The organism is Amycolatopsis sp. NPDC049868, assembly GCF_044461365.1.
Classification (GTDB): Bacteria; Actinomycetota; Actinomycetes; order Mycobacteriales; family Pseudonocardiaceae; genus Amycolatopsis.
Window position 1 is genome coordinate 1 of the sequence record NZ_JBITKV010000019.1, and the last position, 57,671, is coordinate 57,671.

Here is a 57,671-nt window from a genome sequence, read left to right on the forward strand (position 1 = left end):
AATTTAATGCTCTCAAAGGAACCTCAAACGAGGTTCAAATACATAAGCTCTACTGGCTTAGTTCACTAGCACACTGTTGAGTTCTCAAGCAACACGCTTTGTTTCAAAGCGATATTCACAAGCTTTTGGTCGAGCATGCCGAATCCTACGGTCTTAGTCGTAGGGGGTCGGCGGCCGCTCGTGGGCCGACGCTGAACGTTACCTGGTCCGGTTCGCGGTGTCAACCCGCTCGGCCCTGGTTCCTGACCTCGGGGCTTTCGGCCCCGGCGGCCCGGTGTTCCTGGCGACGAAGAGAAGATTACATGCCCCGGAACCCCCCGAAAACAGGGGGGTCACTTAACGACATCGCCGCAGGTCAGCCGGTACAAACCCCCGTCATCCGACGGTTGTCAGGTAGCGAGGCGGTTTGCGGACGGGGACGACGCGTTCGAAGTCGGCCGCGTAGGCGAGCACTCGGGCGTCCGTCCACTGCCCCGCCATGAACGAAACCCCGACCGGGAGCTCGCCGACGAAACCGGCGGGCACGGTCACCGCGGGGTAGCCCGAGACCGCGGCCGGCGTCGACGACGGGATCACGTCGTTGTCGCCGGTCTTGCAGTCGGTCTTCCAGGCGGGCGGGTTCGTGGGAGCGGCGATGGCGTCGAGGCGGTACTTCGCGAGGGTCTCGTCGATCGAGCGTTTCGCCAGGTCGGTGAGCTCACGGCGGTTGGCCTGGTAGCCGGGGTCGGACGGGCCGGGCGCGGCGAGTGCCTGTTCGAAGAGTTCCTGTCCGGCGAAGCAGGTCTGCTCCAGCGGGTCGGACCGGTTGTAGGCGATCAGCGCGGCGAGGTCGCGCGGGCCTTCGGGGCGCGTGGCCAGGTAGCGATCGATGTCCCGGTGGAACTCGGTGAGCAGGGCCGGGAACTCCAGCTCGCCTAGCCTCGCCTGGTACGGCGGCGTCACCTCGACGACCTCGGCTCCTGCTTTGACCAGCGAGTTCCTGGTCTTCGTCATCACGGCGTCGACGTCCGGGCCGAGGACCGGCAGGCGCCAGAGCCCGATCCGGGAGCCCTTCAGCACGCCGGGCCGGAGGTGCGCGGCGTAGTCGGTCGGCTGATTCGGCGGGTAAGTACCGGTGGCGGGGTCGCTCGGGTCGCGGCCTTGGAGCGCGGAAAGGGTCAGCGCGACGTCGACGACGTGCCTGGCCATCGGGCCGGCGGTGTCCTGTTCGGCCGAAATCGGCACCACGCCGGTGCGACTGACCAGGCCGAGGCTCGGTTTGTGGCCCACCGTCGCGGTCATCCCGGCGGGGCAGACGATCGAGCCGTCGGTCTCACTGCCGATCGCCACCTGGGCGAGTGACGCCGCGACCCCCGCGGCGGATCCGGCGGACGACCCACACGGGTTGCGGTCGAGCACGTACGGGTTGTTCGTCTGCCCACCGACGCCCGACCACCCGGAAGTGGGTTTGGCGGCGCGGAAGTTCGCCCATTCGGACAGGTTCGCCTTGCCGAGGACGACCGCGCCCGCGTCGCGCAGGCGGCGGACCAGAGTCGCGTCTTTCGCGGGCTTGCTGCGCAGGGCGCGTGACCCCGCCGTCGTCTGCTGGGAGCGGGTGTCGACGTTGTCCTTCACCAGGACCGGGATGCCGTCCAACGGTCCGCGCGTCTTGCCGGCGCGGCGCCGGACGTCGCTCTCCGCGGCTTGCGCGATCGCGGCCGGATTGACCGCGATGACCGCGTTCACCTTCCGGTCGACCTTGTGGATGCGGTCGAGATAGGCCGAGGTCAGACCTACCGCGGTCAGCCGTCCGGAGGACATCCGGGCCTGGAGCGCGGGGATGTCGGCGGCGTCGAGATCGAGTGGTTTTCCCGCGGCGGAGGCCGCTGGTGCGGCACCCGCCACGATGGTCGCGGCGACCAACGCCGTCAGAACTCCGAGCACCGGCCGCCGCACCATCAGGTCTCCTTCGTCTAGAGAACCGGAAGCAGGGTCCGCAGCTCGTACGGGGTCACCGCGCTGCGGTAGTTATCCCATTCAACACGTTTGTTACGAAGGAAGAAGTCGTAAACGTGCTCTCCGAGCGCTTCGGGCAGAAGTTCCGATTTTTCCATCTCCGCCAGCGCCTCCCCGAGGTTCTGCGGGAGCTGGGCATATCCGGCCGCGCGGCGCTCGGCGTCCGAGAGCTGCCAGATGTTGTCCTCGGCGGGCGGCGGGAGCTCGTAGCCCTTCTCGATGCCCTTGAGACCGGCGGCCAGGATGACCGAGTAAGCCAGATAAGGGTTGCACGCGGAGTCGAGCGTTCGGATCTCCACGCGGCGTGACGACGCCTTGCCCGGCGAGTACATCGGCACCCTGACCAGCGCGGAGCGGTTGGCGCGACCCCACGAAACGGTCGTCGGGGCCTCGCTGCCGCTGATCAGCCGCTTGTAGGAGTTCACCCACTGATTGGTGACCGCCGAGATCTCCTTCGCGTGGTGCAGCAGCCCCGCCACGAACGCCTTGCCCGTCGCGGACAACTCGTACGGGTCTTCCGCGTCGTAGAACGCGTTGCGATCGCCCTCGAACAGGCTCACGTGGGTGTGCATCCCGGAACCCGGCTGGTTCGTGAACGGCTTCGGCATGAAGGTGGCGCGGACGCCCTGGGTGAGCGCGACCTCCTTGACGACGTAGCGGAAGGTCATCACGTTGTCGGCCATGGTCAGCGCGTCGGCGTACCGGAGGTCGATCTCCTGCTGGCCAGGCGCGCCTTCGTGGTGGCTGAACTCGACCGAGATCCCCATCGCCTCGAGCGTCTCGATGGCGTGGCGGCGGAAGTGGGTCGCCGTCGCGTGGCTGGCCTGGTCGAAGTAGCCGCCGTTGTCCGCGGGCTCGGGCTCGCTGCCGTCGTCCGGCAGGCTGGCGAGCAGGAAGAACTCGATCTCAGGGTGGACGTAGCAGGTGAACCCCGCTTCGCCCGCCTTCGAGAGCTGCCTGCGCAGGACGTGCCGGGGATCCGCCCAGGACGGGGAGCCGTCCGGCATCGCGATGTCGCAGAACATGCGCGCCGAGTACGGGCCGCCGTCCGGGGTCTCCCAGGGGAGGACCTGGAACGTGGCCGGGTCGGGCTTCGCGACCATGTCCGACTCGTAGACGCGCGCGAATCCTTCGATGGCCGATCCGTCGAAGCCGATCCCTTCGCTGAAGGCGCCCTCGAGCTCGGCGGGCGCCACCGCGACGGACTTGAGAAACCCCAGCACATCCGTGAACCAGAGCCTGACGAAACGGATGTCGCGCTCTTCCAAGGTACGGAGCACGAACTCCTGCTGGCGATCCATGGCCGCACCCTAACGAGAACGTGTTAACGACATGTTTCGCGACGCGCCGATCAACCGCAAGTAGTGGATCACCCCACGAGAACCGGCTCGGGCTTGGCCGCCTTGGTGATCGCCAGCGAAGCGACCGAAGCGATCACGGCGAGGCTCGCGGCGATGTACCAAGCGAGCGCGTAACTGCCCGACGCGTCGCGGATCGCGCCGGCGCCGAAGGCCGCGAGACCGGCTCCGAGCTGGTGGCTGGCGAAGACCCAGCCGAAGACGATCGGCCCGGCGGCGCCGAATTGCCGGACGCAGAGCGCGACGGTGGGCGGAACAGTCGCCACCCAGTCGAGGCCGTAGAAGATGATGAACGCCCACATGCTCGGTTCCACCGTTCCGCTCAGCAGTTGCGGGAGCAGAGCGAGCGAAACGCCACGAAGCGCGTAGTAGACGCCGAGCAGGATTCGCGGATCGACGCGGTCGGTGAGCCAGCCCGAGGCGATCGTGCCGGCGACGTCGAAGATGCCGACGAGGGCGAGCAGGCCGGCGGCGGTCGTCTGCGGCATGCCGTGGTCGTGCGCCGCGGGCACGAAGTGGGTGCTGACCAGGCCGTTCGTCGTCGCGCCGCAGATCGCGAAGCCGACGGCGAGCAGCCAGAACGTCCTCGTGCGCGCCGCCGAGCCGAGGACCGAAAGCGCGCGGCGGGCTGAACCACCCGTGCGGGCGACGGGAGCGACTTCGCCCGGCTCCGCGCCGTAAGCGGTCGTTCCGACGTCGGACGGGTGATCGCGGACCACCAGGAGAACGACGGGGACGACGGCCAGCGCGGCGATGGCGATGACGAGCGACGCCGTCCGCCAGCCCTCGTCGACGGCGAGGTTCGCCACGATCGGCAGGAAGATCAGCTGGCCGGTGGCGCCCGCCGCGGTGAGGACGCCGGTGACGACGCCGCGGCTGCGGACGAACCAGCGGGCGGCGACGGTCGCGGCGAAGCTCATCGCCATCGAGCCGGTGCCGACGCCGACCAGGACTCCCCAGCAGAGGATGAGCTGCCAGCTCGCGTTCATGAACACCGTGCCGCCCGCGCCGATCGCGACGACGAACAACGCCGTCGAGGCGACGCGTCGCATGCCGAAGCGCTCCATGAGAGCTGCCGCGAAGGGCGAGAAGAGTCCGTACAGGACGAGGTTCACGGAGACGGCCGACGCGATCGTCGCGCGCGACCAGCCGAACTCGTTGTGAAGCGGGTCGATGAGCACGCCTGGGGCCGCGCGGAAACCGGCGGCGGCGAGCAGGGCGATGAACGCGGCGGCGGCGACGAACCACGCGCGGTGGAGACGGGTCTCGGTTTGCACGGATACAGCCTCATCGGCGCCGGCCCCCGGCGAAAGCGGCCGGAAGGACACTGTGCGCAAGATTCGGGCCATGGCCATAGGCTCTGGCCATGCGCTGTCGTCACCTCGTGCCGGCGCTGCTGCTCACGCTCGGGCTCATCGGCGGCTGCGCGGGGTCTCCCCCGCTACCACCTGCCCGGGAATACGTGAGCGCGGCGGCCGACTCCCTCGTCTCTTTGCGCAGCGTGCGGTTCACGCTCGGGGTGAACGGGGTCGTCACCGGGTTGCCGGTGCGCGGGCTCGACGGCGAGGTCAGCCTCGAGGGTGGCGCGGTCGGTAAGGCCGACCTGCAGGACGACTTCGAACGGGTGAAGGTCGACTACCGGCTGTCCGGCTCGGAGATCACCCTCAGTGGGCCTGGTGGGGAGCGGGTGATTCCGGCTTCCGCGGCCTACACGCCGCAGGCGATGCTCGGGGCCGACGGCGGCCTGCGGCGGCTGCTGACCGGGGCGACCGAGTTGCGTGGCGAGCGGTGGGAGCGGGTGCAGGACACCGAATCGTTCCGGATCGCCGCGAAGGTGCCGGCCGCGGTGATCGGCGGGATCGTGCCGGAGATCAAGTCGGACGTGTTCGTGAAGCTGTGGATTTCGCGGGACGAGCCGCGGCGGCTGGTGCGGGTGTGGTTGCAGGTGCCGCCGACGAAGCCGGAGGAGTTCGCGGTGATGCTGGAACTGGCGTTGACCCGGCATAACGCGGTGGTCGTCGGGGCCGGGCGGTAGCAAAGGTCCCTTGCTCCCCCGCTAGGAGCAGCGGGGATCGGAGGCGGGCAGTTCGCCATCGATCAGGTAGGCGAGGCCTGCACTGTCGACACACTCGTTGCCGTCGAGGAAGACGGTGTGCTGTGCGCCCTCGAACGTGAGCAAAGCTCCCTTGAGGTCCCGCGCCAGGTTCACGCCGGACGCATACGGGGTCGCCGGGTCGTCCGTGGTCGAGATGATCAGAGGCCGCGGCAAGCCGTCGACGTCCGGTTTGTGCACCTCCGACGTGGCGGGCACCGGCCACACCGAGCAGATGTCGAGTTCACTCATGTCCGGGGTGCCGCCGGTCAGGAACGGCGCGCCCTGGAGCATCCGCTGGTGGGCGTCGTCGATGACGCGCCTGTCGGCGATCCGCGTGCTGTCGACGCAACGAACGGCGAAGTACACGTCGAGGATGCCGGTGTACCGGCCATCCGATTCGCGGCCGTAGTAGTTGTCGGCGAGCGCGACCAGTGTCTTGCCAGTTCCCCGCTTGAGCTCGGCGAACCCGTCGTTGAGGAACTTCCACGCGTCCTGCGAGTACAGCGCGGCACTGGTCCCGGTGATGGCGTCCTCGAACGAGAGCTCACGGTTCCCCGCGCGCACCGGTGCGTTGATCAGCGGTTGGACCAGGTCTTGGAACGCCTTCGTCACCGCGCCCGCGTCCCGGCCGAGCGCGCAATCCGGGCGAGCGACGCACCACTTGCCGAATTCGGCGAACGTGTTCTGGAAGCCCGCCATCTGAGTGACCAGCGATTCGGCGGTGTCGAGTTCGGGATCGACCGCGCCGTCGAGGAGCAGCGCCCGCACCTTGTCCGGGTAGGCCTCGGCATAGGCGGTCCCGATCTGCGTACCGTACGAAAAGCCCAGGTAGGTGAGTTTCTCGTCGCCGAGAGCCGAGCGCAGGACGTCGAGATCGCGGACGACGTCCCTGGTCCCGATGTTGGCGAGCAGCTCTTTGCCGTGCTTTGTGCGCTCGGCGCACTTCGCGGCGTACGCCCTGGCGTCGGCGAGCTGCTTCGCGATCCCGGCGGGTGTCGAGTCGCTTTCCGAATCTTCCGCGCGGTCCGCGTCGCGTTCGGCATCGGTGAGGCAGACGAGCTTCGGCTCGCTGGTCCCGACCCCACGCGGATCGAATCCGACGATGTCGAAGCGCTCGGCCAGCGCCGCGGCGGGCCGGGATTTCGCGATCCGCGCCGCGGCCGAGACACCCGAACCCCCGGGGCCACCCGGATTGAGCACGAGGGAGCCGATCCGCCTGCCGGAGCTCTTCGTCTTGTGCCGGAGGACCCCGATCGAGATCGTCTCGCCGTCCGGCTTCAGGTAGTCGAGCGGCACGACGAGCTTCGCGCAGTCGAACGCCTTGTCCGTGAAGGACGCGCACGCGCCCCACGTCAGCTCCTGCTCAGCGAACTTCTCAAGCGCCTTCGGGTCCGGAGTGGGTGACGCCGTGGTGGTCGGCGACACCGACGGCGCGGGCTGCAGCTGCTGCGTCGTGCAGGAAGCGACCAGGACGGCGACGACGAGCACGGCCGGGACGCGGCGAAGGCTCATCTCGCGATCTTCGCAGCGTCCCGGCCGCTCATGGCCCTTCGCGCCGAACTCGTTACTTGGCCGCGCAGCGGGTGCCGTCGTCCGGCAGAGCGCCGTTCACCAGGTAGTCGATGCCGATCTTGTCGACGCACGAGACGCCCTGGAGGAACACCGTGTGCTGGTTGCCCTCGAACGTGAGCAAAGCTCCCTTGATCGCTTTCGCGAGGTTGACGCCCGCCTGGTACGGGGTCGCCGGGTCGTTCGTCGTCGAGATGACCAGCGTCTTCGGCAGGCCCTCGACGTTCGGCTGGTGCGGTTCCGAGGTGTTCGGCACCGGCCAGAAGGCACAGGAGTCGCGCGCGGCTCCGTCCGGCTTGCCGTCGTCGAGGAACGGCGCCGCCCCCGCGTATCGCTTCTGCGCGTCGAGGATCTTCGCCGGATCGGTGACGCGAGGGTCGTCGACGCAGCGGATCGCGACGAAGGCGTCCTGCGTCGTTCCGTAGCGTCCGTCGGCGCCGCGCTCGTTGTAGAGGTCGGCCAGTTTTTCCAGGCCGTCGCCGCGCTGGCGCTTCAGGTCGTTGAGCGCGCTGTTCAGCGGTTCCCAGAGATCTTCCTGGTAGAGGGCCTGTATCACGCCCGTCGTCGCGTCCTCGTACGACAGTTTCCGGCCGTCGCTGACCGGCACCGGGAAGTCGATCAGGGGCCTCACCAGGTCTTGGAACGCCTTCGTCACGCCGGCGGCGTCGCGCCCCAAGGCGCAATCCTCACGCGCGGCGCACCAGTTCGAGAACTCCCCGAACGCCTTGCCGAAACCCTGCCCCTGCGCGACCAGCGACTCCACCGCGTCCTGCTCCGGGTCGACGGCCCCGTCGAGCACCAGCGCGCGGACGTTCGCCGGGAACGCCTCGGCGTAGGCGGATCCGATCCGCGTCCCGTAGGAGTAGCCGAGGTAGTTCAGCTTCGGTTCGCCGAGGACCGAACGCAGGATGTCCATGTCCTTGACGACGTCACGCGTACCCAGGTTCGCGAGCATCGCGGCGCCGTGTTCGGTCCGTTCGGCACACTTCGCCGCGAAATCCCGGGACTCGGCCTCCTGCTTTTTCACTCCCTCGGGTGAGCCGTCGGTCTCGCTGTCGTCCGCGCGGTCCGCGTCGCGTTCGGCATCGGTCAGGCAGCGGACCTGCGGCTGGCTCGCGCCGATACCGCGCGGGTCGAAACCGACCATGTCGAAGCGTTTGCCCAGCTCGTTCGTCGCCGTCCGGGAGGCGAGACCGGCCGCGGCCTGCATCCCGGAGGCGCCGGGCCCGCCGGGGTTGACCACGAGCGCCCCAATCCTTTCGTCGGTATCCAGCGCCTTCCGGCGCAGCAGGCCGAGCGTGATCGAGTCGCCTTCGGGCTTCGCGTAGTCGAGCGGGACGGTGAGCCGGGCGCACTGTGCGTCCTTCACTCGAAACGCCGCTTTCGCGTCATCGGATGTCGCGTAGGGTGCACAATCGGCCCAGGTCAGGCTCTGTCCGTAGAACTTCTCGAGTCCGGCGGGCACCGGTCCGGTCGGAGCGTGCGATTCGGTGGCCGGAGGCGGCGGCTGGGTTCTACCCTCTCCCGACGAGCACGCGGCGACGGTGACCGCGAGCAGGCCGGACAGCGTGATCGCGGCGAATCGACGGGCACGGGACCTGGCGCTGACATGAGTGGACACGGTTGGATCGTGCCATCGGCCGTGGAACTCGGCCGCACCACCACTGCGTTGGTGATACGGGTGCGGACGGCAGAAGAACAGACGGGAGCACAGGGGTGGCAGCACTGATCAGCCGGGTGAGCAAGAAGCTGCGCCGGATCATCCAGCGGCCGGGCAGCGTCGAGCTGACCCGCTACGAAGCGCTGCTACCGGCCATCGAGAAGCTCGAGCCCGAGTTGGAGAAGCTCTCCGACGAGGAGCTGACAGAGCGGGCCGGCAAGCTTCGGGACGCCGCTTCCTTCGGCAACGACCAGCTGATCGAGGTCTGCGCGCTCGGTCGCGAGGCCGCGCGGCGGGCGCTCGGCGAGCGTGCCTTCGATGTCCAGTTGCTGGGCACGATGGGCCTGCTCAGCGGGCATATCGTGCAGATGGAGACCGGTGAGGGCAAGACGCTGGCGGGCGCGCTGGCCGGCGCCGGGTACGCCCTGCGCGGGAAGCACGTCCACGTCGTCACGGTGAACGACTACCTCGCCCGTCGTGACGCGGAGTGGATGGGCCCGATCTATGCCCTGCTCGGGGTCTCCGTCGGCTGGGTCGAGCCCGCGCACTCCCGCGACGAGCGCCGCGAGGCGTACGCGAAGGAGGTCACGTACGGCGCCGTCAGCGAGATCGGCTTCGACGTGCTGCGCGACCGCCTGGTGACCCGTGAAGAGGACCTCGTCCAGCGCGAGCCCGAGGTGGCGATCGTCGACGAGGCGGACTCCGTGCTGGTCGACGAGGCCCGCGTACCGCTGGTGATGGCCGGATCGATCGACCACACCGACGCCGACGAAGAGGTCGCGAACATCGTCCGACGGCTGCGGCTCGGGCTGCACTACGAGACCGACGCCGACGGCCGCAACGCCTGGCTGACCAAGGCCGGTGCTTCGGTGGTCGAGAAGGCCCTCGGCGACGACATCAACCTCTACGACGAAACGGGCTCGGACAGGCTGCCCGCGGTGAACGTGGCGCTGCACGCGCACGCCCTGCTCACCCGCGACGTCGACTACCTCGTGCGCGACGGCAAGGTGCAGCTGATCAACGCCGCACGCGGCCGCGTCGCCGAACTGCAGCGCTGGCCGGACGGCCTCCAGGCCGCCGTCGAAGCGAAGGAGCAGGTCAAGGCGACCGACCGGGGCGAGATCCTCGACTCGATCACCGTGCAGGCGCTGCTCGCGCGGTACCCCGAGGTCGCCGGCATGACCGGTACCGCGGTCGCGGTCGCCGAGCAGCTGCGCGAGTTCTACAAGCTCGAGGTCGCGGTCATCCCGCCGAACACGCCGAACATCCGTGAAGACCAGGAGGACCGGATCTTCGGGTCGCCGTCGCAGAAGCTGCGCGCGATCGAGGAGGAGATCCGGAGGGTGCACGAGAGCGGGCGGCCGATCCTCGTCGGCACCCAGGACGTCGCCGAGTCCGAAGAGCTGGCCGAGAAGCTGGCGAAGGTCGACCTCGAATGCGTCGTGCTCAACGCGCGCAACGACGCCGAGGAAGCCGCGATCATCGCCGACGCCGGCAAGAAGGGCGCGGTCACCGTCTCGACCCAGATGGCGGGCCGAGGCACCGACATCCGGCTGGGTGGCAAGGACGGCGACGGCCGCGACGAGGTCGTCGAGCTGGGCGGCCTGCACGTGATCGGCACCGCCCGTTACCCGTCGAGCAGGCTGGACGGCCAGCTGCGCGGCCGGTCCGGGCGACAGGGTGACCCGGGCAGCGCGGTGTTCTTCGCCAGCCTGAACGACGAACTCGTGCTGTCGAACGCGCCGGACATCCCCGAGGGCATCAGCTCGGACGTGGGCAGCGGCGAGATCGTCGACCCGGCGGCGTTGCGGCAGATCAACCACGCGCAGCGCGTCGCCGAGGGTGTCGACCTGGAGATCCACCGGAACACCTGGCGCTACACGCGGCTGATCGAACGGCAGCGCGGCGAGCTGCTCGCGCACCGGGACAAGGTGCTGCGGACGGCGCACGCGGCGGAGGTGCTGGAGAAGGCGCACCCGGAGAAGTTCAAGGAGCTTTCGGAGAAGGTCGACGACGAGGCCCGTGTCGAACAGCTGAGCCGCGAGGTGCTGCTGTTCCACATCGACCAGCTGTGGTCCGACCACCTGGCGTTCCTGACCGACGTGCGGGAGAGCATCCACCTGCGGGCGCTGGCGCGGGAGACGCCGATCGACGAGTTCCACCGCGCGGCGATCCCCGAGTTCCACAAGATCATCCCGGAGGCGGCCGAACGGGCGGCGAAGACGCTCGAGGAGGCCGAGATCACCGACAACGGGATCGACCTCGGTGACGCGGGGGTGCGGCGGGCGAACACGACGTGGACCTACCTGGTGCACGACAACCCGTTCGACTCCGACTTCGAGCAGACCATCAAGAAGGTGCGGAGCATGATCAAGCGCAAGTAGCGCGCGGGTCCTGAGCGGGGAGCGGGGGACCTTTGCTGTCACTCTCTTTTGGAGAGCGGTAGCAAAGGTCCCCCGCTCTCTTTTCGCGACGGCCGCACCCGGGTGGGCGATTCGGCACATCCGGTCGTCCGCGCGGACACCGGTGGGTGAGAATGTCGGCATGCCGCAACTGCGCATCGCACTGGCCCAGGTCAACACCACCGTCGGGGATCTCGAAGGCAACGCCGAGCTCACCGTCGAGTGGACTCGCAAGGCCGCCGAAGCAGGCGCCCACATCGTCGTCTTCCCGGAGATGTCCCTCACCGGCTACCCCGTCGAGGACCTCTCCCTCCGCCCGACCTTCGCCTCCGCCTCGAAGCAGATGGTCGAAGCACTCGCCCGGCGGCTCGAAGAAGCAGGCTGTGGCGAGGTGCTCACCTACATCGGGTACCTCGACCTGGACGAGACCGGCCCGCGCGACGCGGCGGCCGCGCTGTACCGCGGTGAAGTGGTCGCCCGCCAGTTCAAGCACCACCTGCCCAACTACGGCGTCTTCGACGAGCACCGCTGGTTCAAGCCGGGCCACGACCTCGAGGTCGTCCGCTTCCACGGCGTCGACGTCGGCATGGTGATCTGCGAGGACGTCTGGCAGGACGGCGGTCCGATCTCCGCGCTGGGCAAGGCCGGGGTGGACCTCGTGGTCGCGCCCAACGCTTCGCCCTACGAGCGTGCGAAGGACGACATCCGCCTGCCGCTCATCGCCCGCCGCGCGGCCGAGGCCGGGGCACCGCTGGTGTACACGAACCAGATCGGCGGTCAGGACGACCTGGTCTTCGACGGCGACTCGATCGTGGTCGGCGCGGACGGCCGGTTGCTGGCGCGCGCACCGCAGTTCGTCGAGCACCTGCTCGTCGTCGACACTGACCTCGTCGCCGGCGGACACACCGCCGAAGGCGAGTTCGAAGGCCTGCGGGTCAAGCGCCGTGTACTCAGCGAAGACGCGGTCCCGGCGTACAGCCCGAGCACCGAGTCCGCGATCAGCGAGCCGCTGTCGGACGAAGCCGAGGTGTGGCACGCGCTCGTCATCGGTCTGCGCGACTACGTGCACAAGAACGGCTTCTCGTCGGTGACGTTCGGGTTCTCGGGCGGCATCGACTCGGCGGTCGTGGCGGCGCTGGCCGCCGACGCGCTGGGCGGTGACAACGTCTACGGCGTTTCGATGCCTTCGGAGTACTCCTCGGAGCACTCGAAGGGCGACGCCGAAGACCTCGCCCGCCGGATCGGCGCGCACTATCGCGTCGAACCGATCGCGGACATGGTCAAGGTCTACGTCGAGCAGCTTCAGCTGACAGGCCTCGCCGAGGAGAACATCCAGGCGCGTGTCCGCGGCATGCTGCTGATGGCACTGTCCAATCAAGAGGGTCACCTGGTGCTGGCCACCGGCAACAAGACCGAACTCGCCGTCGGCTATTCGACGATCTACGGCGACGCCGTCGGGGCCTTCGCGCCGATCAAGGACCTGTTCAAGACGCACGTCTGGCACCTGGCCAAATGGCGCAACGCCGAAGCCGAGAAGAACGGCGAAACCCCGCCGATCCCGGAGAACTCGATCACCAAACCGCCGTCCGCCGAGCTGCGGCCGGGTCAGCTGGACAGCGACTCGCTGCCCGATTACCTGATGCTCGACGACATCCTCGACGACTACATCGAGGGCGACCGCGGCTACGTCGACCTGGTCGACGCCGGCTTCGAGCCGGAGACCATCGACCGGGTGGTGCGGATGGTCGACAAGGCCGAATACAAGCGCCGCCAGTACCCGCCGGGCACCAAGATCACCTTCAAGGCGTTCGGGCGGGACCGGCGGCTGCCGATGACCAACGGCTGGCGGGAAGGCACCGTCGTGACCCGCTCAGCTCAGCGCGACCTGCTTCCCGGCTGAGTTCGTCAGCACGGCCACCAGTCCGGGCTTCGTGTCACGCCGGACGAGCATGTCCATCCCGAGCGCACGGACCGCGGCTTCGACCGCGGCCGGCTCGGGGTGGACACCAGTGACCATGAGCAACGGGATCGACGGAAGCCCCCGCGTCGTCGGATGCGGGGTGCTCCCCCAGTCGATGAGGAAAGGCGCGAGCCCGTCGAGTCCGCCCGCACCGGTGAGGCGCCAGGTCAGCAGTTCCCCGTCGTCGGTGGTCCGTGACATCTCGGACGCTTCACCCGGGTCGTAACCGCGTTGGCGTGCGTCCGCGATCGCCTCGTCGATACCGTCCACACGCGCTGCCCAGGTGATCAGGGCGGGAGCGGTCAGCTCGTCGATGCCGAACGGACGCGGCCCGATGTGCTCGGGCTGATCCGGATCGGGGCCGACCACCTCGAGATAGGCACCGGCGCCCAGATCGGCCAGATAGTTGGCCGTACCGAAACCGACATGCCTTCCGCCGCGTACCGGTGTGACGCCGGTCAGCTCGGCGACGCGCTCGACGGCCTCTTCGAGGTCCGGCCCGGCGTAGACGAGGTGATCAAGCACGAGGTCGCTCATGTCCATACTCCTACCGCAGCGACGGCTCCGGCGGCACCGCGGCCTGGCGATGGATCCGAAACTGTCGGACCGCTCTCGTACCCTGGGCACATGACGGCACCGGGCTACTCCGTGTTCGGCACCGCGATCGGCGACTGCGGCATCGCGTGGAGCGAACGCGGGGTCATCGCGGTCCAGCTCCCCGAGGGCAGTGAAGAGAAGACGAGGGCGCGACTGACCGCGCGCCTTCCCCAGGCGACCGAATCCGCACCGCCGGACGAGATCCAGCGCGCGATCGACGGGATCGTCTCGTTGATGGACGGCAAGCGCCCGGACCTCACCGGCATCGAGCTCGATTACGAAGGAGTACCGGACTTCCACCACCGCGTATACGAATTCATCCGCACTATCCCCGCGGGCAAGACGCTGACCTACGGCGACATAGCGAACATCCTCGGCATGCCCGGCGGCGCGCAGGCCGTGGGGCAGGCGATGGGCCGGAACCCGGTCCCGATCATCGTGCCGTGCCATCGCGTCCTCGCCGCCGGCGGCAAGGACGGCGGCTTCTCCGCGCGCGGAGGGGTCGCCACCAAGCGCCGGATGCTGGTCATCGAAGGCGCTTTGGCGGACGAACCGACCTTGTTCTAGTCGTTTGGGGTTCTAGTCGCTTTGGGCAGGCGACCAGGGCTTGAGCCAAGGCGTCTCCGGCCAGCCTTCCGCGGCGGCCATCAGCGGGATCGCCGTCGCGCCGTCGATGTGCTCGCGGATGATGTCGGCGTGCCCGGCGTGCCGCGCGGTCTCCTCGATGAGGTGGAGCAGCACCCAGCGGACAGACCACGCGTCGACGTCCTTCGGGTACCAGGGCACGCCCTGCGGCACCGGGACCGGCTGGCCGAGGTCGGCGATGCCCGCGATGACGTCCGAGGTACGGCGCGCGACTTCGTCGTAACGCGCGAAGACGTCTTCGAGCGTCTCGCCGTCGGCCATCACGTAGCCGGCTTCGTACTCCTTCATCGCCTCGTCCATCGGCTTCGAGGGCTTCTGAAGAAGGATGTCGATCCAGCCGTCTTCCGTGAGCGCGGTGTGTTTGATCAGGCCGCCGACGCTCAATGAGCTTCTGGTCGGGACGGCTCTGGCCTGTTCTTCGGTGAGGCCGTGCGCGGCGATGCGCAGGACATGACGCTGCTGCTCGAGGTAGGCGAGGAGTCCCTCGCGCTCGTCGGCGACCGGGGGAACGTTTCCAGCCATGGTGGCTCCTTCCGTTGGAAGGCGATCATGGCATCCGGTACCGGCTTGCTGGGGCGATTCGGCCGGGAAGGGAGCAAGGGACCTTTGCTACCACTAGCCCTGCGGACGCACGAACGGGAACAGCACCGTCTGCCGGATCGACGCCCCCGTCAGCATCATCAGCAGCCGGTCGACACCGATGCCGAGCCCGCCGGTCGGCGGCATGCCGTGTTCGAGCGCGAGCAGGAAGTCCTCGTCCAGCTCCATCGCCTCGACATCCCCGCTCGCCGCGCGCAGCGACTGGGCCTCCAGCCGCCGTCGCTGCTCGAGCGGATCGGTCAGCTCCGTGTAGGCCGTGCCGACCTCGGACCCGAACGCGATCAGGTCCCAGCGCTCGGCCAGCCGCGGGTCCACGCGATGTTGCCGGGTCAGCGGCGAAACGTCGGTCGGGTAGTCGGTGTAGAACGTCGGCAGCACGGTCGCTCCCTCGACCAGGTGCTCGTGCGCCTTCAGCACGAGATCACCGTGCCCGGCATCCTCGTTCACCGGCACCCCGGCCGCACGGCACAGCCGTTGGAGTTCGGCGACGGAGGTACTCGCGTCGATCTTCTCCCCGAGCGCCGCCGAGACGGCTTCGTGGACCGGGATCACCGGCCAGTCACCGGAGATGTCGTACTCGACGACCTTCCCGTCCGGCCCCGGACGGCGAACCACCTGCGCGCCGTACGCGGCCTCCGCGGCGCACTGCACGAGTTCGCGCGTCAAAGTCCGCATCGTGTTGTAGTCGGCATACGCCTGGTACGCCTCCAGCATGGTGAATTCGGGGTTGTGCGTCGCGTCGACACCTTCGTTGCGGAAGTTCCGGTTCAGTTCGAAAACGCGCTCGACGCCCGCCACGCAAAGCCGCTTCAGGTAGAGCTCGGGCGCGATCCGCAGATACATCCGCATGTCGTAGGCGTTGATGTGCGTGATGAACGGGCGCGCGTTGGCGCCGCCGTGCACGGTCTGCAGCATCGGTGTCTCGACTTCGAGGTAGTCGCCCTGGTGCAGCCGCTCCCGGACCGCGCGAACGACGGTCGAGCGCATCCGCAGCATCGCCGTCGAGTCCGGGTTCACCGCGAGGTCCAGGTACCGCTGCCGCACCCGCGTCTCCGGGTCGGTGAGGCCCTTTCGCTTGTCCGGCAACGGATGCAGGCTCTTCGCCGTGACGGTCCATTCGTCGACGAGCACGGAGAGCTCACCGCGCCGCGACGTCACGACCTGCCCGCTCACGCCGACATGGTCACCGAGGTCGATGCCTCGCCGCCAGCCGCCGAGGTCCAGCACGGAGGCGTCGAGCATCAACTGGATCTCGCCGCTGAAATCCTTGACCCGCGCGAAACAGAGCCCGCCGAGGTTGCGCATCGCGAGCACCCGGCCCGCGACGCGGACCCGATGACCGGTGTGGGTGTCCGGGTTCAGGTCGCCGAACTTCGAGACGACGTCGCCGAGCAGGTCCTCCCGGGCGAAACCGACCGGGTACGGGTCGATCCCGGCTTCCCGCAAGCGGTCCAGCTTCGCCATCCGCACACGGACCTGGTCTGGGCGTCGCACCTGTTTCGGCGCGGGCATGGCGGCGTTCGCTTCGATGCGGTGGACCTCGGCGACGAAATCCTCGGTGACCGTCTCCAGTTTCAGCGCCCGTGCCGATCGTCCTGTCGGGACGAATCCCTCGAGCGCGCCGGCGACGATGCCGACCCGCGGCAGCCGTCGAGCCGAGGAATAGCACAGGAAACGCGGCTCCCAGTCGGGCCCGTACTTGGCGTTGGACCGGTAGAGCGATTCCAGCTGGAAGAACCGTGACGCCATGCTGAGCACGCCGCGCCAGGCGCGCAGCACCGGGCCCGCGCCGATCCGCTCCCCCTCGGAGAACACCGCGCGGAACATCGCGAAGTTGAGCGAGATCCGTTGTGCGCCAAGGTGCGAACTCGCCGCGACGACCTCGGCGACCATGTACTCGTTGAGCCCGTTCTCGGCGTCGCGGTCGCGCCGCATCAGATCGAGCGACAGGCCGCGACGGCCCCATGGCACGAACGACAGCATGCCGCGAAGCTCGCCCTTGGCGTCGTACGCCTCCACCATCACGCTGCGGCCGTCGCTCGGATCACCGAGCCTGCCGAGCGCCATCGAGAACCCGCGCTCGGTCTCCGCGCCGCGCCACTGCTGTGCGTGCAGCAACAGTCCGGCCATTTCGTCGGCCGGGATTTCGCTGTGCCGCCGGACTTTCGTGCTGTATCCGGCCCGCTCGATCCGTTTGACCGCTTGCCGGACCGAGCGACGTTCCGGCCCGGCGAGGCTGAAGTCGCGGACGTCGAGGACTGCTTCGTCGCCGATTTCCAGCGCGCGCAGACCCGCGTCGGCGTAGACCTTCGCGCCACGTTCGCTCGCGCCGAGCACGCCGGGCGTCCAGCCGTAGGTGCGTGCCTCGTCCAGCCAGGCGCGGACCGCGTCCGGCCAGGCGTCGGGATCGCCGATGGGGTCCGCGCTCGCGACGCTGGTACCCGCGAGCACGCGGTAGGCCACGGCGGCGCGGCCGTTCGGCGAGAAGACGACGCTCTTCTCGCGCCTGGTGGCGAAATAGCCTAGAGAGTCGTCTTCGCCGTGTTCGGCCAGAAGGCGGCGTACGCGCAGTTCTTCCTCGTCTGTCCTCAAGCGACGACTGCGCACCCCACGGAAAAGCGTGTACAACGCGGCCGTCGCGACGGCCGTCGCGCTGAGGTCGAGCACGAGGTCGAGCCAGGCGGGTCCTTCGCCGATACCGACTCGGCGCAGCTGGATGTTCTCCCCGGTCGTGTGGTTGACGACCCAGGCGAACCGGGCCCAGGTGTCGGCGAGACGCCCGGGAAAGGCTTCGCTCAAGCCCCAGCCGACGAGGATGACCGCGGCCAGACCGCCGAACAGCACCGTGAGGCCATCACGCCAGGCGCCGGGCGCGAGCCGGGCGGGGAACGCGGGACGCAGGATCCAGAGGAACGCGAGCATCCCGATCGAGATCAGGTCGGCGATGGCCAGCACCCACACCTGGTGCGGAATATGCCGGACCTGCCACGGGCCCAGTTTCAGCAGCTCGGGCCACCACAGCAGAGCGGCTTGGAAGGCCAGCGTCACCGCCAGGCCACCGACCTGAAACAGCAGAAGTGTGTAGAGGGCCGCGCGTTTGCGGCGGCGGAGCGCGGCGCCGAGGACGACGAGCAGCAGGACGATCACGAGGCTCGCGTTCGTCGGGATGCTCAAGGCCGAGAAGACGACGTCACCCGTCCTGAGCACCGGCCCCTTCACGCCGCCGGCGAGCAGGAGGATCACCGAGAACACGGCCGCGAGCTGCACGAGAGTGGCGACGATCCCGCCTGCCCTCGCCTTCCACGGCGCGACTCGGCTCACTGGGTTTGCCATTCTGGTCCTTCGCGGTACACACAGGAGATCGACAGCTGTACTTACTTGACGTCACACAACCCTGTGTGGTTGTCAACGATCATCATCCTCTGGTCTGAATTTCCTCATCCGCGGGCGTGACGCCGCGGTGTGAAGCTGGTCGCACGGCCTTGGGAGGGCCATATCCGCATGTCACGCTTTGTCTGTTCAGCTCCACGACCCGGGGACCTCTTCGAGGCCTCGAGGGAAGGACGGTCGACAAGGATGTCTGCCACCGAAAAGGATTCCGGCGAGCTCACCGCTCCGTACGGGACCGGCGCGGCGCCCCAGGCCACATCTGGGAAGAAGGTCCGCGTACATCACCTTCGCGACATGAAAGAGCGCGGCGAAACCTGGCCGATGCTCACCGCCTACGACATGTACACCGCCGCACTGTTCGACGAAGTGGGCATTCCCGTGCTGCTCGTCGGGGATTCCGCGGCGAACAACGTCTTCGGCTACGACACTTCGCTTCCCGTGACCGTGGACGAGCTGCTTCCGTTGGTCCGGGCGGTCACCCGATCGGTGAAGCGGGCGCTGGTCGTGGCCGATCTGCCGTTCGGCTCGTATCAGCTCTCACCGCAGCAGGCGCTCGAAACGTCGGTGCGGTTCATGAAGGAAGGCCGCGCGCACGCGGTGAAACTCGAAGGCGGGCGGAAATTCGCTCCGCACGTCGAGGCGCTGACGTCGGCCGGTGTCCCCGTGATGGGACATATCGGATTCACTCCGCAGAGTGAACACAATCTGGGCGGCTACCGCGTCCAGGGACGCGGCGAAGCGGCCGAAGCGCTGCTCGCCGACGCGCTCGCCCTGGAGGAGGCAGGAGCCTTCGCGGTCGTCATGGAGATGGTGCCCGCCGAAGCCGCGAAGCGGATCACGCACGAACTGAAGATCCCGACCGTCGGTATCGGCGCCGGACCGGACTGCGACGCTCAGGTGCTCGTCTGGCAGGACATGGCCGGGCTTCGGCGCGGCAAGACCCCTCGCTTTGTGAAGAAGTACGCCGATCTCGCCGGTGTGCTGGCCGGGGCCGCGTCCGCGTTCGCCGAGGACGTCAGGCGGGGCGAGTTCCCGGCGCCGGAGCACTCGTTCCACGACTGACCCTCCTCTGACCTGCGGAAAGAGAGCAAGGGACCTTTGCTACCACCCCCGGCGAGGAGCGCGGTAGCAAAGGTCCCTTGCTCTCCTCGCGGCTGACCGTGTGGATTTCTGGTCATCTAACGTCCCAAAATCCACACAGTCAGTCAGCATCGCTACACGGAGTAAGCGGTGCGTGGAAATAGGGACACTCAACGTCCCTATTTCCACACACCCCCCGCCCGCCAGGGAGCGCGGTAGCAAAGGTCCCTTGCTCTCTTTTCAGGTGGGCCACGCAGGGCGACCATCCTTTAGTCGTTCACGTATATGAACTTCAATCATGTCCTTGACTCTCATTCGTAAAGAGGCTTAACGTCTAGCCCGTCGCCGCCACGACCGAGTTTCGATCCCTCGACGAGGAGGACCACGGATGCGTGTTCGTGAGCGGGTTCTGGCCGTTGCGGCCGGTATGGCCCTGCTGTCGACGCTGGCGGCGTACCCGGCACAGGCCGCGACGGTCCGCGTAGGGACTTCGGAGCAGCTCACGGCGGCGCTCGCTTCGGTCACTCCGGGCACCGTCATCGAACTCGCGGCCGACACGACTTTCACGGGCAACTTCAAGGCGGCCAAGAGCGGCACGTCCAGCAGCCGCATCACACTGAAGGGTCCGCGAAGCGCGGTCATCAAGGCCTCGGCCGGGCGCACGCTCGAACTGACCGGCAGCTGCTGGAACCTGACCGGCTTCACCCTCACCGGTGGCCAGAAGGGCCTGATGGCGACCGGCGTCAAGAACACCGTCGTCGACGGCATCAAGGTCACCGGGGTCGGCCACGAGGGCATCCACTTCCAGTACACGAGCACCGACAACGTCGTGAAGAACTCAGAGGTGACCGACACCGGCCGCGAGTACGCGGGCTACGGCGAAGGCATCTACTTCGGTTCCGCGAAGGGCAACTGGCCCGGTGGCACACCCGACCGGAGCGACCGCAACAAGGCACTGAACAACAAGATCGGCCCGAACGTACGAGCCGAGTCGATCGACATCAAGGAAGGCACCACCGGCGGCGAGCTGCGCGGAAACGTCTTCGACGGGACCGGGCAGAGCGGCGAGCACTTCGCCGACAGCTGGGTGGACATGAAGGGCAACAACTACGTGGTCGCGGACAACCGGGGCAGCAAGGTCTTCGTGCACGACGCGACCTACGGCGGCTTCGAGGTCCATGTCCAGCTTGACGGCTGGGGCCGCGGCAACACCTTCTCCGGCAACACCGCGGACGTGCAGTCCAGCTACGCGTACGGCTTCTATCTCGTGAAGGCCGCGACGGGCAACAAGGTCTGCGCGAGCAACAAGGTGACCGGTGCCGGGAAGGGATTCGCGAACGTGGCCGCCACGGCGGGCTGCTGACGCGACCGAAGACCGGGGGCCCGCTCAGCCCGGCGGCGGGGGCGGGCCCCCACCCTTCGAACACTCGCCGATTCGGGCAGAGTGTCCTTATGGATGACCTGTACCCGCCGATCCAGGTGCGCGCCGAGGGCATGCTCGACGTCGGCGACGGGCACCGGATCTACTGCCAAGAGGCCGGGAACCCGGACGGCAAACCCGTGGTCGTCCTGCATGGAGGCCCTGGTAGCGGCATCTCGTCCATGGCCCGGCGGCATTTCGACCCCGAGGCCTACCGGATCATCCTGTTCGACCAGCGCGGCGCCGGCCGCAGCACTCCGCATATCGGCACGCCGGACGTCGACCTGTCGGCCAACACCCTCTGGCACCTCGTCGCGGACATGGAAAAGCTACGCGAACGGCTGAATCTCGAACAGTGGCAGCTCTTCGGCGGCTCGTGGGGCGCGACCCTCGCCCTCGCCTACGCCGAAACCCACCCGAGCCGCGTCAGCGAGATCATCCTGCGCGGCGTCTTCACCGTCCGCCGCGGCGAACTCGACTGGATCTACAACGGCGGCGCCGCGAACCTCTTCCCCCGCGAGTGGGAAGCCTTCCTCGCGCCGATCCCGGAAGACCGCCGCGACGACCCGCTGTCGGCCTACCGCGAACTCGTCTATCACCCCGATCAGGCGATCCGGGAGCGTGCCGCCATCGCGTGGAGCGCTTGGGAGGGCGCGATCGTCTGCCTGCGCCCGGACCCGGCCTTCCGTAACCAGTACGCGTCGCCTGAGTTCGCAGTCACGTTCGCACGGCTCGCGCTGCACTACTTCTGCCATGGGGCGTGGCTGGAGGAAGGGCAGTTGATCCGGGAGGCCGGGAAGCTTGCCGGGATCCCTGGCGTGATCGTGCAGGGGCGGTACGACGCGGTGTGCCCGCCGGCGACCGCTTACGAGCTGCACCGGGCTTGGCCGGACTCGAAGCTGGAACTGGTGGAAGCGGCGGGGCATGCGGTGACGGATCCGGGGATGCTGGCGGCGCTTCGGGACGCGACGGATTCCTTCCGGCGGAGCTGACTTCGGCCTGCGAATGGCCGATGACAAAGTGGATCCGGGCCAATAGCGTTCCCCTTGATCATCGTCCTTGGGGGGATCCGGGTGTTTTGATCGTCGCGTCGAGTCATGTCATGGCCGCGGCACATCTTCGCCCTGGCACGCGCGCGATCCGAAGCCTTCTGGAGCTCTCTTCCTCCGAAGAAAGCAGGTCCGATGCGCTCTCGAAGATCCATCGCCGCCGCGACGGCGGTCTTGACCGCTCTCGGCGTCACGATCGTCACAGCACCTGTCGCCGTAGCGGCGCCGGTACTGCCCGCCGGGTTCGTCCTGACCGACACGCCGACCGGGCAGCCGTCCGGTGAGCTCACCGACGTGGCCTATCTACCTGACGGCAGCGTCCTCACGACCGGCAGGCAGGGCTCCGTACGCTGGACGCCGAAGGGCGGACAGCCGAGTGAAATCGCGTCGATCCCGGTCTACACTGGGGGTTCACTCGGCTTGACGAGTATCGCGGTGGCCCCGGATTACGCCACCAGCCGAACGATCTACACCGCACGAGCACTGTCGAACGGCGGCGACCGGGCTTTCCGCGTCAGCCGATGGCAAGTACAGGGAACGGACGCGCCGACCGGGCTCACCGACGAAAGACTGGTGCTTCAGCTCCCCGCGAACTCCGACAGCCGGGGAATCCAGGATCTCGCCATCGATCCATCGGGCGGAGTGCTCTGGATCGCGGTCGGCGACAACGCCGCCGACCAAGCACCCGGGACCGCCACCAAGGACACCGTGGACAAGTTCGCGCTGCGCGCGCTGGACCCGGGTCAGCCGACCGGGAAGATCTTGCGGGTCACCCCCAATGGCGTCGGTGTCGGGAGCAATCCCTTCTACGACATGGCCGCGCCGGATTCGTGGCGCAGCCGCAACTATCTCAGCGGACTCCGGGATCCGCGGATCACGCTCGACCAGCGAGGCGGAATCGTCGTCACGGACAACGGATGGGCGGGCCGGGACGAGGTGAACATCGCCCTGCCGGGCCAGAACATGAAGTGGCCGTGCTGGGAAGGAACCGGCAAGACACCCGGTTACCGCGACCTGGCCGAGTGCGGCAACGTGCTGAACACCGCGCCGCTGACCGAAACGGCACGCCAGGCGAACGGCGGCATTCTCGGTGGGGTCTTCTACGCCGGTACGTCGTACCCGGAGCCCTACCGCGCCCGCCATTTCGTGGCGGACAAGGGCGCGGGCACTCTGTCGACGCTGAGGTTCGACAGCGCCGGCAAGGTGGTCGATCAGCCCGCGGTGCTCGCATCCGGGATCGGCAATCCCGCCGCCCTCGCGACCGCGCCCAACGGGGACATCGTGGTGGCGGACGCGAGCACCTCGACCCTGCGCCGGTTGAGCTACCTTCCGGCCAACAAAGCTCCTGTCGCATCCTTTGACGCCGCCTACTCCCCCGGTGGCCGCACGGTTTGGTTCGACGCGAGCACCTCGATGGATCCGGATTTCGACGGCATCGCCTACGAATGGGACTTCGGCGACGGTAGTACCGGGACCGGACGCACAGTGCCCCACGTCTACGCCCCCGCGGCCGAGAAGGTGACCGTCACCCTGACCACGAGGGACATCCACGGGACGGCGACGACCACTACCCAGTCCGTCACCCCCAACACCTACGGCCCGACGGTCACGATGTCTTCACCGGGATTGGACGCGCGCTTCCAGGCGAGGGAACCGATCACGTTGACGGCGGAGGCGACCGATCCTGTCGAAGGACCACTGACCGTGAACTGGACCGCGGAAAGGGTGGTCTGCCCGAATCAGGACAGCTGCACGACCAGCGTGATGCGCACCGGTTCGGGGTCGAGCTTCTGGTCGTATTACCCGGACGACAACGATGGCAAGGTCGTCTTCACCGCCTCCGTGTCCAACAGCCGCGGTGTCGTGAACAGGGCGCGGTACGTCGCCCTGCCGCGACAGGCCAGGGTCTCGATCAGCGCGACGAATGAAGCCCGGCTCGACGTGGGCAGAGGGCAGGGCCAAGCCCTCGACAGGCTGGTGACCGTCGGTTCCCTGGTCTCGATCACCGCACCGTCCGAGGCGTTCGACGGAGCGCGGTTCACGGAATGGGGGGACAACCATGATCTCTCGCCGCAGCGGCAGTTCTTGGTGCCGATGGGCGGGATGCAGGTACGAGCCGACTACCAGTCGCCCATCCAGAAGCGCTACGCCGAAGACGCCGGCCTGCGGGCGAAGCTGGGTGCCGCAACGGGGATCGAGGTCATCGAAGCCGATCTTCATTGGCGGCCTTACGCCAATGGTCGTCTCTACTGGACGCCGAGAACCGGTGTGACCGCCGTTTCCGGCGCGATCCACGAAAAGTACGTCGCCCTCGGCGCGCATGCCTTCCTCGGAGTCCCGAGCACGGACGAAGCCCCGGGTAAAGCGGGTGACGGCCGTTTCAACCATTTCGAAGGTGGCCCCGCGACCGGTGCCGGGACGATCTACTGGACACCGGCATCCGGTGCGGTGGCGATCTACGGCCCCGTCCGCGACAAATGGCTCGAGACCGGAGCGGAAGCCGGCCTACTCGGTCACCCGGTCACCGACCAGGCGACGACGCCGGACGGCACCGGCCAGTACAGCCACTTCGTCGGCTCGTCGATCTACTGGACCGCCGCCACCGGAGCGCACTACATCAAGGGCGAGATCCGGAACAAGTGGCGGGCACTCGGCTGGGAAAGGTATTTCGGTTATCCCACCACCGACGAGAGCGGGGCTCCGGACGGTGTGGGCAAATACAACCACTTCAGCCAGGCCGGCTCGATCTATTGGACACCGTCGACAGGCGCCTACGAGGTCCACGGGTTGATCCGCGCGCGCTGGTCGGCGATCGGCTGGGAGAACGGAGTCGGCTACCCCATCACCGACGAGACGTGGACGCCTGGCAACACCGGGAAGTACAACCACTTCCGCCAGGGCGGCTTCGACCACTCGATCTACTGGCGTGCGGGAACGAACGTCGCCTGGGAGGTCAAGGGGCTGATCCGGCTGCGCTGGCGGGACCTCGGCTGGCAGACGTCGTATCTCGGCTTCCCCACCAGCGGCGAGTACACCACGCCGACCGGTAAGCGCAGCGACTTCCAGTACGGCTACATCACCTACAACGGATCGACAGGCGCGATCGAAGACCGTCGGTACTGAGTGAGACGCCGGTGCGATCCAAGAGGGTCGCACCGGCGTTTCGCCGTCTACAGCCGTCCGCCCGAGGTCGTGTCGCCGGAAAGCCGTTGCGCCAGATAGACCGGCACCGTCGAGGCCAGGATCAGCACCGCCGCCACGACGTTGACGATCGGGGCCTGGTTCGGCCGGAACAGGTTGTTCAGGATCCAGATCGGCAGCGTCTCCAGCCCGGTCCCGAGGGTGAACGTCGTGACGATGATTTCGTCGAACGACAGGGCGAAGGCGAGCAGGCCGCCGGCCAGCAGGGCCGACCGCAGCATCGGGAAGGTCACCAACCGGAACGTCGTGAGCCCGTCGGCGCCGAGGTCCATCGACGCCTCTTCGAGGTTGCCGCCCATGCGCCGCAGGCGGGCGACGACGTTGTTGAACACCACCACGATGCAGAACGTCGCGTGCGCGACGATCGCGGTGAACAGGCCGAGGTCGATGCCGAGGATCGTGCGGAAGGCGTTGTTCAGCGCGATACCGGTGACGATACCGGGCAGCGCGATCGGCAGGATGATCAGCAACGACACCTGGTTGCGGCCGAAGAAACGGTACTTCTGCAGTGCGAAGGCCGCCATCGTGCCGAGTACCAACGCGATCGCGGTCGCCGCGAGTCCTGCTCGGACACTCGTGCCGAGCGCGTTCAGCGCGCCTTCGTTCTCCGCGGCCCGGCCCCACCATTCGAGGGTGAAGCTCGACGGCGGCCAGCCGAAGGTGGTGTCCGCGTTGAAGGAATTGAGCAGGACCACCAGCAGCGGGAAGTAGATGACGCCGAGGCCGAGTACGAGCGCCGCGAGCAGCAGGTATTTGGTCGTCCGGGAAAGCCGCATCGCGCGCTCCTACAGGTTGTCCAGCGCGCCCGTGCGGCGCACGGCGGCGAGGTAGGCGAGCATGATCACCACGGGCACGGTCGCGACGGTCGCCGCGAACGGGAGATTGTTGGCCGCACCGATGTTGTCGTAGACGACGTTGCCGAGCATCTGCGACGTGCCGCCGACGATCTTCACCGCGATGTAGTCGCCCAGCGACAACGAGAACGTGAAGATCGAACCGGCGACGACGGCCGGGAAGGTCACCGGCAGCACCACCGAGCGGAACGTCCGGAACGGCCGGGCGCCGAGGTCGCCCGAGGCGTCCACCAAGGAGTTCGGCAGCCGTTCCAGGCCCGCGTAGATCGGCAAGATCATGTACGGCAGCCACAGGTACGACAGGGTGATCACGGTCGCGAGCACACCGTAGCCGGGGGTGTCGAGGCCGAACGGGTCGAGCAGCCAGTGCAGAACCCCGTTGCCGGACAACATGGTCCGCCACGCGTAGGCCTTCACGAGGTAACTCGCCCACAGCGGTGTCATGACGGCGATCACCAGGAGCCGCCGTGCCCTCGGTGAGGCGAATTTGGCCATGTAGAACGCCATCGGGAAGGCGATGATCGCGGTGACCACCGTGACCAGCGCGGCGATCCCGACCGTCCGGAGGGTGATCGTGCGGTACACCGCGTCGCTGAACAGGGTGACGAAGTTGTTCAGCGACCACTCGGTGACGACCTGGCCGGTGAAGACGTCGGTGGTCCAGAACGCGGTCACGAACAACGCGGCCAGCGCGCCGAGGTAGGCGAGGCCGAGCCACAGCATCGGCGCGGAGAGCAGGATTCCCAGTCGCAGCTTGGGTTTGCGGTACAGGTAGGCGGAGGCTTTCCGCCTTGGCGAGTCGAGGGTGGTCGTCATTGTCTTCCGCCTTGAGATGGGACCGGGAGCGGACGGCGTTGGGGGGCACCACCGCCCGCTCCCGGAGCTCGGGAGGTCAGCCCTTGATCTCGGTCCAGGCGCGGGTCCACTCGCCGTAGTCCTTGCACTTGACGTCGGTGCGGCCGTCGAGGCACTGCGCGATCGGCGTCGTCCAGTACTGGATCTTCGAGGCGTACGCGGCGTCGCCGGCGTGGAAGGTCTCGCAGTGCGCCTTGTTCTTGGTTTCGGCACACGCCTTGGGGTTCGATGGCGATTCACCGAAGTACTCGGCGACCTGAGCGTTCGCCTTCGGGCTCACGATGTGGTTCAGCCACTTGTAGGAGCACGTCTTGTGCGGCGACTTCGCCGACACCATCCAGGTGTCCGACCAGCCGGTCGCGCCTTCGGACGGCAGCACGGACTCGACCGGCGCGCCCTCGCTCTTGGTCAGGTTCACCGTCACCTGCCAGGCGGTGCCGACGACGGCGTCACCACTCTTGAGCGCCTGGCTCTCCTTCAGGTAGTCCGACCAGTACTCCGCCACCATCGGGCGCTGCTGCTTGAGCAGGTCGACCGCGGCCTGGAACTGCTTGTCGTCCAAGGCGTACGGGTTCTTGATGCCGAGTTCGGGTTTGTGCGTCTGGAGGTACAGCGCGGCGTCGGCGATGTAGATCGGCGAGTCGTAGGCGGTGATCTTGCCCTTGTACGGGCTGTTCGCGTCGAACATCACCGACCACGACGTCGGCGCCGGGGTCACCTTGTCGGTGCGCCAGGTCAGCAGGTTCGCGCCCCAGCCGTGCGGCACGCCGTAGGACACGTTGTTCACGCTGTTCCACGGGCGGTTCTTGAGAAAGTCGAAGACGTCGGCGTAGTTCGGCACGAGCGCGGTGTTCACCGGTTCGACGTCGCCGGACGCGATGAGCCGCAGCGAAGCGTCACCGGAGGCGGAGATGACGTCGTACTGTCCGGTCTTCATCAGGCTCACGGCCTCGTCGGAGGTGCCGAACGCCTTGACGTTGACCTTGCAGCCGGTCTCCTTCTCGAACCCGGTGACCCAGTCGACGGCCGGGTCGTTGGAGCCGTTCTCCGCGTAGCCGGGCCAGGCCAGCACATTGACCTGGCCTTCCGGCCGGCCGAGCTGCGCGAGCGCGTCGAGCTTCGGCGGGGTGAAGCCCTGTCCGCCGGGCGCGGCGGCGGTCGAACTCGATCCGGACGTTCCGCAGGCGGCCACGAGCAGGCCGGCGCCGAGCAGGCCCGCGAGCGCGAGTTTCCTGTTCTTCATTGAGCAACCTTTCGGTACAGGGGGAGAACTAACCGGCTTCGGGGACGCGGAAGCTGTGTTCGTGCCGCCAGCTCAGGCGGACGCGGCCGCCTTCGAAGTCCGCGGGCTCGGCGGAGTTCTGCCGGACCACGGAGAGCTGGCCACCGGCGTCGAGCGTGACCTCGTAGCGCACGGTCGCGCCGGCGTAGACGGTGTTGGTGACGGTGCCGGTGGCGCTGGTCTCGCCGACCTCCGCGGATTTCGAGAGATCGGCGTCGATACGGATCTTCTCGGGACGGATGCTGAACACACCGGGTTTGCCGATGATGTTCTCGGCGCCGCCGCCGCTGAGCAGATTCGAGGTGCCGACGAAGCCGGCGACGAACGCCGACTCCGGCCGCTCGTAGACCTCGACCGGTGAGCCGACCTGTTCGATGCGGCCGGCGTTGAACACCGCGATGCGGTCGCTCATCGTCAACGCCTCGTCCTGGTCGTGGGTGACGAAGATGAAGGTGATGCCGACCTCGCGCTGGATCTGCTTGAGTTCGGTCTGCATGGTGTGGCGCAGTTTCAGGTCGAGCGCGCCGAGCGGTTCGTCGAGCAAAAGCACCTTCGGCCGGTTGACCAGCGCCCTGGCGAGGGCGACCCGTTGACGCTGGCCGCCGGAGAGCTGGTCGGGTTTGCGCTCTCCGAACTCTCCGAGCCGGACAGTGTCGAGAGCTTCCTTCGCGCGTTGACGGCGCTCCGCGCGGGGCACGCGTTTCACCCGGAGGCCGTACTCGACGTTCTGCCGCACGGTCATATGCGGGAAGAGCGCGTAGTCCTGGAAGACGGTGTTGACGTCGCGGTCGAAGGGCGCGAGGCGGCTGACGTCGCGGCCGTGGAGTTCGATCGTGCCCGCCGTCGGCAGTTCGAAGCCGGCGATCATGCGGAGCACGGTCGTCTTGCCGGAGCCGGACGGGCCGAGCATGGAGAAGAACTCGCCGGGCGGGATGTCGAGATCGACGCCGTCGACCGCGTGGACCTGACCGAACTCCTTGCGCAGCCCGCGCAGGCGGATGGCCGGAACCGCGCCTCCACCTGCGGAAGTGGTAGCAAAGGTCCCTTGCTCTCCCGCGGCGGAGGTCGTAGGCGCTTGATGAGGCATGGCGTGCCTTTCGGTGGTCGTCACAGCGCGCTCATCACGTGCTTGACGCGGGTGTAGTCCTCGAGGCCGTAGAGCGAGAGGTCCTTGCCATAGCCGGACTTCTTGAAGCCGCCATGCGGCATTTCGGCGACCAGCGGGATATGCGTGTTGATCCACACGCAGCCGAAGTCGAGCTTCCCGGCCAGCCGCATCGCCCGTTGGTGGTCGGTGGTCCACACCGACGACGCGAGCGCGTACTCGACCCCGTTGGCCGCGGCGAGTGCTTCGGTTTCGGTCCCGAAGCGTTGCACGGTGATGACCGGACCGAAGATCTCCGTCTGGCTGATCTCGTCGTCCTGCCGGACCCCGGAGATCACCGTCGGTTCGTAGAAGTAGCCCTCGTCGCCCTGCCGCTTACCTCCACAGTGGACGATCGCGTGCGCGGGCAGCCGGTCGACGAAACCGGCGACCCGGTCGAGCTGGGCGGCGTTGTTGAGGGGGCCGTAGGTGACCGACGTGTCGTCGGGTTTGCCGGTGGTGGTCGCCCGCGCCTGCCGGGTGAGAGCCGCGACGAAGGTGTCGTGGACCTCTTCGGCGACCAGGACGCGCGTCGCCGCCGTACAGTCCTGACCCGCGTTGAAGTACCCGGCAGCCGCAATGCCTTCTGCCGCAGCTTCGATGTCGGCGTCCGCGAAGACGACTACGGGCGCTTTACCGCCGAGCTCTAGGTGGACGCGCTTCACGTCCTTCGCGGCCGAAGCGGCGACTTCGATCCCTGCCCGCACTGAGCCGGTGATGGACACCATCGCGGGGATCTCGTGCTCGACGAGCGCCCGCCCGGTGTCGCGGTCGCCGCAGATCACGTTGAGCACGCCGGGCGGCAGGAATTCGGCGCAGATCTCGGCGAGGAGCAGGGTCGACGCGGGCGTCGTGTCGGCCGGTTTGAGCACCACGGTGTTCCCCGCGGCGAGCGCGGGCGCGATCTTCCAGACCGCCATGAGGAGCGGATAGTTCCACGGCGTAACCTGCGCGCACACGCCGATCGGTTCTCGGCGGACGAAAGAGGTATGTCCTTCCATGTACTCGCCCGCCGACCGTCCTTCGAGGACACGCGCGGCCCCCGCGAAGAACCGCAACTGGTCGACGACCATCGGCAGTTCTTCGGCTGCGGTGAGCGCGACCGGCTTGCCGGTGTTCGCCGATTCGACGAGGACGAGTTCGTCCGCGCGGGCTTCGACGGCGTCCGCGATCTTCAACAGCGCGAGCTGGCGCTGTGCGGGCGTGGTCTCGCGCCAGGTTTCGAAGGCCGCGGCCGCGACCTTGAGCGCGCGATCGACGTCTTCGGGGCCGGCGACGGCGGCGGTGCGGTACGGGCGGCCGGTGACGGGATCGACGACGTCGGCGACCTGGCCCGACGCGGATCCGGTGTACTCACCGCCGATGAAGTGCTTCAACTGCTGCACGAGAGCTCCTGGCTACTGGGCCTGGGGGCGTGAGGTGGTAGCAAAGGTCCCTTGCTCCCTTGTGGGGCGGCGCGGGAGCTAAAACATATAAGTCCATAGGTTAAATGACAAGACGATGGTGCAAGATTGGTTCCATCGGGTAGCGGTACGGGCGAAGGGCCACCATGCGTAAGGGGATGTCGCACAGCGCGCGATCAGCGATGTTCGCTCCGCTCGACCAGATCGGCCGGGCGGAAGCGGTCACCGCGCGGCTGGTCGACGCCATCACGCTCGGGCTGCTGGCCGATTCGGAACAGCTGCCGAGCGAAGCCGAGTTGGCCGCCCAGTTCGGCGTCTCCACCGTGACGGTTCGCGAAGCGCTCGTCGCCTTGCGACAGCAGGGCCTTGTCGAGACGCGACGCGGCCGAGGCGGCGGAAGCTTCGTGAAGACGCCTGCCAACCCTTCGGCCGCTTCGTGGCGAGAGCGTCTTCGCACGGTCTCGCTGTCCGAGCTTCGCGACGTCGGCGATCACTACCTCGCCATCGCGGGCGCCGCGGCCAAACTCGCCGCCGAGCGGAGTTCGCCCGAGGACATCGAGCGGCTCGAACTGGCGACCGAGGACATCCGCACCGCCACCGGCGCGGAAGCGTCGCGCGCCGAGCGTCAATTCCATCTCGAAGTCGCCGCGGCCGCGCAATCGCCGCGGCTGACCAGGGAAGAAGTGCAGTTGCAGAGCGAACGTGGGGGTTTGCTCTGGCTGCCGCTCGAGCCGGACGGCACCCGCGAGAACGCCTACGCCGAACACCGCGCGATCGCCGCCGCCATCGCACAGGGCGACGGCGAACTGGCCAGAAAGCTCACCGAGGAGCACATCCTTGAGGCGATAGACCGGCTGGCGGGCGTGCATTTAGACCTTCTGGCCCCTTAAGCTGCGACATCCGCGCATCCGAGGTGAGCATCGTGAACGACACACCGTCCGCCGGTTCCGAGGTCGTCGAACAGGTATCAGCACTGGTCGAGGACGTCTTCGGCCGGCTGAAGCCGGTACTGGCCGGCGCCGAGGGGCTCTTGACCGCATCCGCCGATGCCACCGCGGAAGACCTGTCCCGCCTGCGGCCGCAGGTCTTCGAGGTCCTCGGCGGCCTGGTCGTCGGCGCCGGGTTCATCAGCGCGCCGAACACGCTGGCCGATCAGGAATTCGGCTTCGAATGGTGGACCGAGACCGGCGACGCCGAGCCGGTGCGGCTGGTCATCAGCCTCGATCCGGACAGCGAGAACTTCCTGGACTACACCCGGCAGTCGTGGTTCACCGTCCCGCGTGACACGGGCCGCCGCCACATCAACGGCCCGTACGTCGACTACCTCTGCACCGACGAATACACGCTGACCTTCACCGTCCCCGTCCAGCGCGGCGGGGCTTTCGCGGGAGTCGTCGGCGCGGACATCTACGTGCGCGAGGTCGAGCGCCTGCTACAGCCGAAGCTGCGCTCCCTCGGCGGCCGCGCGGCGCTGGTCAACGCGCAAGGCCGGGTGATCGTGTCGAACAACGCGCGGCAGGCGACGGGCTCGCTGGTCCGCGAGGTCGACGTCCCGGCGTGGTGGTCCGCCGGCGCGGAGCCGGTCACGACGGAGACCGGCGCACACCTGCGGCGCTGCGGGGATTCGCCGATCGCGTTGGTCAGGTCCGAGCGCTGACCTGCAGCGCGAGCCAGAATTCGGCGCGCACCCCTGGGGAATCGAGGTCACGGCCGGTCAGTTCGGCGACCTTGCGCATGCGGTTGCGCAAGGTGTGCCGGTGGACGCCGAGCCGCGCGGACGCCAGATCCCAGTGACCGTGGTGTTCGAGCCAGCAGGTCAGCGAGGCGACCAGTTCTCCCCTGCCGGTTTCGTCGTGGTGCCGCAGCGGCGCGAGGAGGCTGTCCGCGAAGGCTTGCGCCGCTTGGGAATCGACGATCTCCAGCAGGCCGCGCCCGGCGTGTTCGGCGAACCGGACCAGCGGGGACCTCTCGGCCTTCGCCGCTTCCGCCGCCTGTTTCGCCTGCCGCGACCCGGCCGGGAAGTCCGCAATGGACACCGGCTCGGACAGCCCGGCGTGCAGGCCGCCGATCCGGGAAGCGTGCCGGACGACCGCTTCCACGTCGCCGAAGGCGAGCACGAACGCCCCGGACTCGCCGAAGAACACCGTCTCCCCCGCCGGTTCGGCGTCGAGCGCGTCGGCGAGCGACCGGCGCGCGCTCGCGGGGCCGGCGACGGCCAGCACGGACCACGGCGTCTCCGGGACGCCGCCCCAGAGCGACTTCATCGTCCTTGTGGCGAGCTCGCCTTGCCCCGCGGCGAGCAGGTCGCACAAGCCTGACCGCAGCCGCCGCAAGGCCCCGCTGTACTCACGGTTCTGTTCCAGGGCAAGGGAAAGCAAGGACACCGCGGTATTGACGATATGCTGCCCCGCGGCGTCGAGCGGCTCACGGGTGCCGACGGCGAGCACACCCCGCGCGCGCGTGTCGAGCGTCTGCAGGACGACCTCGTACTCCCCCGCCACCGTCACCAACGTGCCCGCGCGCAGCCGCGCGAAGTCGTCCTGGAGTTCGTCGGCGAAGGGCCGCGCTGAGGACGAAGCCTCGATGACCGCACCTGACGAGTCGAGCAGGAGCACCCAGCCGTCGACCAGTTTCGCCAGTTTCCGCACGACCCCGCCGGGGCCGCCCTTGCCGACGGCGGTCCTCGTCAGTTCCTGCTGCCCCTTGCCGGTGCGCACGAGCGAGGCGTACTCGTCGGCGGCGACCGCACGGGAAACCGCGCGCGTGATCGCGATGAACGGCGTCTTCCTCGGGACTTCCAGCACCGGGAGCCCGACCTCTTCCGCGGTGTCCACAAGGGACCGCGGGATGCTCTCGTGGCTGAGGCCGATCCCGAAACCGAGCCCCGCCACACCCGCGTCGACCAGTCGCCGGATATACCCGGGTGACGTGGTCTCATCGAGCGCGAGGCCGGTGGTCAGCAGCAGCTCGCCCCCTTCGAGGAAGGCTTGCGGATCGGTCAGCTCGGTGGGGTGGACCCAGCCGATCGCCCGGTCGAGCCCCGCCTCGGCCGCGCGCACCCGCAGGCCGAGCGGTCGTTCGGCCACGAGGGCGGCGAGGGTCAGTGCCATGTTGTCCAACTCTACGCCGCGATATCGACAAGATGTCGAGCTGACGTCGCCCGGCGTGGCTCCCATCCTGGAGGGCGACCACCGTCCCTCGCGTCCGCAGGAGTCTGGCCGTGACCGCCACCACCGAAACGCAGCGCAGGCTGCGCACCGAGATCCCCGGCCCCGCCTCGCGCGCCCTGCAGCAACGGCGCGCGGCCGTCGTCGCCGCGGGCGTGAGCTCGGTGCTGCCCGTCTACGTCACCTCGGCCGAAGGCGGCCTGCTCACCGACGCCGACGGCAACGTCCTGATCGACTTCGGTTCCGGCATCGCGGTGACCAACGTCGGCCACGCCGCCCCGGCGGTCGTGGACCGGGTCCGCGAACAGGCCGACCGGTTCACGCACACCTGTTTCATGGTCACGCCGTACGAGGGCTACGTCGAGGTGTGCGAAGCACTCGACAAGCTGACGCCGGGCACGCACGAGAAGCGTTCGGTGCTGTTCAACTCCGGCGCCGAAGCCGTCGAGAACGCCGTGAAGATCGCCCGCGCCGCGACCGGCCGCCAGGCGGTCGTCGTATTCGACCACGCCTACCACGGCCGCACCAACCTGACGATGGCGCTGACCGCGAAGTCCATCCCCTACAAGCACGGTTTCGGCCCGTTCGCGCCCGAGGTCTACCGGGTGCCGGGGTCGTACCCGTACCGCGACGGCCTGTCCGGCCCCGAAGCCGCCCGGATCGCCATCGACCGGATCGAGAAGCAGATCGGCGGCGACCAGGTCGCGGCCGTCGTGCTGGAGCCGGTGCAGGGTGAAGGCGGCTTCATCGAGCCCGCCCCCGGTTTCCTGCCCGCGCTTTCCAAGTGGTGCACCGAGAACGGTGTCGTGTTCGTCGCCGACGAGGTGCAGACCGGTTTCTGCCGCACCGGCGAGTGGTTCGCGTCCACGCACGAAGAGGTCGTGCCCGATCTGATCGCCACCGCCAAGGGCATCGCGGGCGGGCTGCCGCTCGCCGCCGTCACCGGCCGCGCGGAACTGCTCGACGCCGTCGGTCCGGGCGGCCTCGGCGGCACCTACGGCGGTAACCCGATCGCGTGCGCCGCGGCGCTCGGCTCGATCGAGATCATGCGGCAGGAGAACCTCGCGGCGTCGGCGAAGCGCATCGAGAACACGGTGCTGCCGCGGCTGCGTGCGCTGGCCGAGGAAACCGGCGTGATCGGCGACATCCGCGGCCGCGGCGCGATGCTGGCCGCCGAGTTCGTGAAGCCGGGCACCACCGAACCCGACGCCGACCTGACCAAACGTGTCGCGCAGGCCTGCCACCAGGCGGGCGTCGTCGTCCTCACCTGCGGCACCTACGGCAACGTCGTCCGGCTGCTGCCGCCGCTGTCCCTGTCCACCGAACTGCTCGAAGAGGGCCTGTCGGTCCTGGAGCACGCTGTCCGTACGGAGGCCGCCAAGTGACCACCTTCCCTTACTGGGTAGCCGGAAAGCCGGTCACCAGCGACGAAACCGTCGTCGTCCGTCACTCCTTCGACGGGAGCGAGGCCGGGTCGCACCACGTTCCGTCCACTTCGGACATCGAAGCCGCGGTCCAGGCCGCGCACGACGTCCAGGACGAGTTCGCGACGCTGCCCGCACATGTCCGGGCGGGCGCGTTGGACCACGTGTCCCGAGTTTTGGGTGAGCGGTCCGAAGAGATCGCACAGCTGATCACCGCCGAGTCGGGCAAGCCGCTGAAGTGGGCGCGCGGCGAGGTCGGGCGGGCGGCGTCGACGTTCCGCTGGGCCGCCGAGGAGGCCCGCCGGTTCTCCGGTGAGCTGCAGCGGCTCGACACCGACCCCGGCGGCACCGGACGGCTCGCGCTCGTGCGCCGCGTGCCGAAGGGCCCGGTGCTGGGCATCACGCCGTTCAACTTCCCGCTGAACCTGGTGGCGCACAAGGTGGCGCCGGCGATCGCGGTCGGCGCGCCGATCGTGCTCAAGCCCGCGCCCGCGACTCCGCTGACCGCGCTGCTGCTCGGCGAGATCCTCGCCGAGACCGGACTGCCCGCCGGCAGCTGGTCGATCCTCCCGGTGAGCAACGAGGAATCGGCCAAGCTGGTGGCCGACCCGCGCCTGCCGGTCGTGTCGTTCACCGGATCCGTGCCGGTGGGCTGGGGCATCCGGGACAGTGTGCCGCGCAAGCACGTCGCGCTCGAACTCGGCGGCAACGCCGCGGTGCTCGTCTGTCCGGATTGGACGGACCTGGACTTCGCGGCACAGCGGATCGCGACCTTCGCGATGTATCAGGCCGGTCAGTCGTGCATCTCCGTGCAGCGGGTGTACGCGCACGCCGACGTCTACGACGAGCTTCGCGCGAAGGTGCTGGAGCAGGTGCGCGCTCTCGGCACCGGTGACCCGCGGGCGGACGGCGTGGACGTCGGGCCGCTGATCAACACCGCCGCCGCTTCCCGCGTGGAATCGTGGATCACGGCGGCGGTCGAGGCGGGCGGCGAACTGTTGACCGGCGGAAAGCGCGACGGCGCCACCGTCGAGCCGACGGTGCTCGCGAACGTGCCGGAGGACGCGTCGGTGATGGCCGACGAGGTCTTCGGGCCGGTCGTGTCGATCACGCGGGTGGACTCGGTGGAAGACGGTGTGCGCCGGATCAACGACTCGCGCTTCGGCCTGCAGGCGGGCGTGTTCACGCGTGACCTGCCGACTGCGTTCGACGTGTCCGCGAAGCTGCGTGTCGGCGGTGTGCTCGTCGGCGACGTGCCGAGCTTCCGGGCCGACCAGATGCCCTACGGCGGGGTGAAGGACTCCGGCGTCGGCCGCGAAGGCCCGGCGTCGGCGATGGCGGACTTCACCGAGGAACGCGTCACCGTCCTGACCGGCCTGACCCTCTGACCCGCCCGCATTTAGTCCTCTGGATGCGCTACGACCGCATTCAGAGGACTAAATGCGTGAGGTGGGCGTGGGCTTCGACGAGCGAAGGGCCGTACCAGGTCAGATAGCGGCCGGAGACCAGGACGTGCTTGGCGCCGGGAAACGCTTCGGGGCCGTCGTCCGCAGTGAACTCGTAGGGCTCGTCGGGCAACACGAGCAGATTCGCGTCTCCGGCAGCGAAGCGCGCTTGGAGCTCGTCGAGCTTCGGGCGCGGGTAACGCTCTTCGTCGTCCGCGTAGACGTTGCCGATCCCGACGCGACGCAGCACGTCGCCGCCGAAGGTGTCCCTGCCGAGCACGATCCACGGCTTCCGCCAGACCGGCACGACCGCGCGGAATCGCTCCGGCAGCGTCTCCCGCCAGATCTCCTCCGCCTCGACCAGCCAATCCGGCTCGGCGAGATCGTAGGCCTGCGTCAGGATCCGCCGGATCGAGGCGAGCGCACTGGGCACGGTCGCCGACGCCTCCATCACCCAGACCGGGATCCCGTTGGCGCGTAAGCGTTCCACGTCCTCCGGCCGGTTCTCCTCGGAGTTGGCCAGCACCAGATCCGGTTCGAGTTCGAGCACCTTGTCGACGTTCGGGTACTTCGAGCCGCCCACCCTCGGCACGGCCAGATCGACCGGATGGGTGCAGTAGTCCGTGGCGCCCGCGAGCCTTCCCGGCGCGCTCACCTCGACGGCCTCGGTCAGCGACGGCACGAGCGAGACCACCCGCGACGCCGGTTCGCGCAGCGGGACCACTTCGCCGAGGTCGTCGATCATGCCCGCTCGAACGACAGTTTCCGCTTGTCGACGTCCACCGCGGTGAGCCGGACGCGGATCCGCTCGCCCTCGGGCAGCTTTTCGCCCGTGCACTTGGACATCACCGGCGGATCCTCGACCAGGATCTCGGCCTTGGTCTCCTCCGCGCGCAGCACGATCGCGCTGAACTCACCGCCGATGTGCTCGGCCATCACCCAGACCTCGACCTGGTCGATGGAGGCGCGTTCGACCTTGGCCGCCAGCGTGTCGGACGCGGACATCTGTTCCGGCACCTCCGAAAGCGCCGCGCGAACCCATTCGGGAACCTCGCGGCCGGCGCTCACCGCGAGACAGATCTCGGTGGCGAACCGGTCGACCAGCCGCCGGATCGGCGCGGTGACATGGGCGTACGCGCCGCCGATCCCGGCGTGCGTCGTCAGTTCCGGCAGCTCGCCGTCGAACGCGGTGTACCCGGCGCCGCGCAGAAGCCTTGTGGTGTCGGCGAAAAGCGCCATGGAAGCGGGCTGGCCGGGGTCGAGCGCGGCCAGGAACTCCGACACGCTCTTGCCTTCCGGCCAGTCGATGTTCAGCGCCTGCGCGGACCGGCCCAGCCATTCGACCGCCTCCGGATCGGGCTGCGGCAGCGTGCGCAGGACACCGATCTTCGCGTCGATCATGATCTTGGCCGCGGCCATGCCGGTGAGCAGCGAGATCTCGGCGTTCCACGCGTCGACGTCGTTGCGCGGCCGCTGGATCAGTGCCCAGCCGCCGTCGGGGTCGCCGCTGATCTCCTGCTCCGGCAGTTGCAGTTCGACCGCGCCGCGCCGGATCGCGAGTTCGCGCCGCAGGCGGCCCAGCTCCGGCAGCGCGGCGACCGAAGGATGCGGATCGCCCGCGTCGATCGAGGCCTGGACGGTCTCGTAGTCGAACTGCTCGGTGGACCGGACCAGTGCGCGGCGGACGTTGGTCGCCGTCGGCTCGCCGTTCGCGTCGACGTCGATGGTCCACAGCACCGCGGGCCGGGTCTCCCCCGGCAGCAGGCTCGCCGCGCCCTCGGACAGCACCGGCGGGTGCAGCGGGACGTTCCCGTCGGGCAGGTAGAGCGTCTGCCCGCGGCGGCGTGCCTCCTTGTCGAGCGCGCCACCCGGCGGGATGAACGCGGCCAGATCGGCGATCGCGTAGTGGACCCGGAACCCGCCGCCGACGCGTTCGATCAGCACCGCCTGGTCGAGGTCCTTGGCACCGGGCGGGTCGATGGTGACGAAGGGCAGACCGGTGGCGTCCTCACGTTCCCCTGCCGACTCGAGCGGGTCGACGACGGCCGCCTCCGCCTCGGCGAGCACGTGGGGCCCGAACGACTCCGGCAGCGCGAACTCGGCCCGCAGGTGACCGAAGTCCCCTCCGGCCGCGTGTGTCCTGATCACGAGTGGAGGCACCACCCAACCCTATCCCGATCCGGCGCCGTTGATCGCCCGTTCGGGTGCGGGCCGGTCGGGTGTACGTTACGGAACGAAATGAAAACCGATACCCTTTTCAAAACGACAGGAAGGGCCGTGGCGTGAAGATCGCGTTCGTCGGGAAGGGCGGCAGCGGCAAGACCACGCTGGCGTCGCTGTTCACCGCGTACCTGGCAGGCGACGGGAAACCGGTTCTGGCGATCGACGCGGATATCAACCAGCACCTCGCCGTCGCGCTTGGCGCGAGCGAGGAAGAGGCCATCGCGTGGCCGACGCTGGGCGACAACATGGGGCTGATCAAGGACTACCTGCGCGGCGATAACCCTCGGATCGCCGACGCGGCCTCGATGATCAAGACGACGCCGCCGGGGCGCGGGTCACGGCTGGTCCGGCCGTTCGAGGACAACCCGATCTTCGAGGCGTGCTTCCGCGAGTTCGGCGGCGTGAGGCTCGGCGTCACCGGGCAGTTCGACGAGGACGACCTCGGCGTCGCCTGCTACCACTCGAAGATCGGCGCGGCGGAACTGCTGCTGAACCACATGATCGACGACGCCGGCGAATACGTGGTCATGGACATGACCGCGGGCGCCGACGCGTTCGCGTCCGGGCTGTTCACGCGGTTCGACGTGACGTTCCTGGTATGCGAGCCGACCGTGCGCAGCGTCGGCGTGTACCGGCAGTACGCCGACTACGCGCGGGACTTCGGGGTGCGGCTGGTCGTCGTGGGCAACAAGGTGACCGAGGACGAGGACATCGAGTTCCTGCGCGAAGAGGTCGGCGACGCCCTGCTGGGCTGGATGGAGAACTCGCGGCACGTCCGCGCCGCCGAACGCGGCCGCGCGCGCCCGATCGGCGAACTCGAGGCGCACAACCTCGCGACGCTGGGCTCGATGCTCGCGACCGTCGACGGCGAGCGGCGCGACTGGGCCCGCTATCAGCGGCAGGGCGTCGAGTTCCACCTCCGCAACGCGCGGGCGTGGGGCAGCGGGCGGGCCGGGGAGGACCTCACGGCCCAGGTGGATCCGGAGTTCGTGCTGGGGCCGGCGCTGGCCGGGCAGGACGCCTGATCTGGACGGGCCGTGTCGCGAAAGCCACTTTCGGGACATCAGACGTCTCGAAAGTGGCTTTCGCGACATGCCCAGGTGGTCGTGAGCGGCGCGCCTGATCGCCTCGTGACCCGGGTCAGTCACCGTTCCACTTGGCGTCTTCGGCGTCGGCCTGCTTCGTGCGTTCCTTGGCTATCTCCAGTGCCCGCCTGGCCGTCGCCTCGTCCGGGTACGGGCCCAGGAGGTCGATGCTCCGGCCTCGTTCCAGGTGCTCGACCTGGTTCGTCTTGGTGTTGAAGTACCAGCCCTGATCCGGGTTCGGGTCGCTCGACATACGTCAAGCCTGACATCACCCGGACGTCCTGTCATCACTTGCGATAGCGGTAGGGGATCTCCGTGGGATCGCCGGTCGGGCCGAACTCGCCGCCCTCGGGCTGGTCCACCTTCGAACTTTCCGGCACGTTCTCGGCGAGCTCGTCGAACCAGCCCCGGTGCATCGGGACACCGCGCGGCGGGGTCGCCGGTTCCGGCGCGACGGGCACGCCCTGCGGAGGCGACGAGGGTGACACCGGGTGCGGGACGGGCCCGGTCATCGGAGGCGGCATCGCGGCCGACGGCGGAGCCGTGACAGGCGGAGCCGGTGGGCTCACGGGCGGCTCCGGCTCGGCCTGGCTCGCCGCGGCGGGCTGCACCTCCGGAGTGGCCGGAGGGGCGCTGACCGGCGGCTGCTGCATCCGAGTGGGCTGGGGAAGCGGAGGCGGCGGCTGGGCCGCGGGCGGCTGAGAAGCGGGCACCTGAGGCGCGGATGCCTGAGAAGCCGGCGCCTGAGGCGCAGGAGCTTGGGGCGCGGGAGCCTGCGGGGCAGGCGCTTGCGGTGCGGGCGCCTGCGGAGCCCCGTGATTGCCCGGCAACGGCGGCGCGGGCGGCCCGGAAGGCGGCGCGACCGTGCGCCACACCGGCGCGGGGCCGATGTTCATCGGCGCCGGAGCGCGCGGCGGCTGCCCGGTCGCGGGCGGCACGGCCTGCGAAGGCGGCGGGGGTGCCTGACGCTGCGAAGGCTTCGGAATCGGGTCGAGGCACGAGACGAGCACAGTGGTGCTCGCCGGGTCTTCGATCTTCCGGCCGCTGCGCTCGCGGTAGATCATCTCGCCTTCGGTGTCCATCTCGACCAGGTAGCCGGCCTCCGCCAGCTGCTCTTCGTCGAGATCGACGAGCTTTTCGTAGCGCGACGGGACGACCCGGTAGACCGGCCAGGCGAGCCGGGCGTTCTCCTGGTGGAACTGGGCCAGCAGGGCGGCCATCTGCTGCTGCCAAGGCAGCGACATCCCCTCGGCCAGCGAACGCGGCAGCACGACGTATCCCGGGTCGACGCCCGGCCAGCCCTGGTTCAGCTGGTCGGCCAGCGGCGTGCTCGACGCCGGCCGCGCCGCCTGCCGTGCGGGCTGGGCGGTACCGAAAAGATCGCGGGGATCGACCTCCGGGCCGCCTCCCGCCGCGGGCTTGCCTCGCCTTCCGAATTTCCGTGCCACGTTCTTCATCCTCTGCCAGTGTGCGGCCGCTCGCCGGTGGACAGGCCGCCACTTCGGGTGAATCCGATGGTCCCGCGATCGCGATACCACGCTTTCACCATGCTAAACGCCAGGACGGACCGCCTGCGCCACCACTTCGGCCTCGTCGAAGGAGAAGTCGCGGATGTGCACCGGCACCCCGGTCTGCTGCGCTTCGACGATCTTGCCGTCACCCAGGTACATCATCACGTGGTGGATGGTCGCCGGGTTCGACGGCACGGTGGCGAGGAACAGCAGGTCACCCGGCTGCGCCTGCCGCACCGGCAGCATCGCGCCGCCCTTGTACTGGTCACGCGAAACCCGCGGAATGATGATCCCCGCCGACTCGTAGGCCCGCAGCATCAGCCCGGAACAGTCATAGCTGTTCGGACCGGTGGCGCCCCAGACGTACGGCTTGCCCTGCTCGGCGAGGGCGAACTTGATGGCCTGCGCGGCCGCCTGGCTCGGCGGCACGACACTGCCGACGCTCGTCCCGCAGCCGACGACGTCGACGATCTGGCCCTCGTTCTGCACGAGGAGCGCCGCCATCGGCTCCCAGTTGTGGTATCGGTCGGGGAAGCCGGAGCGCTCGACGCGCTGCGCGGCGTCGCCGGGACGCATGTTCTCCCAGTCCGGCACCGCCAGCAGCACGTCGAAGAACTTGTTGACCTGGTACGGCGGGTCGGTGACCTGTGCGACGGTGCCCCAGCCCATCGACGGCCGCATCTGGAAGATGCCGAGCGAGTCGCGGTCGCCGTAGGTCAGGTTCCGCAGTTTGGACTCGGTCATCCCGGCCTGGATCGCCACCTGCCACGCGCGCGGGGACAGCGTGCGCTGTTTGCCGATCGAGATGATCAGCGCGACGATGCCCTTCTGTTCTTCGTCGAGTTTGTTGATGTCCGAAGAACCGCGATCGGTCTGCCCGGGGAGGGTCGGCCCGACCGACGCGTCGCAAGAGGTCTTGACGACACTGCCCGCCTGGGCCTCCGCGTGGTCGGTCACCACCTTGGTGACCGTGCTCGTGGTGACCACCGCGGCGAAGACCGCGGCGATCAGCACGCCGACGATGATCCCGATCTTCATCGGGTCAGCCCGCTTGCGTGTACTTGGTGACCCGCCATCCGGGGTTCGTCTTGACGACGGTGACCCGGACCTTGGGCCCGTCCGTCGGGACGTCGACGTCCATCGAACCGACGAGCGAGGAAACGACCTGCGGTTCCCCGGCCACCTTGGTCGCCTTGATGTTCGCGGGGTCCACCGTCGTCAGTTCCCCGGCGAGGTACTCCTCGGTGGTGTACGGCTTCAATCCGTTCAGCCACTGCTCGGTCGTCGTACCGTCTGGATGATTCGCCCATGCCGTCACCCACTCCTTGGCGACCCGGACCCCGTCCTGGTCAGGTGGCGCGGACGACGGCGGCGGCTGGGTGGTGAGCCTCGGCGGCAAGGTCGACGTCACGGTCACCGGCGCCGCGACGCCGGTTCGCGAGGTGGTCGTCGCCGAAGCACCCGGCCCGCCGGCCGTCTGTCCCGGTTTTCCGATGGCCTTGGGCAGCAGGATGCCCAGCGCGGTGAGCACCACCGCGAGGATCACCAGCGTGCCGATGAGGTGCCGGGGCGAGCGCAGCGGCCAGCCCCACAGTCTGCGGTAGACCGCGGTACGCCCGCGGTTGGTCCGGATCGGCATGGGTCACCGGCCCACAGCGTGGTCTGTGTCCCGGACTTCCTCGCGGACCTCCAGTCCGCGCGAAGGCCGGTACAGCACGAAGACCGGCTTGCCCGCGACGACTTCGGGGTCGACACGGCGCGGGCGCGGGGTCGACGGCCCCGCCTGCACCGGCACGGCACCCGAATAGTCGGGAGTGGTGTAACCGCCACCCGCGGAGTTCATCCGCGACGGCACCACGACCGGCTCCGGTTCGTCGCTCCAGCGCCGGTCGGCGACCGGCGAGGTGTCGACCCGGCGGCTCGGGACCTGGATCGGGCTCCGCCCGCCCGAGGTGAACATCGAGTCGCTCGGGTTCCCGGCGGACGGGTTGTATTGGCCGAACACGGGAACACCTCCACCGCCACCGGCGGGCAGCGCGGGCAGCCCGCCACCACCGCCGACGGCACCCGGCCACGGCGCTCCCGACCACGCCGCCGCGGGGCGGATGGCGCCGGAACCGTTGTCGAGCCGCTGGGAGCTGGCGAAGATCGTCGCCTCGGGCCGGAACCGCCCGCCGCCGACCGTCGCGCCCACGGGACCGCGAAGGTCTCCGTCGACGACGTCGTCGGTGTCGCGGACGTTCTGCCAGAACGCGTCCTGCGGGGTCTGTCCGTTGTTCTTCTTACGGAAGCGGGAGAAAAGCCCGCCGCGTGGTGAGGGCATCGCGCCGCCGACCATGCCGACGGACATCTCGACCATCTGCCACAGCCGCCGCACGGGGCGGCCGACCATGAACAGCAGCACGGTGATGATGCCCGCCAGAACCATCTTCGTCAGCAGGGACAACGAGTTCCCCGCGGTGAAGATCGCCTCCAGCAGGAGCGTGTGCACACCCGCCAGCACCGAGAGCACCATGAGGTTGAAGGCGACCGCGCCGACCACCTTCAGAATGCGCTGCATGATCTGCGGCTGGAGCAGCGCGATCAAGCCGATCAGGGGAGCCGTCAGGACGAAGATCCTGATCAGCACCTGCGCGAGCAGGACCGTGGCCTTGGCCAGCAACTGGAACAGCGAGTAGACGATTCCCTGGCCGAGCGAAAGGAAACCGGCGCCGACGCGGCTGCCGTCCTCACCTGTGAAGTACCCGGTCGCGGGGCCGAGTTTGGTGGAGATGTCCTTGAACGCCGCCTTCTTGGAGTCCACCAGCGCGGCGTCGGCGTCGCCGCCCTGCTGGATCTGAATCCTGGTGAAGGCACGCGCGTCCAGAAGAGGCGGGCCGTACTGGAGCGCCTGCGGCGCGTCCGGGCTGCCGAACTCTCCACGGAGCCAGTTGTCGTAGACGACCCGGCAGTGCAGTTCGGTCGGGACCCGATCCCATGGCTGACGGGCGGCAACGGCCTCCGGAGTCGCCTGACACGGCTGCGCGGCGGGGGTCTGTGGCTCGGTCGGCGGCGGGGTCTTGGGCTCGTCGATGAACCCGGCCTGGATATTGGTGGTGGTCTGCACGATCGCGTTGTCGATCGGATCGAGGAACCGCAGCAGTGCCAAGGAGGACGCGGCCAGCCAGACCGCGGCCAGCCCGAGCAGCGCCCGTTTGCTGACCGCCGCGAGATCACCGCGCCAGATGTTGCGGAACAACATGATCGACATGATCAGCGCGGCCAGGCCGAACAGCTGGGCGTAGATGTTGTTGTAGACCTTCTCGGCCCCGGCCTTGACGGCGTTGTACAGCGGGCTGAGCAGGCTGCCCTGCAGCACGGAGTAGTGCAGCGAGTTCGTGGCACCGACGATGTTCTTGCCGATGTTGAACAGCTGGTTGCCCGCCCAGGTGTCGATCGTCGAGTTGGGCGAGGTGATGCCTGCCAGCGGGCCGCAGTCGGTTTCGAAGGTGTCCCAGACGTGTCCCGCGTACCCGTAGACGTTGTACGGGCTGCCGCCTTCACCGCGAGCGATCGTGGGCGGGTCGAGCGCACCCACCATGCCCGCGCCGGGGCGTTCGGGGTTCGGCGCCTCACCACAGGCCGCGGCCGACGCCGCCGGAGCGGTCGCCACGGCCTGCAGGCCCAGGATCAGCATGACGACGAACATCGTCGCCCGGCGGCTCGGTCTGGTCTTGCCCGGCCGCGGCCCCTCTTTCAGACGGCGGCGCAGCGCGTGCCAGCCGGCGGCGAACGCGAGCACGAACGCCAGTGTCAGCACCGTGTTCATGCGGCGTCCCTGCCGGTGCCACCCTTGCCGGCGCGCGCGTGCTCGCCTTGGCTCCCGTTCCCGTTATGTCCATTTTGGACAGCGCCTTGCACTTCTCCGGTTTCGGCCGCCAACGGGTCCGGGGCGCCGAGCATCTGCTCATCGGTGAGGCCGACCTCGAGTTCGGCCGCGAGCTCAAGATCCTCTTCGAGCTCGAAGTCGTCCTCGGGCGGTGTCGGGACGTACTGCTTCTCCTCCGGGACGGCGAGTTCGTTGCCCGGCTTCGACGGTTTGGCGTCGGGTGACCCCGGCGTGGTGTCCATGACCCGGCGCAGGTGTTCCAGGTGCGGGCCGGAGAAGTCGACGCGGATCCGCTCCACGCCGCCGGCACCGTCGCCGAAGATGAACTGCCGCGGCTCGACGTCACGCTGGAGATCGCGTTGCGAACCGGGACGGCGGCCCAGCGCCGCGACGACCTGTTCGTAGCCGACGCCGACCGGGACCTTCAGCAGGCGCAGCGCGTCGGCCTGGGCGTCGTCGTCGTCGAGACGGCCGACGAACACCGAGTCCAGCAGCGCCACGAAACCCTGGATCTTCAGGAAGTCCGCGGGAATCTGCGAGGACAGCAGCACGCGGACGTTCCACTTCCGCGAGTCACGCGCGAAGCGGTTCATCAGCACGCGACCGGTCGGGACCTCGGAGAGGAAGAACGCCTCGTCGATCCAGACGCCCTTGCGCAGTTCCTTCGGCTTCTCGTAGACCGACCGCTGTGTCAGCCACGCGGCGAGGTTCAGCATCTCGACGCCGAGGGATTCCGCGTCCGTCCAGTACTCGCGCGGGACGCCGTCCTTGGGCAGGGTCAGCCCCGCCATGGTCAGCACGGTCATCCGGTCGTCGCGGGTCTCGGAGTACGGGTCCGCGTCGGTCTCCGGGATGAGCAGCGCCATCCGCTCGCGCATCTCGTCGAGGAAGTCCGCGACGACGACGGCGTGCTCGTGGTGCTCGCTGGAGTCCCGGCGCAACGCGTCGATGACCTGGCCGGGGTCGGCGTCGAACCGGCCGCCGACCGCGCGGACGGCGCGCAGCAGCACGATCCGGGTCTGCGCCATCCGCGAGACCTCGTACGGCAGGACACCGGTGAGGACGTCGAGCACGAGACGGCGTCGCGTCGCGCCCGCGAGGGCCTTCTCCCGCCGCCACGACCGCTCGGGATCGTCCTCGTCCATGAAATGCTCGAGCTGCGGCTCGGCGACCACCCGGTACGGGTTGAGGATGCCGGGCTGAGCGTTGAGCAGGTTGATCGGCCGCGCGTACGGACGCAGCTCGGGCAGGTCGCACAGCCGCGACAGCGGGCCCGAGGGGTCGAGGATCGTCCAGTGCGCGCCCGCGCGGAGCGTCTTGTAGACGATGCCGCCGCCGAGGAACGACTTACCGCCACCAAGGCCCGCGACCATCGCCGTCAGGCCGGAACCGTCGCGGATCTCCTGCGCCATCCACGGATCCCACGCCACCGGGCGCCGGGTCGCGGTCACGGTCTCGCCGAGCAGGATGCCGCGGCGGTCGCCCACCTCGGCCGTCGCCGTCGGCACGGACGACGCCGCCCACACGACCGAACCGCGGCGCATGTAGGCCGCCGAGGCCAGCGGCTCGCCGGGGATGAACTCCCTGGCCAGCGCGTACTGGGCTTCGGGATGCTCGACCGCGATCTTCGGCTTGTAGAGGTCGAGAAGCTGCTGGGCCAGGCGCAGCGCGTCCCGCTCCGTCGGCCCGGACACCGCCAGCCGCCACCACGAACGCACGCGGGTGGCCAACGCGGTGAAGCCCGACGTCATCTCGTCGTCGATCTCCAGCACCCGGCCCGCCTGGCGCGCCAGCGACTGCGGCGGCTCCAGTTCGTGCTCGTCCGTGTAGTGCTTGACCTGCGAACGCACCTTGTTCATCTGGCGCTGCAGCTCACCGGCGACCTCTTCGGGGCGCCGGACGTAGATCCGCGCGGACACCTCGACCGCGGCGGGCAGCCGGTCCGCGTGCTGGATCCACGGGTCGTCGACCTCGGGGATCTGCAGACCGTGCATCTGGCCGACGGTGAGGACCGCGAGATGCCGCGAGACCCCGGCGTTCGATCCGGTGCGGCCGCGGACGGTGACCGTCGGCGCGTACGGCTCGGCGTGGAAATCCGCCGCGTCGGTGAAGCTGGCGAGATCCTCGGGCTCCCAGGCGGCGCCCGGGACCGCGGGCATGTTGCGCGGCGCGGGCAGGCCCAGCGAACACGAGCGGTGCATCAGCCAGGACATCTCCTCGGCGTGCACCGGGCGGCCTTCGAGCCCGGCGGAGCCGATCACCTGGTCGAGGTGTTCGACCTCGGAGTCGAGCGCGGCCAGCTCGGCGTCGACGGCCTCCGGCAGGATCTTGCGCAGCACCGGGGCGGCGCTCTCGACCGCGCGGTCGATCATCCGCCTGGTCTGCACCTGGACGCCGAGGTAGACCTCTTTTTCGGCCATCGAGCGGCCCATCAGCTGCTGCTGCTCGCCGATGAGGTAGTCGTCGAAGGACAGCGCGCCCTGGACGTCCTGGGGACGGCCGACGGCGTTGTGCACATGGGCCTCGGCCCACATGCGGATCGGGTACGGCCGGTTGGTCACACGCAGGTGCAGCCAGCGGCCCTGTAGCTCCGCGTACTGCCCGGCGATGGCCGCGATCAGATCGCGGCGCTGCGAGTCCGACCGGAACGACCAGCGCTGCGGCGCGAGCCGGTACCAGGCGTACACCTCATAACCGGTGCGCAACAGGTGCCCGTCGATGCTTCGCGCCGCTATCGACGGGGTATACGAGGGGATGGCCGCCTCGCCGGGCAACCGCCTCCCCTTGCCGGCCTTCTTGGGCTGCGCGGAGCGGACCTGCTGGGGCGGGTTCCAGGCCCCTTGCTGCAGATCTCGATCACGTTTTCCTCGGCTTCCGCCGCGACCGAACAACGACTACCTCCCGGCCCGAGCCGCGGGGCGGCTCCGACGCGCTCGTGGTGTTCCCTGAGCTGCGGCGCCGCCGCCGTAGCCGTGGTGCTGGTACTGCCGTCTCCTGCGGTGCTTCGGTAGCGGGCGGTTCGCCCGTACCCGGACGCGGGATGCGCTGGCGGCGCCACCCGTGCCCGTGGTCCGTTCTCTTGGTGTGTTGAGCTCTTTCGCCGCCATCGCGGCCACGGCGCCCAGCGGACGCTCGTGGCTGATCTTGGCCGTGATCAATCTGGTGATCACAATTGTGGCGACGAAGGCCCAGGCGGTCGAGAAGAACCCGAAGCTCCAGCCCGCCCACCGTTCGATGGTGAGCACGAGCAGGAAGACCGGGATACCGACGAGCCACGCGACGTAGCGGGCTCTCCAGGGAAAAGTCGCTTTCGGCGGGCCGAGCCATACGGCATCGACCCGGTAAACCTCGTCATCGGTGCGGATACGCAACGCGAGCCCTCAGCCTGTGAAGAGGCCGGCGATCCACTGGCCCACGTTGACTCCGGCGCCACTCACCGCGAGGCCGATGATCGCCAGCGCGATCACGACACCGGCGAGTCGGCGCATGACACCCGCGTTGTCCCCTTTGCCACCGCCCAGCCACAACAGGAGGAGCGCGACGGCCAGCAGCACCAGGGGGATGATGTTGTCGATCAGCCAGGTACGGACGTTGCCGGTGCCGAGCTCGCCGGCGGCCAGCGTGTCGAGGGTGGTCAAGGTCATCATCGCATTACTCCCGGTGCGCGGAGAGGGGGTTCGCGCGGTTCTGGCTCGGTGGTGCTTCGAACATCATGGCGTCACGAGGCGTAGTGGTCAAAGCGCGCTCTGTAGATATCGATTTGTCTACCGGTAACAGAGCGAGGCACAGCACCACGACCATCCTCGGTCTCCATCATCGTTGCAAGGGTCGTCTGGATTAACCCCGGCCACCCGTATTTCGCAGTGTGCGAACGGCCTCACTCGCTTGCGAGGCATCTTGCTCACTGTGAGTACGGGTCGGCCGGGGAGATTCCGGCCTCGACCAGTGTGACATGACTCGTTCGGTGGCTTCTCACGAGTCCGCTGGGTGAGCACGCATTCGACAAAGAACGTGAACGCCGATCAAGTGAAAGTCACGCTTCCGTTACCCAAAGCGAAAACGGAGGCGGCATTTTCACTACATAGCGTGATTATCGACCCGTCGAGAACACATTCGCGGGAAAAGCGCCCGCTGCGACGGCCTGGCGGCTCAAAGGCCCGCACAGCTCGTGAAGCCGCTTGGTCTTCTCCTCGCCGAGGTGCTCCCACGGCCCCGCCGACGCCGCGTTCGTGGCGACTTCGAGCCGCTCGCGAAGATCGTTACCGGCCTCCGTCAGGCCACCCTGGTCATCCAGGATGCCCCGCTCGCGAAGCTTGACGACCGCGCCGTCCCACTGCTCGTCACTCCAGCCGCGGGATTCCTTGGCCGCGGCGGGCAGGAAACCCTTGCCGGTGGCGGTGTGCGAGACGAGGGCGTCGAGCCCGTCGAGACCGTTGGCGACGAGCGCGGCGATGTGGCCGTCTCCGCGATGCTCGCGCAACAGCGTGATGGCGTGCCAGAGGACGAGGTGCGGCTCGCTCGGCCAGTCGAGGCCGGCATGCCCGGCGTAGAGGGGACGGCCGTCGACCTGGCAACCGCCGGTCGCCTCGCGGGCGAGTTCGGCCGCCTCGGCGACCTCTTCGGAGCCGAGGGTCTCCTTGCCGAGCAGCCGGGTCAGCGTCGCGTCGACGGCTTCGAACCGAGCGCCGATGATCTTTTCGGGCGTGGCCAGCGTCCACGCGCGCGGGATATGGCGGGCGACCAGTTCGGGATTGAAGTTGTAGAACGTCGCCGCGACCACGCCGGGACCGACGGCCCCCATCGGCGCCGCGCGGCCCGCGAAGTACGTCATGCGCCCCGGGCGGAGACCCACGCCGGTGAGCGCGGCTTCCGTCTCGGGGGCGAAGTAGGTAAGGGAATGCAGTACATCGAACGTTCCGCGGAAACGTCCCGTGACCCGACTCGCTTCACCCATGAGGGCACCCTACCGGCAGGTAAGTACCGGGCGCCGATTTCGTCGTCGAATGGAGCAAGGGACCTTTGCTACCGCGCGGGAGCGTGCCGCCATCGCGGAAGGCGGCCCGGCACCTGCGGCCACGCCATCTCGGCGCCGGGTGGAGCAAGGGACCTTTGCTACCACCTGGGCCGCTGACCTGCGAAAAGAGAGCAAGGGACCTTTGCTACCACTTGGGGTTGGGGTGTGTGGAAATAGGGACGTTGAGTGTCCCTATTTCCACACACCCCTTACTCCGCGTGGTGACCGCGTGGATTTTGTCGCGTTGGGTGACCAGAATCCACACGATCATCGCGCGGGAAGCAAGGGACCTTTGCTACCAGGCGGGAGACGACCCGGGAACCGAACCCGCCCGGCTACGTCATACTCCTGACGACGGATCACCACTGCGCACGGGGAGCGACGATGTCCGCCCAGATGGAACAACTGATCGCCCAATTCGAGAATTTCCAGGCCAAGGTGCGCCAGGCGGAGGCACGCTTCGCCGAGGTCGGCGACATGCAGGAGCGGATCGCGCAGGTCGAGAACTCCGTGACCTCCCCGTCCGGAGAGGTCACGGTGGTCGCCGGGGCCGGCGGAACCGTCACCGACCTTCGGCTCAGCGCCGGCGCTATGCGCCTCGAAGCGGGCCACCTGTCCTCGGTGATCATGAGCACCCTGCGCAAGGCAGTCGCCGGCGCCGCCCAGCAGCAGGCCGGGATCGTGGACGACACGTTCGGTGAGGCGTTCGGCGTCAACACGTCGGAACAGGTTCGCGAGGCACAGGCCGAGGCGTTCGGAACCGTCGAGGAAGAACCGGCGTCACAGCAGCAGTCGTCACCGCAACAGCAGCAGCCATCCCGGCCGGCGCGCCGCCCCGCCCCGCGGGACGACGACGACTATTTCGACGACGGCTCCTTCCTCCGCCGCAGCTGACCGAACCGACCTAGGGACTCCCACGATGTCAAAGGGAATCGAGACGAATATCGCGGCGATCGCCGCGTACGCCCAGAAGCTCCCCTATTACGAGCAGGAAGCGGAGAAGTTCGGCACCAAGATCGACGCCGCCGACGTGACCGATGAGGCGTGGGGTGTCATCGGGATCTGGGCCAAACAGGGCTACACCGATCGTCTCGGCGAACTCCGTTCGCTGATGAACGACATGAAGGACGGCGTCGACGGGTTCATCGCCAAGCTGAACAAGGCCTCCGAGATGTACCGGGGTATCGAGGAAGCCGGAAAGGTCGAGTTCGGCAAGCACGAGGCGACCATCGACGAAACGCTCGGAAAGTAGGGGTCATGACCGAGGAGAAGTCGAGCATCGCCGATGGGCTCAACGTCCAGGCGTACGACGAGAGCATGAGCGCGAACCTCGATCGCGCGATGGGGCACGTGCCGGTGGCGGGCACGATCTACAAATCGGGCAAGTCGATCGCCGGGCACGCCCAGCAGGCGGCCCAGGCGGACAACCCGGCCGAACTGGCGTCCGCGGGTGCCGCGCTGGTCGGAGACGGGGCGGCGTTCGTCGGCGCGGCCGCCACGGACATGGTCACCTTCGCGATGGACCCGATCGGCTGGCTGGTCAGCCACGGGCTGAACATGCTGCTTGAGCTGGTCCAGCCGCTGCAGGACGCGTTGCACCAGGTCACCGGCGACGGTCCGGCCATCGGGCACGCGTCGGAGAACTTCGTGACCCTCGCGAACGGCTTCGTCGCCCTCGCCGAGGACTTCGAGAAGACCGGTGACGCGGCGCTCGCGGACTGGGTGGACGACGCGGGCAAGGCGGCGAAGGAAGCGCTGGGCGACTTCTCCGCCGGGATCCGCGGCGTCGGCTCGGCCGCCGGATCGGTGGCCGAAGTGCTGCAGATGTGGTCGATGGTCATGGTGGTCATCGAGGAGCTGATCAAGGGGATCATCACCGAGCTGATCTCCTGGCTGATCACCATCTGGCTGCCCGCGCTGGCCTCGTCGGTGATCAGCTTCGGCAGCTCGGTCGCCGCCGCGATGACCGCGTCCATCGCCAAGGCCGCCAGCGTGCTGCAGAAGGTGACCAAATATCTGGGCAAGTTCGGCAAGCTGCTCGACACCTTCATCGAGTACCTCGCGAAGTACGCGACCAAGGTCGTGGACATGACGAGGAAGTTCCGGATCGGTACCTACGCCGGTGAGTCGAAGTTCTCGCTGAACGTCCTGGAGAACACCGCCGGGGTCGCGCTCACGCCGAGCAACCGGGTGCTCACCACGATGTTCGGCACCTCGGTCGGCGCGCGCCCGCTGGTCTCCGGCGCGGCCGTCAAGGGCGGCATCGGAGCCGGGAAGGCCGCATACACCGAGGGCAAGGAAGCCGTGACGCCGGAGGGGGAGAACGAGCCGTGGTTCAACAAGAGCGAGATCGGCGGGGACAAGAGCCCGGAGGAGACTCGGGGGAACCTCGACATCTGAGCGAGTCCCGGCAGCGGGCGGCGGAAAAGATCTTCGCGCATCAAGAGCGCATGGAGGACAAGGCGGAGAAGGCCCTGGTCCGTCCTGGTTTCCGTGAACGGGTCGAGGAACTGATGGCCGGCCAGTGGCGCGAGCCGGTCCTCGTGCTGCGGCTGGGCGACACCGACCTGGGTTTCGACGTGCCCGGCAGGCGCCTCGACGGCACGGTCAAGGGGAAGCGGCTCGTCCGGCGGTTCTTCTGGAACGTGTTCCGCGGCATCGGCGGCGCGGTGGTCTACGTCTTCGCGCTGCTGAACGGTGCGGGCAGCGGCGGCGGCAAGGGTGGTCACCCGTTCCAGCGGGAGATCCGCGTGAAGGGCCCGGCGAACGCGATGGTGCTGGAGCCCGCCGACCGGATCCGGAAGGCGAGCGGGCCCTGGCTGGTGTGCTCGCCGTCCGCGATCGCGGTGGTGGACACCGGTTCGACCTACCGGGACCTGGCCGACGCGCCGCCGCCGGAGATCCTCTGGCAGGCAAGGAAGCCGCAAGCGCCCGGGATCGACTTCCGCAAACGCGTCATCACCTGGCCTGACGGTTCGAGTTTCGCGTTCACCCTGCACGGCCGCACCGAGGAGCGGTATCTGCGGGAGCGTTTCGAGTTCCCGGACACCATCCACTGGACCGGACGACCGGACGCCGCGAGGTAGCGGCGCCCTGAAGAAGTAGTACGGACGAGCCGGCGTGTAAGCCGGATCCTGTCCTCGCCCCGCCTTGCGGCTGAGCGAGTGGCGGCCATCCATCTAGGCCCGCCGTCGCCGACGGGCTCGAGCGGCCTACCCGCAGGCTCGGGCGGGCAGCCCTCGATCGCCTGCGCAGGAGCCTCGCGGCTCCCTCTTGACCTTGCTCCGGGTGGGGTTTACCTAGCCGTCCTGGTCACCCAGGACGCTGGTGGTCTCTTACACCACCGTTTCACCCTTACCTCCGCCCGCGAAGCGAGCGGAGGCGGTCTGTTTTCTGTGGCACTGTCCCGCGGGTCGCCCCGGGTTGCCGTTAACAACCACCCTGCCCTGTGGAGTCCGGACTTTCCTCGAACCGGTCTCCCGGCTCGCGGCCGCCCCGCCGACTCGTCCGTCGGCGAATCCTACTGCACGGGTGCGGGCAGACAGTTCAGGTTGCGCCGCCCGTCGGGTTCGACCACGAACCACACGTGGTCGGTGCCCTGCCCGGTCCATTCGCCGGGCCGCGCGTTGGCGAATTTGTAGAGCGGCCAGCCTGCCAAAGTCACCTGTTTGGCGCCCTCGGGACGCTTGATCGTGTCGACGAGAGCCGGGTCGATGCCGGTCACCAGGGGCGTGCCGGTCGTCGTGACGGGGGTCCACACCGCGGCGCAGTCCCCGAGGCAGGCCGAACGGGCCTTGTGCGGGTTGTCGCGTTCGTAGCGGAAGAGCACGGCGCCAGTCTCGTCGAGGACGGCTTGCCCCATCCGGGTCATGTAGACGGCGGTGAGCCGGGTGCCGGGTGGAGCGTCCGCCGGGGTACTGGCACGCGAGGTGACGGGTTGCGACACACGCGGGCTGGGGAGGGCCTCGGTGACCGGGGCGCTCGCCGTCCGCGACGCGGGCTCAGCCGCCTGCCACCACATCGCGGCGCCCACGACGAGCGCCGCGATGACGGCGAGCATGGTCAATCGCGATCGGCGCATCGGGCGTCTCCGTTTCTCCCGGGTGGCTGACGGGGTTCTGTTCCGCGATCTCGCTGGTCCAGTGGCGGACAGCGGACGGGCTGTCGAGCCCGACGACACCCACGAGCCGCCCCTTGCGGACGAAACCGGTGACGGGCCGTTCACCACCGACGGGTGAAGCGAGCGCGACGGTGTCGGTGCCGAGCTTCGGGATGCCACCCGCCTGGATGCGCATGCCGTGCTGTTCGGACCAGAACCGCGGCACCGGCGCGAAAGGCCGCGAGGCCTGCGGGCCGGCGAGGAGGTTCTCCGCGGCCGCCCGGCCCATCTCGACGGCGTTGAGCCAGTGCTCCACCCGCCGCGGCGTCTCGTCGAAACGCAGGTTCGGCCACTGCGCGACGTCGCCCGCGGCGACGATGTTGGCCATCCCGAGCACGTGACAGGTCGGCGAGCAGACGACGCCGTCGTCGAGCGGCAGCTTCGACCCGCGCAGCCACGAGATCGACGGCACGGTCCCGACGGCCACGACGACGCACGACACGTCCAGGATCCAGCCGTCGGAGGACCGCAGCCGCAACCCGTTCGGCGTGGTCTGCCAGCTGTCGATGGACGCGCCCAGCGCCAGCCGCACCCCGCGCGACCGGTGCAGCGCTGAGAGCTTCTGCCCGATGTGCTTGCCGACGACCTCGCCGAGCAGATTCGCCGACCGGCCGATGATGGTGACCTCCCGGCCGATCTCGCGCAGGCTGGCGGCGACCTCGCAGCCGATGAACCCGCTGCCCAGCACCGCGACCGGTCCGTGGTCGACGGCCAGGTTGTCGCGCAGTTCCGCGGCGTCGGCCAGTGTCCGGACGACGACCACCCGCGGATGTCCGTGCGGCACACCGGAAAGCCTTCGCGGTTCGACGCCGCTGGCGATGACGAGCCCGTCGTAGGGCAGCTCTTCCGCCCCGGGCAGATGGACGACCTGGCGGCCCGGCTGCAGATGGGCCGCCGGGGTGTTGAACCGCCATTCGGCGTCGATCTCGTCGGGCCGGGCGAGCATCATCTCCGCCGGCCCGGTGGCGCCGGTCAGCAGCTGCTTGGACAACGCCGGCCGGTGATACGGCGGCTCCGGCTCGTTGCCGACGATCACCAGTTCGCCGTCGAACCGCAGTTCCCGCAACCGTTCCGCGCAGCGCAGCCCGGCCAGCCCGCCGCCGACCACCACGATCCGTTCGCTCATCGTCCCGCCCCCTGCAGACTGCTCAGCCGGATCGCCCGCATAGGACAGGCCCTGGCCGCCGCCTGGGCCAGCGGTATCTGTTTGGCGCCGGGTTTCCGGAGGTAGCGCAGCTGACCGTCACCCTGCAATTGGAAGACCTGCGGCGCTTCGGCCTGACAGATGGCGTAGCGGTGGCATTTCTTGTCGTCGACGGAGATCCGGACCGGTTCGGCCCGGCTGGTTTCGCCTTCGAGCAGCCCCAGCCGGACCAGCGCCCGCGGCGGGAGCACCCGCAGCACGGTGAGCACGACGGCGGGGGTGAGCACGGTGATCCCGCCGAGCCAGACCGTCGCGAGATTCCCGTTCGCGGACGCGCCCAGCCAGGAATGGATCGCCAGCAGGCCGACCGCGAAGTAGCCGGCCTGATGGAACCGCCGCCCTCGGAGATCGGCCGCGCCGCGGCGCACCGCCGCGGTGACCGAGAGGGCGATGAACAGCTCCAGCCCGACGACGCCCGCCGCGTGCCTGGCGAACCCGCCGCCGGCGAACGGGATCAGCAGGGCGAGGACGCCGAACGATTCGTCGTCGAGGAAGAGATAGGACAGTCCGTGGACGACACCGGTGGCGAGACTGAACACGGCGAGTACGACGTGACCTCCGCGTAACGCCTCGTGACCGGTGACGCGCCTGATCCAGCCGGTGGCGCTCAGCACGCCCCACACCAGCGTCAGGCACATCGTCACGTAGGCGAACCGGGCCGACAGGGCGGCGATGTCCCGTACCCCGCTGTCGTGCGGCGACGGGGCCGGGATGACCGCCAGGAGCGCGGCGTTCATCCGCGCCTGCCCGATACGCCGAGCACCCGGACGAGCCCGAACGTCGCGCCCCCGGCGATCCCCGCCATGAGCACGCCGAACGCGATGTCGCCGCCGTCGAGTTCGTCACCGCCGCCGGGAGCGACCATCAGCGAGGTGGTCTCGGCGATCCCGGTGCTTTCGAGCAGGGTCATATGCCGCATGACGGTGTCGACGGCGGTTTGGGCGAAGGACCGCATCGCGTCGTCTCGGGTGGCGGCCCGCACGTGGGAGGCGAGACCGAAGACGCTCCCGTGCGCGGCGCGGGCGCGATTGACGTAGAGGCGGTCGAAGTCGGCACCGGTGGCCCCGGTGATCTCGTCGACCCAGGAACGCTGTTCCACGGTGGGCTCGCCGGGGAGTTCGACGCGGACCTTCGAAGCGAGCGCGCGGACCTGGGCGTCGAGCCGGTCGTGGTCGTCGGCGAGTTTCCGGCCGACCTCCCGTACGCGCTGCCCGTTCCCGCGCTGTTCCGCCTGACGGCTGATCGGCCCTTCCCACAACCCGGCTTGGCGTACCCGCACGAGCAGCTCCCGGTCATGGGAGTCGATTTCCGCGAAAGCATGGGCGGGTGTTCCCACCCATATCACCATGCAGGCGATCACCAGTCCGAGCAGTCGATAGATCATTTCACCCGTCCCCGTTCTCAAAGTGCCTCACTGGGAGTACGGCGAACCGGAGCGGCCGGTTCGATCTAGCCCGGACAGGCCAGTGTGATGTGCATCACACGACACATTTAGAACCGTTTATCGCCGCCATACGTACCGGACGACTAAATGTAAACGGAGCACTACTGCACATGGCCCACGGCGAAAGTCTGCGCTACGGTGTACGAACCCGTGAAATCCTCCACAGCCGGGGAGGTAGCGAACTTTATGGAAGCAGTGGGCAGAGGATGCCGGTTCGATGGCGACCATCGGTCGAACGAGGTTTCCGACGAGCTTATTTCGGTACTGTACAAGGATTTCCGGGACACCCTGTTCGGGCAGGTGATGTACCTGACGGGCCATGATCAACAATGGACGGAAGACGTCGTCCAGGAAACACTGATCCGCGCCTGGCAGCATTCGGACACGTTGAACCGCGAGCCGGGAATGTTGCGCGGCTGGCTGCTCACGGTCGCCAAGCGGATCGTGATCGACGGCTGGCGAAACCGGCGCGCCCGCCCGCAGGAGGTCGAGCTGGACAGTTCCGAAAACGCCGAAATAGCGGACCAGACCGAACAGTCACTGTCCGCACTCGTCATTTCCGAAGCGC

47 protein-coding genes and 1 other RNA gene (1 of these 48 running past the window's edge) are annotated in these 57,671 nt (G+C 68.6%); 18 read left to right on the forward strand and 30 right to left on the reverse strand.

Annotation, left to right across the window (positions count from 1 at the left end):
* Positions 1-375: 375 nt before the first annotated feature.
* The 3 genes from ACIBTM_RS42080 to ACIBTM_RS42090 form a co-directional block, all read right to left on the reverse strand.
* Positions 376-1,938, reverse strand: a complete 1,563-nt coding sequence (locus ACIBTM_RS42080; RefSeq protein ID WP_395882730.1) for an amidase — start codon at positions 1,936-1,938, stop codon at positions 376-378.
* Positions 1,939-1,952: 14 nt separating this feature from the next.
* Positions 1,953-3,296, reverse strand: coding sequence for a type I glutamate--ammonia ligase (gene glnA, locus ACIBTM_RS42085; protein WP_007035311.1), 1,344 nt, complete (start codon positions 3,294-3,296; stop codon positions 1,953-1,955).
* Between the two features lie 68 nt (positions 3,297-3,364).
* Positions 3,365-4,630 (reverse strand): MFS transporter, encoded by a 1,266-nt coding sequence (locus ACIBTM_RS42090; RefSeq protein ID WP_395882731.1) that lies wholly within the window; start codon positions 4,628-4,630, stop codon positions 3,365-3,367.
* 89 nt (positions 4,631-4,719) lie between these two features.
* On the opposite strand from ACIBTM_RS42090, the gene ACIBTM_RS42095 reads away from it, so the two are divergent.
* A complete protein-coding gene (locus ACIBTM_RS42095) occupies positions 4,720-5,388 on the forward strand; it encodes an LppX_LprAFG lipoprotein (RefSeq protein WP_395882732.1) in 669 nt (222 codons plus the stop codon).
* Positions 5,389-5,409: 21 nt separating this feature from the next.
* On the opposite strand, the gene ACIBTM_RS42100 is transcribed toward ACIBTM_RS42095, so the two are convergent.
* Both ACIBTM_RS42100 and ACIBTM_RS42105 read right to left on the reverse strand, forming a co-directional pair.
* Positions 5,410-6,960, reverse strand: coding sequence for an alpha/beta hydrolase (locus tag ACIBTM_RS42100; RefSeq protein WP_395882733.1), 1,551 nt, complete (start codon positions 6,958-6,960; stop codon positions 5,410-5,412).
* A gap of 52 nt (positions 6,961-7,012) precedes the next feature.
* Positions 7,013-8,584 (reverse strand): alpha/beta hydrolase, encoded by a 1,572-nt coding sequence (locus tag ACIBTM_RS42105; RefSeq protein ID WP_395882861.1) that lies wholly within the window; start codon positions 8,582-8,584, stop codon positions 7,013-7,015.
* A gap of 149 nt (positions 8,585-8,733) precedes the next feature.
* Here ACIBTM_RS42105 and secA2 point away from each other — a divergent pair, with 149 nt between their 5' ends.
* Together secA2 and ACIBTM_RS42115 are read left to right on the forward strand one after the other, a co-directional pair.
* Complete coding sequence (secA2, locus tag ACIBTM_RS42110; RefSeq protein ID WP_395882734.1) at positions 8,734-11,061, forward strand: accessory Sec system translocase SecA2; 2,328 nt, start codon at positions 8,734-8,736, stop codon at positions 11,059-11,061.
* A gap of 160 nt (positions 11,062-11,221) precedes the next feature.
* Positions 11,222-12,979 carry an NAD+ synthase gene (locus ACIBTM_RS42115; RefSeq protein WP_395882735.1) on the forward strand — a complete coding sequence of 586 codons (1,758 nt, stop codon included), beginning with the start codon at positions 11,222-11,224 and terminating at the stop codon, positions 12,977-12,979.
* Here the strand turns inward: ACIBTM_RS42115 and ACIBTM_RS42120 are convergent.
* Complete coding sequence (locus tag ACIBTM_RS42120; protein WP_395882736.1) at positions 12,950-13,576, reverse strand: VOC family protein; 627 nt, start codon at positions 13,574-13,576, stop codon at positions 12,950-12,952. The two genes, ACIBTM_RS42115 and ACIBTM_RS42120, sit on opposite strands and share 30 nt — an antisense overlap.
* A 90-nt stretch (positions 13,577-13,666) precedes the next feature.
* On the opposite strand from ACIBTM_RS42120, the gene ACIBTM_RS42125 reads away from it, so the two are divergent.
* A complete protein-coding gene (locus ACIBTM_RS42125) occupies positions 13,667-14,203 on the forward strand; it encodes a methylated-DNA--[protein]-cysteine S-methyltransferase (RefSeq protein ID WP_395882737.1) in 537 nt (178 codons plus the stop codon).
* Between the two features lie 12 nt (positions 14,204-14,215).
* Here ACIBTM_RS42125 and ACIBTM_RS42130 read toward each other — a convergent pair whose 3' ends face one another.
* Together ACIBTM_RS42130 and lysX are read right to left on the reverse strand one after the other, a co-directional pair.
* Positions 14,216-14,803 (reverse strand): DinB family protein, encoded by a 588-nt coding sequence (locus tag ACIBTM_RS42130; protein WP_395882738.1) that lies wholly within the window; start codon positions 14,801-14,803, stop codon positions 14,216-14,218.
* A 93-nt stretch (positions 14,804-14,896) separates the two neighbouring features.
* Positions 14,897-18,214, reverse strand: a complete 3,318-nt coding sequence (lysX, locus tag ACIBTM_RS42135) for a bifunctional lysylphosphatidylglycerol synthetase/lysine--tRNA ligase LysX (protein ID WP_395882739.1) — start codon at positions 18,212-18,214, stop codon at positions 14,897-14,899.
* A gap of 243 nt (positions 18,215-18,457) precedes the next feature.
* Between lysX and panB the strand changes: the two genes are divergently transcribed.
* The 4 genes from panB (at position 18,458) to ACIBTM_RS42155 (ending at position 24,943) form a co-directional block, all read left to right on the forward strand.
* Positions 18,458-19,333, forward strand: coding sequence for a 3-methyl-2-oxobutanoate hydroxymethyltransferase (panB, locus tag ACIBTM_RS42140; RefSeq protein ID WP_395882740.1), 876 nt, complete (start codon positions 18,458-18,460; stop codon positions 19,331-19,333).
* 406 nt (positions 19,334-19,739) lie between these two features.
* Positions 19,740-20,714, forward strand: coding sequence for a hypothetical protein (locus tag ACIBTM_RS42145; RefSeq protein ID WP_395882741.1), 975 nt, complete (start codon positions 19,740-19,742; stop codon positions 20,712-20,714).
* A gap of 89 nt (positions 20,715-20,803) precedes the next feature.
* A complete protein-coding gene (gene pip / locus ACIBTM_RS42150; protein WP_395882742.1) occupies positions 20,804-21,763 on the forward strand; it encodes a prolyl aminopeptidase in 960 nt (319 codons plus the stop codon).
* Between the two features lie 192 nt (positions 21,764-21,955).
* Complete coding sequence (locus ACIBTM_RS42155) at positions 21,956-24,943, forward strand: PQQ-dependent sugar dehydrogenase (protein WP_395882743.1); 2,988 nt, start codon at positions 21,956-21,958, stop codon at positions 24,941-24,943.
* Between the two features lie 47 nt (positions 24,944-24,990).
* Here ACIBTM_RS42155 and ACIBTM_RS42160 read toward each other — a convergent pair whose 3' ends face one another.
* The 5 genes from ACIBTM_RS42160 to ACIBTM_RS42180 form a co-directional block, all read right to left on the reverse strand.
* Positions 24,991-25,797 carry an ABC transporter permease gene (locus ACIBTM_RS42160; protein ID WP_395882744.1) on the reverse strand — a complete coding sequence of 269 codons (807 nt, stop codon included), beginning with the start codon at positions 25,795-25,797 and terminating at the stop codon, positions 24,991-24,993.
* Positions 25,798-25,806: 9 nt separating this feature from the next.
* Positions 25,807-26,691: an ABC transporter permease gene (locus tag ACIBTM_RS42165; protein ID WP_395882745.1), complete on the reverse strand. Its 885-nt coding sequence runs from the start codon at positions 26,689-26,691 to the stop codon at positions 25,807-25,809.
* Positions 26,692-26,767: 76 nt separating this feature from the next.
* Positions 26,768-27,973, reverse strand: a complete 1,206-nt coding sequence (locus ACIBTM_RS42170; RefSeq protein WP_395882746.1) for an ABC transporter substrate-binding protein — start codon at positions 27,971-27,973, stop codon at positions 26,768-26,770.
* A 28-nt stretch (positions 27,974-28,001) separates the two neighbouring features.
* Positions 28,002-29,099, reverse strand: coding sequence for an ABC transporter ATP-binding protein (locus ACIBTM_RS42175; protein WP_395882862.1), 1,098 nt, complete (start codon positions 29,097-29,099; stop codon positions 28,002-28,004).
* Positions 29,100-29,119: 20 nt separating this feature from the next.
* Positions 29,120-30,541, reverse strand: coding sequence for a gamma-aminobutyraldehyde dehydrogenase (locus tag ACIBTM_RS42180; RefSeq protein WP_395882747.1), 1,422 nt, complete (start codon positions 30,539-30,541; stop codon positions 29,120-29,122).
* Positions 30,542-30,705: 164 nt separating this feature from the next.
* On the opposite strand from ACIBTM_RS42180, the gene ACIBTM_RS42185 reads away from it, so the two are divergent.
* On the forward strand, positions 30,706-31,449 hold the full coding sequence (locus ACIBTM_RS42185; RefSeq protein ID WP_395882748.1) for a FadR/GntR family transcriptional regulator: 744 nt from the start codon (positions 30,706-30,708) through the stop codon (positions 31,447-31,449).
* Positions 31,450-31,481: 32 nt separating this feature from the next.
* Positions 31,482-32,216, forward strand: coding sequence for a hypothetical protein (locus tag ACIBTM_RS42190; RefSeq protein ID WP_395882749.1), 735 nt, complete (start codon positions 31,482-31,484; stop codon positions 32,214-32,216).
* Here ACIBTM_RS42190 and ACIBTM_RS42195 read toward each other — a convergent pair.
* Complete coding sequence (locus tag ACIBTM_RS42195) at positions 32,200-33,669, reverse strand: PucR family transcriptional regulator (RefSeq protein WP_395882750.1); 1,470 nt, start codon at positions 33,667-33,669, stop codon at positions 32,200-32,202. The genes ACIBTM_RS42190 and ACIBTM_RS42195 overlap by 17 nt on opposite strands.
* Before the next feature lie 110 nt (positions 33,670-33,779).
* Here ACIBTM_RS42195 and gabT point away from each other — a divergent pair, with 110 nt between their 5' ends.
* Positions 33,780-35,111 carry a 4-aminobutyrate--2-oxoglutarate transaminase gene (gene gabT / locus ACIBTM_RS42200; RefSeq protein WP_395882751.1) on the forward strand — a complete coding sequence of 444 codons (1,332 nt, stop codon included), beginning with the start codon at positions 33,780-33,782 and terminating at the stop codon, positions 35,109-35,111.
* Positions 35,108-36,538 carry an aldehyde dehydrogenase family protein gene (locus tag ACIBTM_RS42205; protein WP_395882752.1) on the forward strand — a complete coding sequence of 477 codons (1,431 nt, stop codon included), beginning with the start codon at positions 35,108-35,110 and terminating at the stop codon, positions 36,536-36,538. Before gabT ends, ACIBTM_RS42205 begins: the two co-directional genes overlap by 4 nt.
* 40 nt (positions 36,539-36,578) lie before the next feature.
* Here the strand turns inward: ACIBTM_RS42205 and ACIBTM_RS42210 are convergent, their stop codons facing one another.
* The gene (locus ACIBTM_RS42210; RefSeq protein WP_395882753.1) at positions 36,579-37,340 is read right to left on the reverse strand and encodes a helical backbone metal receptor; all 762 of its coding nucleotides are present in this window, start codon (positions 37,338-37,340) and stop codon (positions 36,579-36,581) included.
* Entirely contained in the window at positions 37,337-38,743 is a 1,407-nt protein-coding gene (locus ACIBTM_RS42215; protein ID WP_395882863.1) for an RNB domain-containing ribonuclease, read from the reverse strand. The genes ACIBTM_RS42210 and ACIBTM_RS42215 overlap by 4 nt, the downstream gene beginning before the upstream one ends.
* 134 nt (positions 38,744-38,877) lie before the next feature.
* Between ACIBTM_RS42215 and ACIBTM_RS42220 the strand changes: the two genes are divergently transcribed.
* Entirely contained in the window at positions 38,878-39,843 is a 966-nt protein-coding gene (locus ACIBTM_RS42220; RefSeq protein WP_395882754.1) for an AAA family ATPase, read from the forward strand.
* A gap of 115 nt (positions 39,844-39,958) precedes the next feature.
* Here ACIBTM_RS42220 and ACIBTM_RS42225 read toward each other — a convergent pair whose 3' ends face one another.
* From ACIBTM_RS42225 to ACIBTM_RS42265, 9 genes are all read right to left on the reverse strand, one after another.
* On the reverse strand, positions 39,959-40,156 hold the full coding sequence (locus tag ACIBTM_RS42225) for a hypothetical protein (RefSeq protein WP_007035345.1): 198 nt from the start codon (positions 40,154-40,156) through the stop codon (positions 39,959-39,961).
* Positions 40,157-40,190: 34 nt separating this feature from the next.
* Entirely contained in the window at positions 40,191-41,351 is a 1,161-nt protein-coding gene (locus ACIBTM_RS42230) for a hypothetical protein (RefSeq protein WP_395882755.1), read from the reverse strand.
* A 102-nt stretch (positions 41,352-41,453) separates the two neighbouring features.
* Positions 41,454-42,452 (reverse strand): C40 family peptidase, encoded by a 999-nt coding sequence (locus ACIBTM_RS42235; protein ID WP_395882756.1) that lies wholly within the window; start codon positions 42,450-42,452, stop codon positions 41,454-41,456.
* 4 nt (positions 42,453-42,456) lie between these two features.
* Positions 42,457-43,053, reverse strand: coding sequence for a hypothetical protein (locus ACIBTM_RS42240; RefSeq protein WP_395882757.1), 597 nt, complete (start codon positions 43,051-43,053; stop codon positions 42,457-42,459).
* A 3-nt stretch (positions 43,054-43,056) separates the two neighbouring features.
* Positions 43,057-45,222 (reverse strand): magnesium transporter, encoded by a 2,166-nt coding sequence (locus tag ACIBTM_RS42245; RefSeq protein WP_395882758.1) that lies wholly within the window; start codon positions 45,220-45,222, stop codon positions 43,057-43,059.
* On the reverse strand, positions 45,219-48,173 hold the full coding sequence (locus ACIBTM_RS42250) for an ATP-binding protein (protein ID WP_395882759.1): 2,955 nt from the start codon (positions 48,171-48,173) through the stop codon (positions 45,219-45,221). Before ACIBTM_RS42250 ends, ACIBTM_RS42245 begins: the two co-directional genes overlap by 4 nt.
* Before the next feature lie 3 nt (positions 48,174-48,176).
* Positions 48,177-48,653, reverse strand: a complete 477-nt coding sequence (locus ACIBTM_RS42255) for a hypothetical protein (protein WP_395882760.1) — start codon at positions 48,651-48,653, stop codon at positions 48,177-48,179.
* Between the two features lie 9 nt (positions 48,654-48,662).
* A complete protein-coding gene (locus ACIBTM_RS42260; protein ID WP_005166545.1) occupies positions 48,663-48,929 on the reverse strand; it encodes a hypothetical protein in 267 nt (88 codons plus the stop codon).
* A gap of 443 nt (positions 48,930-49,372) precedes the next feature.
* Positions 49,373-50,236 (reverse strand): hypothetical protein, encoded by an 864-nt coding sequence (locus ACIBTM_RS42265; protein WP_395882761.1) that lies wholly within the window; start codon positions 50,234-50,236, stop codon positions 49,373-49,375.
* Between the two features lie 444 nt (positions 50,237-50,680).
* Here ACIBTM_RS42265 and ACIBTM_RS42270 point away from each other — a divergent pair, with 444 nt between their 5' ends.
* From ACIBTM_RS42270 to ACIBTM_RS42285, 4 genes are read left to right on the forward strand one after another with little or no spacing between them, the layout of a single operon-like run.
* Positions 50,681-51,190 carry a YbaB/EbfC family nucleoid-associated protein gene (locus ACIBTM_RS42270; protein ID WP_395882762.1) on the forward strand — a complete coding sequence of 170 codons (510 nt, stop codon included), beginning with the start codon at positions 50,681-50,683 and terminating at the stop codon, positions 51,188-51,190.
* Between the two features lie 25 nt (positions 51,191-51,215).
* The gene (locus tag ACIBTM_RS42275; RefSeq protein WP_395882763.1) at positions 51,216-51,548 is read left to right on the forward strand and encodes a hypothetical protein; all 333 of its coding nucleotides are present in this window, start codon (positions 51,216-51,218) and stop codon (positions 51,546-51,548) included.
* Between the two features lie 5 nt (positions 51,549-51,553).
* Positions 51,554-52,696 carry a hypothetical protein gene (locus tag ACIBTM_RS42280; RefSeq protein ID WP_395882764.1) on the forward strand — a complete coding sequence of 381 codons (1,143 nt, stop codon included), beginning with the start codon at positions 51,554-51,556 and terminating at the stop codon, positions 52,694-52,696.
* Positions 52,697-52,746: 50 nt separating this feature from the next.
* Positions 52,747-53,382 (forward strand): hypothetical protein, encoded by a 636-nt coding sequence (locus tag ACIBTM_RS42285; protein WP_395882765.1) that lies wholly within the window; start codon positions 52,747-52,749, stop codon positions 53,380-53,382.
* A 21-nt stretch (positions 53,383-53,403) separates the two neighbouring features.
* Here the strand turns inward: ACIBTM_RS42285 and rnpB are convergent.
* The 5 genes from rnpB to ACIBTM_RS42310 form a co-directional block, all read right to left on the reverse strand.
* Positions 53,404-53,802, reverse strand: an RNA gene (gene rnpB / locus ACIBTM_RS42290) — RNase P RNA component class A.
* A 14-nt stretch (positions 53,803-53,816) separates the two neighbouring features.
* Entirely contained in the window at positions 53,817-54,377 is a 561-nt protein-coding gene (locus ACIBTM_RS42295; protein WP_395882766.1) for a hypothetical protein, read from the reverse strand.
* On the reverse strand, positions 54,298-55,581 hold the full coding sequence (locus ACIBTM_RS42300) for an NAD(P)/FAD-dependent oxidoreductase (protein ID WP_395882767.1): 1,284 nt from the start codon (positions 55,579-55,581) through the stop codon (positions 54,298-54,300). Before ACIBTM_RS42300 ends, ACIBTM_RS42295 begins: the two co-directional genes overlap by 80 nt.
* The gene (locus tag ACIBTM_RS42305) at positions 55,578-56,396 is read right to left on the reverse strand and encodes a ferredoxin (RefSeq protein WP_395882768.1); all 819 of its coding nucleotides are present in this window, start codon (positions 56,394-56,396) and stop codon (positions 55,578-55,580) included. The genes ACIBTM_RS42300 and ACIBTM_RS42305 overlap by 4 nt, the downstream gene beginning before the upstream one ends.
* The gene (locus tag ACIBTM_RS42310) at positions 56,393-57,043 is read right to left on the reverse strand and encodes a DUF4142 domain-containing protein (protein WP_395882769.1); all 651 of its coding nucleotides are present in this window, start codon (positions 57,041-57,043) and stop codon (positions 56,393-56,395) included. Before ACIBTM_RS42310 ends, ACIBTM_RS42305 begins: the two co-directional genes overlap by 4 nt.
* 246 nt (positions 57,044-57,289) lie before the next feature.
* On the opposite strand from ACIBTM_RS42310, the gene ACIBTM_RS42315 reads away from it, so the two are divergent.
* On the forward strand, positions 57,290-57,671 hold the 5' portion of the coding sequence (locus tag ACIBTM_RS42315) for a sigma-70 family RNA polymerase sigma factor (protein WP_395882864.1). Its footprint extends 173 nt past the window's final position; only the first 382 of its 555 coding nucleotides appear in the window; it begins with the start codon at positions 57,290-57,292; the stop codon falls past the right edge of the window.

Excerpts from the sequence above, each read along its gene's own strand:
- ACIBTM_RS42080 (WP_395882730.1), bottom strand. The coding sequence starts at position 1,938 with ATGGTGCGGCGGCCGGTGCTCGGAGTTCTGACGGCGTTGGTCGCCGCG.
- glnA (WP_007035311.1), bottom strand. The coding sequence starts at position 3,296 with ATGGATCGCCAGCAGGAGTTCGTGCTCCGTACCTTGGAAGAGCGCGAC.
- ACIBTM_RS42095 (WP_395882732.1), top strand. The coding sequence starts at position 4,720 with ATGCGCTGTCGTCACCTCGTGCCGGCGCTGCTGCTCACGCTCGGGCTC.
- ACIBTM_RS42100 (WP_395882733.1), bottom strand. The coding sequence starts at position 6,960 with ATGAGCCTTCGCCGCGTCCCGGCCGTGCTCGTCGTCGCCGTCCTGGTC.
- ACIBTM_RS42115 (WP_395882735.1), top strand. The coding sequence starts at position 11,222 with ATGCCGCAACTGCGCATCGCACTGGCCCAGGTCAACACCACCGTCGGG.
- ACIBTM_RS42120 (WP_395882736.1), bottom strand. The coding sequence starts at position 13,576 with ATGAGCGACCTCGTGCTTGATCACCTCGTCTACGCCGGGCCGGACCTC.
- ACIBTM_RS42125 (WP_395882737.1), top strand. The coding sequence starts at position 13,667 with ATGACGGCACCGGGCTACTCCGTGTTCGGCACCGCGATCGGCGACTGC.
- ACIBTM_RS42130 (WP_395882738.1), bottom strand. The coding sequence starts at position 14,803 with ATGGCTGGAAACGTTCCCCCGGTCGCCGACGAGCGCGAGGGACTCCTC.
- lysX (WP_395882739.1), bottom strand. The coding sequence starts at position 18,214 with ATGGCAAACCCAGTGAGCCGAGTCGCGCCGTGGAAGGCGAGGGCAGGC.
- panB (WP_395882740.1), top strand. The coding sequence starts at position 18,458 with ATGTCTGCCACCGAAAAGGATTCCGGCGAGCTCACCGCTCCGTACGGG.
- ACIBTM_RS42145 (WP_395882741.1), top strand. The coding sequence starts at position 19,740 with ATGCGTGTTCGTGAGCGGGTTCTGGCCGTTGCGGCCGGTATGGCCCTG.
- pip (WP_395882742.1), top strand. The coding sequence starts at position 20,804 with ATGGATGACCTGTACCCGCCGATCCAGGTGCGCGCCGAGGGCATGCTC.
- ACIBTM_RS42155 (WP_395882743.1), top strand. The coding sequence starts at position 21,956 with ATGCGCTCTCGAAGATCCATCGCCGCCGCGACGGCGGTCTTGACCGCT.
- ACIBTM_RS42160 (WP_395882744.1), bottom strand. The coding sequence starts at position 25,797 with ATGCGGCTTTCCCGGACGACCAAATACCTGCTGCTCGCGGCGCTCGTA.
- ACIBTM_RS42165 (WP_395882745.1), bottom strand. The coding sequence starts at position 26,691 with ATGACGACCACCCTCGACTCGCCAAGGCGGAAAGCCTCCGCCTACCTG.
- ACIBTM_RS42170 (WP_395882746.1), bottom strand. The coding sequence starts at position 27,973 with ATGAAGAACAGGAAACTCGCGCTCGCGGGCCTGCTCGGCGCCGGCCTG.
- ACIBTM_RS42175 (WP_395882862.1), bottom strand. The coding sequence starts at position 29,099 with ATGCCTCATCAAGCGCCTACGACCTCCGCCGCGGGAGAGCAAGGGACC.
- ACIBTM_RS42185 (WP_395882748.1), top strand. The coding sequence starts at position 30,706 with ATGCGTAAGGGGATGTCGCACAGCGCGCGATCAGCGATGTTCGCTCCG.
- ACIBTM_RS42195 (WP_395882750.1), bottom strand. The coding sequence starts at position 33,669 with ATGGCACTGACCCTCGCCGCCCTCGTGGCCGAACGACCGCTCGGCCTG.
- ACIBTM_RS42210 (WP_395882753.1), bottom strand. The coding sequence starts at position 37,340 with ATGATCGACGACCTCGGCGAAGTGGTCCCGCTGCGCGAACCGGCGTCG.
- ACIBTM_RS42225 (WP_007035345.1), bottom strand. The coding sequence starts at position 40,156 with ATGTCGAGCGACCCGAACCCGGATCAGGGCTGGTACTTCAACACCAAG.
- ACIBTM_RS42235 (WP_395882756.1), bottom strand. The coding sequence starts at position 42,452 with ATGAAGATCGGGATCATCGTCGGCGTGCTGATCGCCGCGGTCTTCGCC.
- ACIBTM_RS42240 (WP_395882757.1), bottom strand. The coding sequence starts at position 43,053 with ATGCCGATCCGGACCAACCGCGGGCGTACCGCGGTCTACCGCAGACTG.
- ACIBTM_RS42245 (WP_395882758.1), bottom strand. The coding sequence starts at position 45,222 with ATGAACACGGTGCTGACACTGGCGTTCGTGCTCGCGTTCGCCGCCGGC.
- ACIBTM_RS42260 (WP_005166545.1), bottom strand. The coding sequence starts at position 48,929 with ATGATGACCTTGACCACCCTCGACACGCTGGCCGCCGGCGAGCTCGGC.
- ACIBTM_RS42265 (WP_395882761.1), bottom strand. The coding sequence starts at position 50,236 with ATGGGTGAAGCGAGTCGGGTCACGGGACGTTTCCGCGGAACGTTCGAT.
- ACIBTM_RS42270 (WP_395882762.1), top strand. The coding sequence starts at position 50,681 with ATGTCCGCCCAGATGGAACAACTGATCGCCCAATTCGAGAATTTCCAG.
- ACIBTM_RS42275 (WP_395882763.1), top strand. The coding sequence starts at position 51,216 with ATGTCAAAGGGAATCGAGACGAATATCGCGGCGATCGCCGCGTACGCC.
- ACIBTM_RS42280 (WP_395882764.1), top strand. The coding sequence starts at position 51,554 with ATGACCGAGGAGAAGTCGAGCATCGCCGATGGGCTCAACGTCCAGGCG.
- ACIBTM_RS42285 (WP_395882765.1), top strand. The coding sequence starts at position 52,747 with ATGGAGGACAAGGCGGAGAAGGCCCTGGTCCGTCCTGGTTTCCGTGAA.
- ACIBTM_RS42295 (WP_395882766.1), bottom strand. The coding sequence starts at position 54,377 with ATGCGCCGATCGCGATTGACCATGCTCGCCGTCATCGCGGCGCTCGTC.
- ACIBTM_RS42300 (WP_395882767.1), bottom strand. The coding sequence starts at position 55,581 with ATGAGCGAACGGATCGTGGTGGTCGGCGGCGGGCTGGCCGGGCTGCGC.
- ACIBTM_RS42305 (WP_395882768.1), bottom strand. The coding sequence starts at position 56,396 with ATGAACGCCGCGCTCCTGGCGGTCATCCCGGCCCCGTCGCCGCACGAC.
- ACIBTM_RS42310 (WP_395882769.1), bottom strand. The coding sequence starts at position 57,043 with ATGATCTATCGACTGCTCGGACTGGTGATCGCCTGCATGGTGATATGG.